At 71.6% G+C, this 57,671-nt stretch carries 46 protein-coding genes and 1 pseudogene (2 of these 47 cut by a window edge); 25 read left to right on the top strand and 22 right to left on the bottom strand.

The annotated features are described in order from the left end of the window. Nucleotides 1–160, top strand: the end of a protein-coding gene (locus AB0J87_RS27235) for a hypothetical protein (protein ID WP_363969527.1). Its footprint begins 398 nt before the window's first position; the window shows 160 of its 558 coding nt (coding positions 399–558); its start codon lies beyond the left edge, outside the window; the stop codon is at nucleotides 158–160. Between the two features lie 56 nt (nucleotides 161–216). Here the strand turns inward: AB0J87_RS27235 and AB0J87_RS27230 are convergent, their stop codons facing one another. Next, complete coding sequence (locus AB0J87_RS27230; protein ID WP_363969525.1) at nucleotides 217–1,872, bottom strand: acetolactate synthase large subunit; 1,656 nt, start codon at nucleotides 1,870–1,872, stop codon at nucleotides 217–219. Between the two features lie 139 nt (nucleotides 1,873–2,011). On the opposite strand from AB0J87_RS27230, the gene AB0J87_RS27225 reads away from it, so the two are divergent. Both AB0J87_RS27225 and AB0J87_RS27220 read left to right on the top strand, forming a co-directional pair. Then, nucleotides 2,012–2,728: a BTAD domain-containing putative transcriptional regulator gene (locus AB0J87_RS27225; protein ID WP_363969523.1), complete on the top strand. Its 717-nt coding sequence runs from the start codon at nucleotides 2,012–2,014 to the stop codon at nucleotides 2,726–2,728. Nucleotides 2,729–2,817: 89 nt separating this feature from the next. Then, entirely contained in the window at nucleotides 2,818–3,138 is a 321-nt protein-coding gene (locus AB0J87_RS27220) for a hypothetical protein (protein ID WP_363969521.1), read from the top strand. A 59-nt stretch (nucleotides 3,139–3,197) separates the two neighbouring features. Here the strand turns inward: AB0J87_RS27220 and AB0J87_RS27215 are convergent, their stop codons facing one another. After that, nucleotides 3,198–4,385: a cysteine desulfurase-like protein gene (locus AB0J87_RS27215; protein WP_363969519.1), complete on the bottom strand. Its 1,188-nt coding sequence runs from the start codon at nucleotides 4,383–4,385 to the stop codon at nucleotides 3,198–3,200. A 9-nt stretch (nucleotides 4,386–4,394) separates the two neighbouring features. On the opposite strand from AB0J87_RS27215, the gene AB0J87_RS27210 reads away from it, so the two are divergent. The 5 genes and pseudogenes from AB0J87_RS27210 to AB0J87_RS27190 all read left to right on the top strand — a co-directional run bounded on the left by AB0J87_RS27210 (nucleotide 4,395) and on the right by AB0J87_RS27190 (nucleotide 9,302). Beyond that, nucleotides 4,395–5,438, top strand: coding sequence for a winged helix DNA-binding domain-containing protein (locus tag AB0J87_RS27210; RefSeq protein WP_363969517.1), 1,044 nt, complete (start codon nucleotides 4,395–4,397; stop codon nucleotides 5,436–5,438). 44 nt (nucleotides 5,439–5,482) lie between these two features. Further along, entirely contained in the window at nucleotides 5,483–6,913 is a 1,431-nt protein-coding gene (locus AB0J87_RS27205) for a wax ester/triacylglycerol synthase family O-acyltransferase (protein WP_363969515.1), read from the top strand. Nucleotides 6,914–6,978: 65 nt separating this feature from the next. Further along, the gene (locus AB0J87_RS27200) at nucleotides 6,979–7,299 is read left to right on the top strand and encodes an MmcQ/YjbR family DNA-binding protein (RefSeq protein WP_363969513.1); all 321 of its coding nucleotides are present in this window, start codon (nucleotides 6,979–6,981) and stop codon (nucleotides 7,297–7,299) included. A gap of 176 nt (nucleotides 7,300–7,475) precedes the next feature. Then, nucleotides 7,476–8,456 (top strand): annotated as a pseudogene (locus tag AB0J87_RS27195) (RNA polymerase sigma factor); the annotation flags it as partial. Nucleotides 8,457–8,543: 87 nt separating this feature from the next. Next, nucleotides 8,544–9,302, top strand: a complete 759-nt coding sequence (locus AB0J87_RS27190) for a class I SAM-dependent methyltransferase (protein WP_363969511.1) — start codon at nucleotides 8,544–8,546, stop codon at nucleotides 9,300–9,302. On the opposite strand, the gene AB0J87_RS27185 is transcribed toward AB0J87_RS27190, so the two are convergent. Further along, nucleotides 9,299–10,039 carry an alpha/beta hydrolase gene (locus AB0J87_RS27185; protein ID WP_363969509.1) on the bottom strand — a complete coding sequence of 247 codons (741 nt, stop codon included), beginning with the start codon at nucleotides 10,037–10,039 and terminating at the stop codon, nucleotides 9,299–9,301. The genes AB0J87_RS27190 and AB0J87_RS27185 overlap by 4 nt on opposite strands. A gap of 65 nt (nucleotides 10,040–10,104) precedes the next feature. Here AB0J87_RS27185 and add point away from each other — a divergent pair, with 65 nt between their 5' ends. Then, nucleotides 10,105–11,052, top strand: a complete 948-nt coding sequence (add, locus tag AB0J87_RS27180; protein ID WP_363969507.1) for an adenosine deaminase — start codon at nucleotides 10,105–10,107, stop codon at nucleotides 11,050–11,052. Nucleotides 11,053–11,091: 39 nt separating this feature from the next. Beyond that, nucleotides 11,092–11,553 carry a hypothetical protein gene (locus AB0J87_RS27175; protein ID WP_363969505.1) on the top strand — a complete coding sequence of 154 codons (462 nt, stop codon included), beginning with the start codon at nucleotides 11,092–11,094 and terminating at the stop codon, nucleotides 11,551–11,553. Here the strand turns inward: AB0J87_RS27175 and AB0J87_RS27170 are convergent. Further along, nucleotides 11,550–12,002, bottom strand: coding sequence for an NUDIX hydrolase (locus tag AB0J87_RS27170; protein ID WP_363969503.1), 453 nt, complete (start codon nucleotides 12,000–12,002; stop codon nucleotides 11,550–11,552). The genes AB0J87_RS27175 and AB0J87_RS27170 overlap by 4 nt on opposite strands. Next, nucleotides 11,999–13,009, bottom strand: a complete 1,011-nt coding sequence (locus AB0J87_RS27165; RefSeq protein ID WP_363969501.1) for a substrate-binding domain-containing protein — start codon at nucleotides 13,007–13,009, stop codon at nucleotides 11,999–12,001. The genes AB0J87_RS27170 and AB0J87_RS27165 overlap by 4 nt, the downstream gene beginning before the upstream one ends. A 264-nt stretch (nucleotides 13,010–13,273) precedes the next feature. Here AB0J87_RS27165 and AB0J87_RS27160 point away from each other — a divergent pair, with 264 nt between their 5' ends. The 3 genes from AB0J87_RS27160 to AB0J87_RS27150 all read left to right on the top strand — a co-directional run bounded on the left by AB0J87_RS27160 (nucleotide 13,274) and on the right by AB0J87_RS27150 (nucleotide 17,173). Next, nucleotides 13,274–15,295, top strand: a complete 2,022-nt coding sequence (locus tag AB0J87_RS27160; protein ID WP_363969499.1) for a beta-galactosidase — start codon at nucleotides 13,274–13,276, stop codon at nucleotides 15,293–15,295. A gap of 295 nt (nucleotides 15,296–15,590) precedes the next feature. Continuing rightward, nucleotides 15,591–16,169 carry a hypothetical protein gene (locus AB0J87_RS27155; protein WP_363969497.1) on the top strand — a complete coding sequence of 193 codons (579 nt, stop codon included), beginning with the start codon at nucleotides 15,591–15,593 and terminating at the stop codon, nucleotides 16,167–16,169. Between the two features lie 95 nt (nucleotides 16,170–16,264). Beyond that, nucleotides 16,265–17,173, top strand: coding sequence for a hypothetical protein (locus AB0J87_RS27150; RefSeq protein WP_363969494.1), 909 nt, complete (start codon nucleotides 16,265–16,267; stop codon nucleotides 17,171–17,173). A gap of 7 nt (nucleotides 17,174–17,180) precedes the next feature. Here the strand turns inward: AB0J87_RS27150 and AB0J87_RS27145 are convergent, their stop codons facing one another. The 5 genes from AB0J87_RS27145 to AB0J87_RS27125 form a co-directional block, all read right to left on the bottom strand. Next, a complete protein-coding gene (locus tag AB0J87_RS27145; protein WP_363969492.1) occupies nucleotides 17,181–17,468 on the bottom strand; it encodes a hypothetical protein in 288 nt (95 codons plus the stop codon). Nucleotides 17,469–17,629: 161 nt separating this feature from the next. Then, the gene (gene rraA / locus AB0J87_RS27140; RefSeq protein ID WP_355202547.1) at nucleotides 17,630–18,100 is read right to left on the bottom strand and encodes a ribonuclease E activity regulator RraA; all 471 of its coding nucleotides are present in this window, start codon (nucleotides 18,098–18,100) and stop codon (nucleotides 17,630–17,632) included. A gap of 12 nt (nucleotides 18,101–18,112) precedes the next feature. Further along, nucleotides 18,113–19,270, bottom strand: a complete 1,158-nt coding sequence (locus AB0J87_RS27135; protein ID WP_363969490.1) for an MFS transporter — start codon at nucleotides 19,268–19,270, stop codon at nucleotides 18,113–18,115. Further along, complete coding sequence (locus tag AB0J87_RS27130; protein ID WP_363969488.1) at nucleotides 19,263–19,967, bottom strand: GntR family transcriptional regulator; 705 nt, start codon at nucleotides 19,965–19,967, stop codon at nucleotides 19,263–19,265. The genes AB0J87_RS27135 and AB0J87_RS27130 overlap by 8 nt, the downstream gene beginning before the upstream one ends. A 105-nt stretch (nucleotides 19,968–20,072) precedes the next feature. Further along, nucleotides 20,073–20,264, bottom strand: coding sequence for a hypothetical protein (locus AB0J87_RS27125; RefSeq protein ID WP_355202541.1), 192 nt, complete (start codon nucleotides 20,262–20,264; stop codon nucleotides 20,073–20,075). 153 nt (nucleotides 20,265–20,417) lie between these two features. On the opposite strand from AB0J87_RS27125, the gene AB0J87_RS27120 reads away from it, so the two are divergent. Further along, complete coding sequence (locus tag AB0J87_RS27120) at nucleotides 20,418–23,225, top strand: AAA family ATPase (protein WP_363969486.1); 2,808 nt, start codon at nucleotides 20,418–20,420, stop codon at nucleotides 23,223–23,225. 47 nt (nucleotides 23,226–23,272) lie between these two features. On the opposite strand, the gene AB0J87_RS27115 is transcribed toward AB0J87_RS27120, so the two are convergent. From AB0J87_RS27115 to AB0J87_RS27100, 4 genes are read right to left on the bottom strand one after another with little or no spacing between them, the layout of a single operon-like run. After that, the gene (locus AB0J87_RS27115) at nucleotides 23,273–23,527 is read right to left on the bottom strand and encodes a hypothetical protein (RefSeq protein ID WP_363969484.1); all 255 of its coding nucleotides are present in this window, start codon (nucleotides 23,525–23,527) and stop codon (nucleotides 23,273–23,275) included. 23 nt (nucleotides 23,528–23,550) lie between these two features. After that, nucleotides 23,551–23,769 carry a hypothetical protein gene (locus AB0J87_RS27110; protein ID WP_363969482.1) on the bottom strand — a complete coding sequence of 73 codons (219 nt, stop codon included), beginning with the start codon at nucleotides 23,767–23,769 and terminating at the stop codon, nucleotides 23,551–23,553. A gap of 30 nt (nucleotides 23,770–23,799) precedes the next feature. After that, nucleotides 23,800–25,962, bottom strand: a complete 2,163-nt coding sequence (locus tag AB0J87_RS27105) for a peptidase domain-containing ABC transporter (RefSeq protein WP_363969480.1) — start codon at nucleotides 25,960–25,962, stop codon at nucleotides 23,800–23,802. A 36-nt stretch (nucleotides 25,963–25,998) separates the two neighbouring features. Then, nucleotides 25,999–29,262: a type 2 lanthipeptide synthetase LanM family protein gene (locus AB0J87_RS27100; protein ID WP_363969478.1), complete on the bottom strand. Its 3,264-nt coding sequence runs from the start codon at nucleotides 29,260–29,262 to the stop codon at nucleotides 25,999–26,001. Between the two features lie 244 nt (nucleotides 29,263–29,506). Between AB0J87_RS27100 and AB0J87_RS27095 the strand changes: the two genes are divergently transcribed. From AB0J87_RS27095 to AB0J87_RS27070, 6 genes are all read left to right on the top strand, one after another. Continuing rightward, the gene (locus AB0J87_RS27095; protein ID WP_363969476.1) at nucleotides 29,507–29,686 is read left to right on the top strand and encodes a hypothetical protein; all 180 of its coding nucleotides are present in this window, start codon (nucleotides 29,507–29,509) and stop codon (nucleotides 29,684–29,686) included. Nucleotides 29,687–29,812: 126 nt separating this feature from the next. Then, the gene (locus tag AB0J87_RS27090) at nucleotides 29,813–31,795 is read left to right on the top strand and encodes a hypothetical protein (RefSeq protein WP_363969474.1); all 1,983 of its coding nucleotides are present in this window, start codon (nucleotides 29,813–29,815) and stop codon (nucleotides 31,793–31,795) included. A gap of 116 nt (nucleotides 31,796–31,911) precedes the next feature. After that, nucleotides 31,912–34,659: an AAA family ATPase gene (locus tag AB0J87_RS27085; protein WP_363969472.1), complete on the top strand. Its 2,748-nt coding sequence runs from the start codon at nucleotides 31,912–31,914 to the stop codon at nucleotides 34,657–34,659. A 196-nt stretch (nucleotides 34,660–34,855) separates the two neighbouring features. Continuing rightward, the gene (locus AB0J87_RS27080; protein ID WP_363969470.1) at nucleotides 34,856–38,980 is read left to right on the top strand and encodes a LamG-like jellyroll fold domain-containing protein; all 4,125 of its coding nucleotides are present in this window, start codon (nucleotides 34,856–34,858) and stop codon (nucleotides 38,978–38,980) included. 107 nt (nucleotides 38,981–39,087) lie between these two features. Further along, entirely contained in the window at nucleotides 39,088–45,366 is a 6,279-nt protein-coding gene (locus AB0J87_RS27075) for an RHS repeat-associated core domain-containing protein (RefSeq protein WP_363969468.1), read from the top strand. 229 nt (nucleotides 45,367–45,595) lie between these two features. Continuing rightward, nucleotides 45,596–46,726: an amidohydrolase family protein gene (locus AB0J87_RS27070; RefSeq protein ID WP_363969466.1), complete on the top strand. Its 1,131-nt coding sequence runs from the start codon at nucleotides 45,596–45,598 to the stop codon at nucleotides 46,724–46,726. Nucleotides 46,727–46,921: 195 nt separating this feature from the next. On the opposite strand, the gene AB0J87_RS27065 is transcribed toward AB0J87_RS27070, so the two are convergent. Next, nucleotides 46,922–47,329 (bottom strand): DMT family transporter, encoded by a 408-nt coding sequence (locus tag AB0J87_RS27065; RefSeq protein WP_363969464.1) that lies wholly within the window; start codon nucleotides 47,327–47,329, stop codon nucleotides 46,922–46,924. Between the two features lie 60 nt (nucleotides 47,330–47,389). Beyond that, nucleotides 47,390–47,869, bottom strand: coding sequence for a hypothetical protein (locus AB0J87_RS27060; RefSeq protein WP_363969462.1), 480 nt, complete (start codon nucleotides 47,867–47,869; stop codon nucleotides 47,390–47,392). A gap of 85 nt (nucleotides 47,870–47,954) precedes the next feature. On the opposite strand from AB0J87_RS27060, the gene AB0J87_RS27055 reads away from it, so the two are divergent. Further along, nucleotides 47,955–50,987, top strand: coding sequence for a CARDB domain-containing protein (locus AB0J87_RS27055; protein ID WP_363969460.1), 3,033 nt, complete (start codon nucleotides 47,955–47,957; stop codon nucleotides 50,985–50,987). A 5-nt stretch (nucleotides 50,988–50,992) separates the two neighbouring features. After that, complete coding sequence (locus AB0J87_RS27050) at nucleotides 50,993–51,595, top strand: nitroreductase family protein (RefSeq protein WP_363969458.1); 603 nt, start codon at nucleotides 50,993–50,995, stop codon at nucleotides 51,593–51,595. Nucleotides 51,596–51,618: 23 nt separating this feature from the next. Here the strand turns inward: AB0J87_RS27050 and AB0J87_RS27045 are convergent, their stop codons facing one another. Both AB0J87_RS27045 and AB0J87_RS27040 read right to left on the bottom strand, forming a co-directional pair. Beyond that, entirely contained in the window at nucleotides 51,619–52,335 is a 717-nt protein-coding gene (locus AB0J87_RS27045) for a hypothetical protein (protein WP_363969456.1), read from the bottom strand. A gap of 147 nt (nucleotides 52,336–52,482) precedes the next feature. Then, nucleotides 52,483–52,938 carry a MarR family winged helix-turn-helix transcriptional regulator gene (locus AB0J87_RS27040; protein ID WP_363969454.1) on the bottom strand — a complete coding sequence of 152 codons (456 nt, stop codon included), beginning with the start codon at nucleotides 52,936–52,938 and terminating at the stop codon, nucleotides 52,483–52,485. 111 nt (nucleotides 52,939–53,049) lie between these two features. Between AB0J87_RS27040 and AB0J87_RS27035 the strand changes: the two genes are divergently transcribed. Next, a complete protein-coding gene (locus tag AB0J87_RS27035; protein WP_363969452.1) occupies nucleotides 53,050–53,904 on the top strand; it encodes an NAD(P)H-binding protein in 855 nt (284 codons plus the stop codon). A 42-nt stretch (nucleotides 53,905–53,946) separates the two neighbouring features. On the opposite strand, the gene AB0J87_RS27030 is transcribed toward AB0J87_RS27035, so the two are convergent. From AB0J87_RS27030 to AB0J87_RS27015, 4 genes are all read right to left on the bottom strand, one after another. After that, complete coding sequence (locus AB0J87_RS27030) at nucleotides 53,947–54,333, bottom strand: VOC family protein (protein ID WP_363969450.1); 387 nt, start codon at nucleotides 54,331–54,333, stop codon at nucleotides 53,947–53,949. Further along, entirely contained in the window at nucleotides 54,330–54,617 is a 288-nt protein-coding gene (locus AB0J87_RS27025) for a metalloregulator ArsR/SmtB family transcription factor (RefSeq protein WP_363969448.1), read from the bottom strand. The genes AB0J87_RS27030 and AB0J87_RS27025 overlap by 4 nt, the downstream gene beginning before the upstream one ends. Before the next feature lie 285 nt (nucleotides 54,618–54,902). Then, complete coding sequence (locus AB0J87_RS27020; protein ID WP_363969446.1) at nucleotides 54,903–55,859, bottom strand: TIGR04222 domain-containing membrane protein; 957 nt, start codon at nucleotides 55,857–55,859, stop codon at nucleotides 54,903–54,905. 156 nt (nucleotides 55,860–56,015) lie between these two features. After that, nucleotides 56,016–56,396: a peptidase inhibitor family I36 protein gene (locus AB0J87_RS27015; RefSeq protein ID WP_355202498.1), complete on the bottom strand. Its 381-nt coding sequence runs from the start codon at nucleotides 56,394–56,396 to the stop codon at nucleotides 56,016–56,018. Between the two features lie 311 nt (nucleotides 56,397–56,707). On the opposite strand from AB0J87_RS27015, the gene AB0J87_RS27010 reads away from it, so the two are divergent. Then, nucleotides 56,708–57,628, top strand: a complete 921-nt coding sequence (locus tag AB0J87_RS27010; RefSeq protein WP_363969444.1) for a DUF6282 family protein — start codon at nucleotides 56,708–56,710, stop codon at nucleotides 57,626–57,628. After that, on the top strand, nucleotides 57,625–57,671 hold the beginning of the coding sequence (locus tag AB0J87_RS27005) for an ABC transporter ATP-binding protein (protein WP_363969442.1). 772 nt of this gene lie beyond the right edge of the window; only the first 47 of its 819 coding nucleotides appear in the window; it begins with the start codon at nucleotides 57,625–57,627; its stop codon lies off the right edge, out of view. Before AB0J87_RS27010 ends, AB0J87_RS27005 begins: the two co-directional genes overlap by 4 nt.

Raw genomic sequence — 57,671 nt, 5'->3', positions numbered from 1 at the left:
CCAGGCCGGCGGCTTCCTGGTCGCGGGGGCGCTGATCGCCCACGGTGTGCAGGACCTGCTCGTGTGGCGGGCCAAGCAGGTCGTGGCGCGGTCGATGGCGGAGTTCTGCATGGTTCTCGACCTCCTGCTCGGCGTGGGCATCGTCGTGCTGAGCCTGTGAAGCCGCTGTCGAGCCGAGCTGGTGAAGCCCGCTCGGAAGGGGCGGGTGAAGCCCGCTCAGAAGGGGCCGGTGAGCTCGCCGAGCTTGTCGGTCAGCTCCAGGTTCGCCGAGTAGTCGACCGGCACCGCGATCACCGACACCACGTCGTCCGCCAGCGCCTTGCGCAGCGTCGGCAGTAGTTCGTCCGCGTGAGTGATCCGGTAGCCGCGCGCCCCGAAGCTCTCCGCGTACTTGACGAAATCGGGGTTGCCGAACGTGACGTTGGAGTCGCGCCCCAGCTCCAGGTCCATCTTCCACTCGATCAGCCCGTACGCGCCGTCCTCCCACACCAGCACCACGAACGGGATCCGCTCCCGCACGGCGGTCTCCAGCTCCTGCGAGTTCATCAGGAACGCCCCGTCACCCGTCGCCGCGAGCACCCGGCGGCGGGGGAAGGCCAGCTTGGCCGCCAGCGCCCCCGGCACCGAGAAGCCCATGGACGACAGCCCGTTGGAGACCAGCATCGTGTTCGGCTCGTACGTCGGATACATGCGGGCCATCCACATCTTCACCGCCCCCGTGTCCGCCAGCACGATGTCCTCGCGTCCCATCGCCGCGCGGACGTCGGCCACGATCCGGCGCGGTGACAGCGGGAACCCGTCCTCCGAACGCCCCTGCTCCAGCTCCTCCCGCACCATGCGGCGGATCTTCTCGCCGGTGCCGTTGATCTCGAAGCGCCGGTGCACGGCGTCCGCGAGCGCGTGGAGCGACCGCGAGATGTCCCCCTGGACGCCGACCGCCACCGGATAGTGGTCGTCCACCTCGGCGGGGAACTGGTGAATGTGGATGATCTTCTTGTCGCGATGCGGGTTGATCTTGACGGGGTCGAACTCCTGCAGCTCGTACCCCACGCTGATCAGCACGTCCGCCTCGTCGAACCCGAAGTTCACGTAGTCGTGCCGCATGAACCCCACCGCCCCCAGCGCGTGCCGGTGGTCGTCGGGGAAGACGCCCTTGCCGTTGAACGTGGTCGCCACCGGCAGCCCGAGCCGCTCCGAGAAGCGGATCAGCGCCTGGGAGGCCCTGGCGCGCGTGGCCCCGTGCCCGGCCAGCACGATCGGCCGGCGCGCGGTGGCCAGCACGTCGGCCGCGCGGGCGATCTGCGCGGGGGAGGGGTCCTGGGTGCGTACCACGTTGACGGGGAGCGGGCGCAGGTCGTCGGGCACCGGCGCCGACTCGACGTCCTCGGGGATGGCGAGGTAGACGGCGCCGGGACGCTCGGTCTGGGCGGTCTTGAACGCCTTGCGGATCATCTCGGGCAGCGCCTGCGGCGACGGCGCGAGCTCCGACCACTTGGTGATCGGCCTGAACAGCGACACCAGGTCCACCACCTGGTGCGACTCCTTGTAGATGCGGTCGAGCCCGACTTGTGCGCTGATCGCCACCACCGGGGTGCTGTTGGTGGTGGCGTCGGCCACGCCGAGCTGCAGGTTGATCGCGCCGGGGCCGAGCGTGGCCGAGGCCACCCCCGCCTTGCCGGTCAGCCTGCCGTAGATCTCGGCCATGAACGCCGCGCCCTGCTCGTGCCGTACGAGGACGTAGCGGATGGAGGAGTCCTGGAGCGCGTCGACGAAGTGGATGTTCTCCTCGCCGGGGATGCCGAAGACGTACTCGACGCCTTCCGCCTCCAGCGCCTGCACGATGAGCCGGGCCGCGACGGCCTGCGTGGTCATGGGACAAGCCTTCTTTCTGAACGACTGCGTCCGTGCAAGCGCACGAAGGCCGCCGTTCATTCCGGTGTCCCGGCCCCGCCAGCGGGTATCTACGCAGCGGCTCCCCGGACTGATCTCGCACCAGGAGAGGACCGGGGGCATGGTGGAGCGACCTATCCGTCTCGCGCTTCTGGGCGGTTTCCGGCTGCTGGCCGGCGACGAGCAGCTCGCCGTCTCCAGCGGCTCCGAGCGGCTGCTCGCGTACATCGCCATCAGCCGCAGGACGGTGCACAGGAACGTGATGGCGACCACCCTCTGGCCCGACGCGCCGGAGCGGCGCGCGCACGCCAACCTGCGCTCCGCGCTGAAACGCCTCGACGAGGTCGGGCGGGCGCTGCTGCACGTCGGGACGACCGAGATCGGGCTGGCCCCGGACACCGGCGTGGACTTCGACGACGCCCGGGCGTTGGCGCAGCGCCTCATCGACCCCACCGTCCGGGCCGAGGAGGCCACCGTCTGCGCGGGGTCCGTCGATGCGCTGGCCAACGGCCTGCTGCCCGGCTGGTACGAGGAATGGGTGCTGGCCGCCGCGGACGAATGGCACCAGCTGCGGCTGCACGCCCTGGAGGCCCTGTCGGCGATCTTCGTCAGGCAGCGGCGGTTCGCCGAGGCCGTGACGGCCGCGAGCGTGGCCGCGCATGCGGACCCGCTGCGGGAGAGCGCCTGCGCCGCGCTCATCGAGGCCCATCTCGCGGAGGGCAACCAGGCCGAGGCGATCCGCCATTTCCGGCTCTACGCGGAGGGCCTGCGGGCCGAGCTCGGCATCGAGCCGACCGCCAGATTGCGGGAGCTGGTCGCCAGCTTGCGCGGCCGCTGAGCGATCCCGGTCACGCTCCGGTCACGCTGACATCACGGCGCGGTGACACGACCCCCTCCACGCTGGGTGGTGACAGAAGGGAGACCGGAATGCGCATCAAGAAAAGCCTGATTCTGGCTGGTCCAGCGCTTCTCACCGCTGTCACACTCGGACCCCTCGCCACCCCATCGGCCCAGGCCCTCGCGCAGACCTCCGCGACGAGCGCGCAGACGAGCACCCACGTCGCGAGCAAGCCACCCGAGAAGAGGAAGGCCAAGAAGCAGCAGTACAACATGGGCCGCTCGGCCGGTTACACCGACGGCCGCAGTGCCTGCATGAAGAAGGAGCCCTACAGCCTGAAGTACTCCGGTGGCGGCGCCTACCAGAGGGGCTTCGCCGACGGCTACAACTCGGGCTACCACAGCTGCTAGCGATCCCGGCCACTGAGCTGGACCCCACCCGCGCCCGCGGGGTGGGGTCCACCCCTTTTTCAGCCCAGGCGGGCCACCCCTTCGAGCAGGCGGTCCACGTCGGAACGGTCGTTGTAGTGGACCAGGCCCGCCCGCACGGCCCCGCCCGAGTCGCGGATGCCGAGCGCGCCGGTCAGCTCCCAGGCGTAGTTGTGGCCGTTCCAGACGTTCACGCCCAGTCCGGCCAGGTGCTCGGCCACCTGGCGCGGGGTGTGCCCGGCCACGTTGAAGTAGGCGGTGGCGGTGCGCCTGGCGGGTTTGCCGTACACCGTGACGTGCGGCATCGTCTCCAGCCCCTCGATCAGCACCGCGAACAGCGCCAGTTCGTGCTCCTCCGCCGCGCTCATCGAGGCCAGCAGGCGCTCGCGGCGGGTGCCCGTGCCCGGGACCAGGGCGGCCAGGTGGTCCACGGCCGCCGTCACGCCGGCCAGGTCGGCGAAGGCCGCCGTCCCCGTCTCGAACCGCTCCGGCACCGTGTCGGAGGAGGAGGCCAGCTTGTCCGGCCGCAGCGTCTCCAGCAGCGCCGGGTCGGCCACGACCGCGCCGATGTGCGGGCCCGACCACTTGTACGCGCTCGTGGCGTAGAAGTCGGCGCCCAGGGCGCGCATGTCCACGGGGCCGTGCGGGGTGGCGTGCACGCCGTCCACGTACATGAGCGCGCCCGCCCGGTGCGCCAGCTCGGCGATGGCGGCCACGTCGGGACGGGTGCCGAGAATGTTGCTGGCCGCCGTCACCGCGACCAGCCGGGTGCGTTCGCCGATCAGGTCCGCGTACTGCTCCACCGGCAGTTCCCCGGTGACCGGGTCCACCTCGGCCCAGCGTACGGTGGCGCCGATCTGGGTCCAGGGCCGGACGTTCGCGTCATGGTCGAGCCTGGAGAGCACGACCTCGTCGCCCGGCCCCGCGATGGCCCTGGCCAGGCGGTAGGTCAGCGTGGTCATGTTCGGGCCGAGCACCACGCCGTCCGGATGGCCGCCGACCAGGTCGGCCACGGCGGCGCGGCAGGCCGCCACGATGGCGCCGGAGCGGTCGCTGGCGGGGAAGGCGCCGCCGACGTTGCCGATCCCGGCCCGGTAGGCGGTGGAGATGGCGTCTATCACCGGCCGCGGGGTCTGGGTGCCGGCCGCGCCGTCGAGGTAGGCGAAGCCGTCGGCCAGCGCAGGGTAGGAGGAACGTACCGATTCGATGGGGAATGTCGGATCGAGCATGATAGGTAGATGCTCACCCTCAGAGACCTCAACCGGGCCACTCTGGCCCGTCAGCACCTTCTCGACCGGCACGAGGGTGACGTGGCCGACGTCGTGCACCGGCTGGTCGGCCTGCAGGCGCAGGAGCCGCGGCCGCCGTACCTGGGGGTGTGGTCCCGGCTGGCGGGGTTCGCGCGGGACGACCTGCACGCCGCGCTGCACGCCCGCACGCTGGTGCGGGCCACCATGTGGCGGGCCACGCTGCACCTGGTGACCGCGGCGGACTTCGCCGCGTTCCGTCCGGTGGTGCGGCCCGTGCTGGCCGCCGCCGCGCGCCGCTTCGACGACGTCGATTTCGACGCGGTCGTGGCCGCTGCCGACAGGCTGCTGGCCGCGGGGCCGATGACCTTCAACGAGCTGCGGCCCAGGCTGCAGGAGGAGTTCCCCGGCGGGTACGACCGGGCGCTCGGATACGCCGTGCGCATGCTCACCCCGTTGATCATGGTGCCGACGGAGGACCGGTGGAGCTTCTCGCGCGAGTCCGCGTTCGCGCTGCCCGGCATCGCCCTGGAGCCCGCCGGCGTGGAGGCGCTGATCGAGCGCTACCTGGCCGCGTTCGGCCCGGCGACCCCCGCCGACGTGCAGACCTGGTCCGGGCTGGGCGGCCTCAAGCGCGTCATGTCCGGCATGGAGCTGCAAAGGCTCACGGACTTCACGGGAAGGGAGCTGTATGACCTGCCCGGCGCCCCGCGGCCCGGGGGTGACGTGCCCGCCCCCGTACGGTTCCTGCCCGACTTCGACACGCTGGTCCTGGGCCACGCGGACCGCACCCGGGTGCTGGCCGACGAGTTCAAGGGCCGGGTCGCCACCAAGAACCTCCGGGTGAAGGCGGTCTACCTGGTGGACGGCTTCGCGGCCGGGACGTGGCAGATCAAGCGCACCGCGAAGAAGGCCACGCTGCTCATCAGCCCGTTCACCTCGACCTCTCTCGACGTGCTGGAGGAGGAGGGGCTGCGGCTGCTGGCATTCGCCGAGCCCGACGCGGTCCCGTCCCTTGAAGTGACCGACTCTTGAAGTGACCGGCGGAGTCTGATTGGTTCAGGGCGGAGGTGTCACCTATGGCCCAGTTGACCGCCCTGGACGCGCAGTTCCTCCATTTCGAGACCGCGACGAACATCGCCAACATCGCCGGCCTGGCCATCCTCGACGGCGACCTCAACCGCGCCGACCTCCAGGCCCTGCTCGAGCGGCGGCTGCCGTACGTGCCCGCGCTGCGGCGCAAGCTGGCCCCCGTGCCGTTCGGGCTGGACCACCCGTACTGGATGCAGGAGGACGATCTCGACCTCGACTACCACGTGCGCGAGATCGGCCTGCCACCACCGGGCGACGACCGGCAGCTCGCCGACCAGGTCTCGCGGCTGCACGCCCGCCGGCTGGACCGCGGCCGGCCGCTGTGGGAGATCTACCTGATCCACGGGCTGTACGGCGGGCGGATGGGCCTCTACACCAAGATCCACCACGCGGCCGTGGACGGGGTCGGCGGCGCCGACGTCCTGGCCGCGCTCCTGGACATCAGCCCGACGCCCGCGCCGCCGCCCGCCGAGGAGCCCTCACGGGACGCCCCGCCTCCCGGGGCCCCGGAGATGGTGGCGCGCGGGCTGGCGAGGCTGGCCGGCAACCCCGCGCTCGCCCTGCGTTTCGCCGCCCGGGCCATGCCGCACCTGGACGAGATCCCCGTCGTGTCCTGGATCCCGGGCAGCCAGGTCGTCTCCTCGCTCGCCCGGCGGCTGGCCGGGGCCGGGCAGGCGCCCGAGCTGCCGGCGCTGCCCGCGCCGAGGACGCCGTTCAGCGGCCCCGTGTCGGGACACCGGCGCTTCGCGTTCGTGTCGCTGCCGCTGGAGGAGATCAAACGGGTGCGCAAGGCGTTCGGGGTCACCGTCAACGACGTGGTCATGGCCGTGTGCGCGGGCGCGCTGCGCACGTGGCTGGCCGCGCACGGCGGCGTCCCGCACCAGCCGCTGGTGGCGGGGGTGCCGTTCTCGCTGCGCGCGGCCGGGGTGGAGGGCCCCGGCAACCAGGTGGCGATCATGACGGCGCCGCTTGCCGTGCACGTCGAGGACCCCGTCGCCCGGCTGCACCACGTGCGGCACGCCATGCAGCGGATCAAGGACCGCTTCTCACTGGCGCCCGCGCGCTGGCTGCGCGAGTTCAGCGAGTCGATGCCGGCCGCGCTCATGGGGCTGGCCGCCCGCTCGGCCTTCTCGCTCGTCGGCCAGACCGCGCCGCCGATCAACGTGGGCGTCTCGAACGTGCCCGGACCCCAGTTCCCCCTGTACGTGTGCGGGGCCCGGCTGCTGACCCACTACCCGGTGTCGGTGATCACGGACGTGAGCGGCGGCGTGAACATCACCGCCTTCTCCTACGACGGCTCCCTCGACATCGGGATCGTCACCGACAGAGAGATGGTGCCGGACGCCTGGGAACTGGCCGCCGACCTGCGTGCGGCCCTCGACGAGCTGCTCCACGCGGAAGCGACCCTGCCGCACTAGCCAAGTGCCGGCGGAACTGTCGGTGGCGTGTGGCACCTTGGGAACGGCGAGGAAGGGAGCATCGCATGTCAACCGCCCGGGAGCTCTACGACGACCTGGTCACCGAGCAGCTCGTCCGTCCAGAGGTGAGCCTGGGGCGCATGTTCCACTCCGAGGGCCTCAAGGTCAACGGAAAGGTGTTCGCGTTCTTCTCCAAGGAGCAGCGGGTCGTGCTCAAGCTCCCCGCCGCGCGGGCGGCCGAGCTGGTGGACGAGGGCGCGGCCGACGAGATGATCATGGCGGCCCGGCGGATGCGGGAGTGGGTGTCCCTGCGCACGCCGGACGAGGAGGTCTGGCGCCGCCTGCTGACGGAGGCCGCCACGTACGTGGAGTCCCTGACGCGCTGACACGCCCGCCGGACGGCGGCCGGCTGGGGCCACTCGCGGGCACAGTTGGGTAGCTTGGAAGGAGGCGGCCTGCCAGGTCTCCCGACTTCGCCGTTCCCTCAGACCCCGAGGTGCCGATGGTTTCAGCCCCTACGTCATAGGTCACCACGTTTCAGCGTCGTGCGTCCAAAGCGAGCGAGGAGTGTGTTTTGTCCGAAGCAGCAGAGGTTCTCGAACTCGACGACAACGTCGCCGACGGTGGCGCGGCCGTCGGCGCCGACTCGGTCAAGGCTTATCTGAAGGAGATCGGCCGCGTGCCGCTGCTCACCGCAGAGCAGGAGATCGACCTGGCCAAGCGCATCGAGGCCGGGCTGTTCGCGCAGGAGCGGCTCGAGACCGAGCCGTGCATGCCCGCCGACCTGCGCACCGATCTGGAGTGGATCGCCCGGGACGGCGAGATCGCCAGGCGCCGCATGCTGGAGGCCAACCTGCGGCTGGTCGTCTCCATCGCCAAGCGCTACACCGGCCGCGGCATGCTCTTCCTCGACCTGATCCAGGAGGGCAACCTGGGCCTGATCCGGACGATCGAGAAGTTCGACTACCGGCTGGGCTACAAGTTCTCCACGTACGCGACGTGGTGGATCAAGCAGGCCATCACCCGGGCCATGGCCGACCAGGCCCGGACGATCCGCATCCCCGTGCACATGGTCGAGCTGATCAACAAGGTCGCGCGGACGGAGCGCCGCCTGCAGACCGACCTCGGTCGCGAGCCCACCCCCGAGGAGCTGGCCAAGGAGTGCGAGCTCGAGGTCGACCGCGTCGTCGAGGTTCAGGGATACGGCCGCGAGCCGATCTCCCTGAGCACGCCGCTGGGCGAGGAGGGCGACAGCGAGTTCGGCGACCTCATCGAGGACACCGAGGCGGTCTCCCCGGCCGACGCGGTCTCGTTCACGCTGCTCCAGCAGCAGCTGCACGCGCTGCTCGACCAGCTCTCCGAGCGCGAGGCGGGCGTGATCAGCATGCGCTACGGCCTCAACGACGGCAAGCCGATGACCCTCGACGAGATCGGCCGCATCTACGGCGTCACCCGCGAGCGCATCCGGCAGATCGAGGCCAAGACGATGTCCAAGCTCCGCCACCCCTCCCGATCCCTGGCGCTGCGCGACTACCTGAGCTGACCCGCGACTGAAAGGCTGCGCAAACGAAGACCCAAGACTGTCGCCACGGACCTGTGGGGGCAGGCGGGCTGTCCTAGATTCCCAGGCGTGAAACGCGCCCGATCGAGCCTCGTCCACCAACTCGCCTACGCCGTCAAGAACCCGGACCGGATCGCCCCCCACCTGCGGCGGCTGGCCCGCGACACCTGGTTCCGGCTGCGCACGCGTGATCACGTCGCCTACTACCGGGCCGTCATGAAGTCCGACACCGCGCGGGACCCCGAGGGCGCGGTCGGCTCGCACACGCACAGACGGTGGCTGGCGCTGGGGCGCATGCAGTTCGACTACCTGGTGGAGCACGGGCTCAAGCCGGACTACCGGATGCTGGAGATCGGGTGCGGCAACCTGCGCGCCGGGCGGCTGTTCATCGACTACCTGCACGCCGGAAACTACTACGGCATCGACATCTCGCCCGACATCCTCATGGCGGCCCAGCACACGATCGTCGGGCACGGGCTCAACCACAAGCTGCCCTACCTCACGCCCGTCCGCGACCTGCGCTTCGCCTTCCTGCCCGGCGAGCACTTCGACGTCGTCCACGCGCACAGCGTGTTCTCGCACTCGCCGCTGCACGTCATCGAGGAGTGCTTCGCCCACGTGGGGCGGGTGATGAAGCCGGCCGCCTGGTTCGACTTCACCTTCGACCGCACCGAGGGCAAGGAGCACCAGGTGCTGCGGGAGGACTTCTACTACCGCACCGAGACGCTGGTGGCGCTGGCCGCCGAGTACGGGCTGCGGGCCACGTTCATGGACGACTGGGAGCGCGGCCCGCACAAGCAGTCGAAGATCCGCATCACCAAGGGTTAGCGGGCCGACTCCCAGAACTCCTCCAGCCTGGCCGCGCCGGTCGCCGGATCCTGGAGCAGCCACCAGTGGCCGAGCCCCGGCAGCACGGCCACGGTGGCTCCCGCCCGCGCCGCGCTCTCCTCCGCCACGCTCCGCGCCAGGAACGCGTCGCCCTCGGGAACGATCACCAGCCCGGGCGCGGGGATGTCCGCGAACGCGGGCGACCACTCCTCACCCACCCGCACGGCCGACCGGTAGAGGGCCAGGATGCTGCCGGCCATGACCTGGTCGACGCCGGCCGCGATCTCCAGGGCGTGCTCGAACGGCACGCCGAAGCCCTCGAACCCCTTGGCCCGCTCCTCCAGGGGCGTGGCCAGCAACTGCTCGAAGAACTCCTCGCCGGCCCCGGGCGTCTGCCAGAGCCTGGCCAGGTCGTGCCACTCGAAGGCGGGGTGGCCGAGCCCGGCGGCGTCCGTGGCCCACGTGCGGACGAGGTCGGGGCGGGTGCTGACCAGGCGCACCACCAGGCCGCCGCCCCAGTCGTGGCCGACCAGGTCGATCTCGTCGCCCGCCATCGCCTCCAGCTCGCCGGCCAGCCACGCCACGTACGCCTCCTTCGTGGCGGAGAACCCGTCCGGCCGGGGGCAGCCGAAGCCGGGCATCCGGAGCGCCCGCACGTCCTGGCGGCTCAGGGCCGCGCGGAGGGGGTCCCAGACGGCGGCGGTCTCAGGGACGCCGTGAACCAGCACAAGGGTCATTCCCCGAACGTACGCCGCGAATATCCGGCTGCATACGTTCTGAGCCCTCCTTTAGGGTGAGGGGAGTGAGAGACGTACGTGCGTTGCCCAAGGCCCACCTGCATGTTCACCTGGAGAGCACCGTCCGGCCCGCGACGGTGCGCGACCTGGGCGGGACGCCCGAGCGCAGCGAGCTGTTCGCGAGCTTCAGGGAGTTCGGCGACGAGCGGGCGCGGGTGCGCGACCTGCTGCGCACCCCCGAGCATTTCCGGCGGATCGCGGTGGAGTTCTGCGAGGACGAGGCCGCCCAGGGCACCCGCTACGTCGAGGTGACCTTCACCGCCGCCTCCCACGGGGAGCGGGTGGGTGACCCGGAGATGCCGCTGGAGGCGGTGCTCGAAGGGCTGGAGGAGGGCTCCTCCCGCTACGGGATCGCGTACAACGTGCTGCTCGACCACTCCAGGCGGCGGCCGGTGGAGCGGCTGTGGCGCACGTTCAAGCTGGCCGGCCGGCACGACCGGGTGATCGGCATGGGGCTGGCCGGCGACGAGAGCTACCCGCTGGCGCCGTTCGCGGAGGTGCTCGACGTGGCCAGGGACGCGGGGCTGCGCCTGGTGCACCACGCGGGCGAGGCCGCCGGGGCCGCCAGCATCCGCGAGGCGCTCTCCCTGGGGCACGCCGAGCGCCTCGGGCACGGCATCCGGGTGCTGGACGACGCCGAGCTGGTGGCCGAGGTGCGCGAGCGCGGGATCCCGCTGGAGGTCTGCCCCACTTCCAACGTCCTGCTCGGGTTCGTCCCCTCCCTGCCCGAGCACCCGCTGCCCCGGCTGAGGGAGGCCGGGCTGGCGGTCACGATCAACACCGACGGGGAGACGGCCCTGGCCGACGAGTACGCCCGGCTGCGGGACGTGTTCGGCTACGGTGACGCGGACCTGGCGGACCTGGCCCGGGCCTCGATCGACGCGTCGTTCGCGCCGGAGCCCGTCAAGGCGCGGCTGCGGGCGGAGGTGGAGGCCTGGCTCGCCGCTGAGTGACGCACGGGCGTCCGCACGGTCGCATGAGAGGCTGTCGGCATGGACTTATCGAAGCCGGGCATGCCGTCCGTGGCTCAGCGGCTGCCCGAGCGGGTGGTCTTCGCCGGGGTGGTCGGCGCGATCCTGCCGTTCCTCCATTTCGGATGGGCGCTGCTCGGTGCCGTGCTGGCGGACACCTCTCGATGCGGGCACTTCGGGTGCATCGCGCCGTTCGTCGAGGCGTGGGAAGTGGGGCGCTGGCTGGTGCCGGTGGTGGCCTGGCCGCTGCTCGGCCTCCTGCGCGTCCGGCCGGCGTGGCCCGTCGCGCTCGTGGCCCCGCTGTTCCTGGTGCCGCTCTGGGAGCTCAGCGTCAGCCCCGTGGGCCTGTTCGGCGTGCTGAGCACCGTGCTCGCGTACCCGTTCGCCGCCCTGGTGACCGCGCCGGGCGCCTCCTGGCGGCAGCGCGGCCTGGGCGTGGCGCTGTTCCTCTTGTTCTGCGGCGCCCTCGCCTTCGCCGGTTAGTCCACCCGGCCGTTGCCGGGCCGTACGCGGTGGAGCTCCAGGCCGATGTCCACCACCTCGGCCCGTTCGAGGCCGGCCACCTCGTCGAGAGGCACCCACGCGGCCCGGTCCGTGCTGCCGCCGACCTCGTGGCGCAGGGTGCCGCCGGTGATGCGGCCCTCGTAGACGATGCGCAGGCCGTGGAAGTCCGCCTCGCGGCCCTCGCCCCGGGGGTAGCGGCAGTGCAGGGTGCTCATGCCCAGCAGGGTCTCGATCGCCACCGTGTAGCCGGTCTCCTCCTCCACCTCGCGGATCGCGGCGTCCACCGGGTCCTCGGCGTGCTCGATACCGCCGCCCGGGAGCGTCCAGTGCCGCTCGCCGGAGGGGCCGACCCAGCGCGCGAGGAGGATCCGGCCGTCGTCGACGCAGATCGCGTACGCGGCCACGCGCAGCTCCCTGGTGATGATCACGAGGCGGGAGCGGCGGTGCTGCAGCGGACGACGAGGCTGGTGGCGAGCTCTATGCGCGTCCCGACCGGCCCCCTCGGATGAGTCAGCTCCTCCGAGATGAGGCGGACCGCCTCGTTGGCCATGTCGTCGAGCGGCTGGCGGACCGTGGTGAGCGGCGGCGACATCATCTCGCACCACGTGGAGTCGTCGAAGCCGACCACGGACAGCTGGCCCGGCACCCGGATCCCGCGCTCGGTGGCCGCCTGGTAGACGCCGGCCGCCTGCATGTCGGAGCCGGCGAAGATGGCGGTGGGCCGGTCGGGGCGGTCGAGGAGCTCGGCCCCGAACTCCCTGCCGCCGGAGATCAGGAAGTCGCCGTAACGGGTCAGCCCGGGGTCGGGGTCGATCCCGAACGTACGGTGCGCCGCCAGGTAACCCTCGTACCGGTCGAGCGTGCACTGCGTGTCGAGCGGCCCGCCGATGAAGCCGATCCTGGTGTGCCCCAGCTCCAGCAGGTGGGTCGTGGCCATGACGCCGCCCGACCAGTTGGTCGCGCCGACGGCGGAGACGCGCGGATCGCGCTTGCCCACCGGGTCGAGCAGCACCAGGGGCACGTGCAGGAGCTCCTCGATGGCCGAGATCTCCTCCTGGTTGGCCCGCGACAGCACCAGCACGATGCCGTCGGTGCTGCGCTTGCGCACGATCCCGATCCAGCGCCGCAGGTCGAAGTCGGCCCGCGCGGACGAGGTCACCACGAGCGAGAACCCCCACCGCGCGGCCGCCTGCTCCGCGCCCCTGATGAGCACCTGGGCCCACGGGGAGCCGAGCCCGTCTATGAGCAGGTCGACGAGACCGGCCCGGGGAGTGCTCGGCGGGCGCGGGGCCTCGTATCCGAAGGCCCTGACCGCTTCGAGCACCTTGTCTCTGGTGGCGGTGGAGACGTGCTTCTTCCCGCTCAGGACCTTGGAGACCGTCGGCACGGACACTCCGGCAGCGGCGGCGACGTCCGCCAGCGTTGCTCGAGCCACAGGACCTCCGAGTTGCAACTTTCGGAAAAACCTCAAACCCACAGGTTGCCCGCTGACCTGGAGCAGACTGCTACCCGATCGGCGCGGTTGACATCGCTGCGGGCCCGAGCCTACCGTAACCCTTCGGCAATGTCACGGTAATCTTTCGGAAAGTGTGCCAGAAACTTTCTGATGGCGAGGGGCGTATGAACCGGGCCGTCGGGCGCGGGCGCGCGGCCGCCGGGATCGCGTCGAGGATCCCCCCATCCCTACAGGAGCAGTGAAATGTCTCGCTTGGATGCTTTCAGGAACCGCATCGGGGGCTTCGCCTACGGCGGCGACTACAACCCGGAGCAATGGGACCCAGCCGTGTGGCGGGAGGACGTCCGGCTCATGCGTGAGGCCGGCGTCAACATCGTCTCCCTCGGCGTCTTCGCGTGGGCGTCCCTGGAGCCGGAGCCGGGCAAGTACGAGTTCGGCTGGCTGGACGAGATCATGGACCTCCTCCACGAGAACGGCATCAGCGTCAACCTGGCCACCCCGACGGCGGCCCCGCCCGTCTGGCTGACCCACCTGCACCCCGAGGTGTTCCCGGTGATGGCCGACGGCGAGCGGTTCGGGTTCGGCAACCGGCTGCACTACGACCCGTCTTCACCCATCTACCGTGAGTACGCGGCCAACATCACCACCAAGCTCGCCGAGCGCTACTCCTTCCACCCGGCGCTGGCGATGTGGCACATCTCCAACGAGTACGGGCCCACGGCGTACAACGAGGCCGCCTCGGTCAACTTCCGCCGCTGGCTGCAGCGCCGCTACGGCGACCTGGAGACCCTGAACGAGGCGTGGTACACCCGCTTCTGGAGCCAGCACTACACCGACTGGGACCAGGTCGAGGTGCCGCACATCCCGCGCACCTGGATGAACCCCGCCCGACGGCTCGACTTCAAGCGCTTCACCTCCGACGCCCTCCTCGAGTGCTACATCGCCGAACGGGACATCGTCCGCTCCTTCCGCGACGACATCCCGGTCCTGACGAACTTCATGCGCTTCTTCAAGCACGCCGACTACTGGAAGTGGGCGCCCGAGGAGGACGCGGTCGCGCTCGACATCTATCCCAACCCCGCCGACGCCGACTCGCACGTGTCGGCGGCCTTCCAGTACGACCTGTTCCGCTCGCTCAAGGGCGGTCAGCCGTGGCTGCTCATGGAGCAGGCGGCCAGCGCGGTCAGCCAGTGGCAGCTCAACATCGTCAAGGAGCCCGGCCGGATGCGGCTCGGCTCGCTGCAGGCGGTGTCGCGGGCGGCGGACTCGGTGATGTTCTTCCAGTGGCGGGCCAGTCGCGGCGGGCAGGAGCGCTTCCACTCGGCGATGCTGCCGCACTCCGGGCCGGACTCGCGCACGTTCAGGGAGATCGTGGACCTGGGACGGGAGATGAAGCTGCTCGCTCCCGTGGCGGGGGCGACCTCGCGGGCCGAGATCGCGATCCTGTTCGACTGGGACGGCTGGTGGGGGCTGGAAGAGACCGCGGGACTGCCGCGCCAGGACCTCAGCTACCCGGACACGGTCATGCGGCACTACACGCCGCTGTGGTCGAACAACCACCCGGTGGACGTCGTGTCCGCGTCGTCGTCGCTGGACGGGTACAAGGTGCTGGTGGTGCCGAACGCGTACCTGATCGGTGACGAGGGCGTGCGGCGGATCACCGAGTTCGCCGAGAACGGCGGGACGGTCGTCATGTCGTTCTTCTCCGGCGTGGTCGACGAGTGCAACCGGGTGCGGCCCGACGGCTACCCGGGCGCGTTCCGGCGGCTCATAGGGGCCAAGGTGGACGAGTACTGGCCGGCGCGGCCGCACGAGGTCTTCTCCGTGGAGTTCGCCGACGGGCGGCGGGCGACCTCGACGTGGTGGCGCGACGACCTGCACCTGGAGACCGGCACGGCCCTGGCCGCCTACGGTGACGGGCTGCTGGCCGGCCGGGCCGCCGTGGTGGAGAACCGCTTCGGCGCGGGGCGCGTGGTGTACTTCGCGACCCTCCTGGAGCAGGCCGCCTTCGACGCCGAACTGCTCGCGGCCGTGGCGGCGGCGGGTGTCCGGTCGCCGTTCCCGCAGGCGCCCGCCCACGTGGAGTGCGCCGTGCGGGGGGACGAGGAGCACGAGTACGTGTTCCTGCTCAACCACAGCGGCGAGCTGAGCGCGTCCGTCCCGTTCGAGGGGGAGGGGATCGACCTGCTCACCGGGCAGGCGGTGTCGGGTCCGGTCGAGCTGGCCCCGCTGGGGGCGGCGGTGATCCGGCGCGCCCGCTCGTAATCCCGGCGTATGCCCCGGCGGTCCCCTGCCCGCCGGGGCTTTTGACTTAAGCCTTTACCCCGAACGTAGATCTATATCCGTTTCATGGGGTTATGTTTGCCTTTGTCCGTTTCGGACGGTAGCTTGGTAGTCGTTACCGGCGAGTGACCTGGGCCTTACCAACGTGGAAGGCACCACTCGACCGGACTCCCTCTGGTTGGATTCACGCTCCACGTGCCGCTCTTACGGCGTCATGCCCGGCTACGTGAGTGAAGAGCGTATTGCCCTGTCGCCTCACAAAGGACTGCGCCTACCCATGTCTGCTCGCCTGCACTCTATCGCCATGCTCACCGCCTCCGTGCTGACCGCCATGGCCGTCGGCTCGCCCGCGGCGCACGCTGACGCCGAGGCCGGCAGCACGATCACCCAGACGGCCGTGCTCCAGGGCTCGACCACCGCGTCCTACTTCTGGGACGACTCCTCCGGCCGCGCGGGCGACACCGGTCTGCCCGCCGCCGGCAAGCCCATGCAGAAGGGTCTGGCCGCCAGCCCGAGCTGGCCGCTCATGACCGAGGGTTACGTCATCTACAAGGGCAAGAAGCTCCCGTTCTTCGTCGGTGACCGCGGTCCCGGCAACCCCTCCAACAGCGGTGTGATGCTCGACCTCGACGCCAAGACGTTCGCCGAGCTGACCGGCGGCACGTTCAACCCCGACACCCTGGCCGTGGACGGCGTCGCCGGCGCGGGCCACATCAAGATCGACTACGTCGTGACCAAGTGGGGCGGCGGCGTCGGCAAGAAGAACTTCCCGGTCGCCTACTCCACCGGCGCCTGGGCCGAGAAGGACGCCAGCCCGGTCGTCCGGCCGGTCTCGGTGAAGCTCCCCGCGAACTGAGCCGGCCTTCCCCCAAAGGGCGCCCCTGACCAGGGGTGCCCTTTTCGCGTGCCGGTATCGTTTGCGGACGATCTACCGCACGTCGAAGGGACCAGATGAGCTCCCGGCCGCTTTACCGCGACCCCATGCACGACGGCGCCACCGACCCTACCCTGATCTGGAACCGGGCCGAGCGCGCCTGGTGGCTCGTCTACACCAGCCGCCGCGCGAGCGCCCCTGACCGGGGGGACGTGAGCTGGGTGCACGGCACCGACCTCGGCGTCGCGTCCTCGGCGGACGGCGGCGCGACCTGGCTCTACCGGGGGACGATCGAGGGTCTCGACACCGAATGGGGGCGGCACACGTACTGGGCGCCGGAGATCGTCGACGACGGCGAGACGTACCACATGTACGTCAGCGTCATCCGCGGCGTCCCCGAGGCGTGGCCGGGGCACGAGCGCCACATCCGCCACTACACCAGCCCCGACCTCGTACGGTGGACGTTCCGGTCCACCCTCGGCCTGTCCTCCCCGTACGTGATCGACGCCTGCGTGGCCGCGCTGCCCGGCGGCGGCCACCGGCTCTGGTACAAGGACGAGGCCGACGGCTCGCACACCTGGGCCGCCGACAGCTCCGACCTGCACCACTGGCAGGTCCGCGGACCCGCCGTGACGATCTCCGTGCACGAGGGGGCCAACGTGTTCACGCTCGGGGGCCGCCACTGGATGATCGTCGACGAGTGGCACGGCCAGCGCGTGCTGGTCTCGGACGACCTCGACGTCTGGGAGCCGCGGGGCCTCATCCTCGACCAGCCGGGCACGCGCCCGGACGACGACGGGTTCGGCCACCACGCGGACGTCGTGGTGACGGGGGAGGAGGAGGCCGTGATCTTCTACTTCACCCACCCGGGCGGTGGCCGCCGCTCGTCGGTCCAGGCCGCCCGGCTGCGGGTGCGCGACGGCGAGCTGACCTGCGACCGCGACGAGCCCCTCACCGGCCCCCTCCTGCCCGTCGAGGGCCCCTGACCTGGCCTCACCCGCGGCGTTCCCACCGGTACGACCAGAAGAGCCCCAGTACGGCGGCCGCGCACAACGCGACGGTGAGAAGCTTCGAGAGCGCTATGGCCGCCAGGCACAGCGCTCCCATCGAGGTGCCGGCCGCTATGCCGGATCTGCGGTTCGGGGCCTCAGGGTCACGCTCGGGGCGTGGCGGCGGGGGGAGCGGCTCCCACAGCTGGCCGCAGCCGGAGCACCGCCACGGCCGGACGTCCCCACCGTGGACGCCCGGAGGAACGCACCGGTGCGTGGCCACCTTGCTCACGAACGTCTCCCGCGGCGGTGCTCGCGGGCGAACCACTCGTCGATGGCGGCCGCCGTGTCCGCGTCCAGGGTCATGAGGGAAAGGCTCGGCCATGGCCGCCGGCCGGCGCAAGATCTCTCCGCCCGTTCGATCGCCGTTTCACGCGGCCGCCGGCCGAGCGATCAGCGGAGCGTGACGAGGATCCCGTCGTCGTCGCTGAACAGCTCGGCGCCGGGACGGAAGGTGGCGCCGCCGAAGGTGACGGGGACGTCGCGCTCGCCGCCGCCCACCTTGGCGCTCTTGCGGGGGTTGGAGCCGAGGGCCTTGACGCCCAGGTCCAGCTCGCGCAGGGCGGCGACGTCGCGTACCGCGCCGTTGATGACGACGCCGGCCCAGCCGTTGGCGACAGCCATGCCGGCGATGACGTCGCCCATGACGGCGGTGTGCAGGGAGCCCCCGCCGTCCACCACCAGGACCCGGCCCTCGCCGGGCTCGGACAGGACGGACTTGAGCAGGACGTTGTCCTCGTGGCACCGGACGGTGACGACGGGGCCGCTGAAGGCGCGCCGGCCGCCGTACTGGCGCAGCTGCAGGTCGCAGGAGTCGAGCTGGTCGCCGCGCTCGTCGTACAGGTCTGCGGTGACAACGGTCATGGTGGAACCTTCCTATGGATCGACGGGAAGCCGCCGGGCGGCCACGCCGGCCCAGCCGAGGCTGAGCGCGGTGACGAGGAGCACGCCGCCGGCCCCGAGCCCGGCGGCCACGACCCCGGCCGCGCCGGGGATGATCAGCTGGCCGGTACGGTTGCCGACCAGGCGCAGGGACATGGCCCGGCCGCGCATCCCGGCGGGGGCGGACTCGGCCAGCCACGACATGGTCAGCGGCTGTCCCACCCCCAGCCCGAACCCCGCGACCAGCAGCAGCGCGGCCAGCGCCCACAGCGGCATGGACACGGGCGTGAGCAGCATGGCGACCGCCGCCGCGAGGGTGCTGCCGACCAGCAGCCTGCGCCGGCCGACCAGGCGGGCGAGGTGGCCGAGGAAGAAGCGCGAGGCCATGGACGCGACGCCGCGTACGGTCAGCAGCAGGCCCACGGCGCTCGCGGTCAGGCCGTGCTCGGTGCCGAGCGCGGGCAGGTACGCCAGCGTGATGTCGATCGCGGACAGCACCACGCAGCTGGTCACCAGGGCGTGCGCGAGGCCGGGCAGGCGCAGCAGCGAGCGCAGGTCCCCGCTCTCGGCCCGGGTCCGCGCGGCCGCGCCGCTCCGCGGGAGCAGCGCGGAGAGCGCGAGGAGGAGCACGCCGAGGCCGCAGGACCAGGCGAAGATGCGGCCGGTGTCGGGGATGGAGCCGTCGCCGCCGAGCAGGCTGATCATGAGCGGGCCGGCGGCCTGGCCGAGGGACGCGGCGAAGGTGTAGTGGCCGAAGGCGGTGTCGTGGCGGCCGTGCTCGGTGGTGTTGGCGACCAGGGCCTGCTGGGCGATGACGCTGCCCAGGTGGCCGGTGCCGAGCAGGACCCCGGCCGCGACCAGGCCGGGGACGGTGTGGCCGAACGCGGTGAACGCGACGGCGGAGGCGGTGAGCAGGAGCGCGCCCGCCACGGCCATGCGGCGCTCGCCGTACCGGTCGGCGGCGTGGCCGGCGGGCAGGGCCAGCAGCAGCGGCGCGATGGCGAAGCTGGCGCCGAGCAGGCCGAGCCAGGCCGTGGGCACGTCGAGCTCGATCGCGCGGTACGACATGGTGGGCCGCAGCACGAAGGTGATCACCTGGGTGCCGGTGGAGTGGGCGAGCAGGACCGCGTGCCGATGCCAGGCGTCAGGCATCTACCTCGTCCTGGCCCACGGGGTTCTGGTGCTTGCGCAGCCGCCAGGCGGCCTGGGCGCCGAGGCTGGTGTCGATGTGCTCGCGCATCACGCCGGCGGCCGACTCCGCGTCGCCCGCGATGACGTACTCCAGCAGGGCCTCGTGCTCGGCGGCCTTGCGGTCGCGGGCGGCCTGGCCGCGCTCGACCTCCAGGGCGAGGCGGCGGTAGCGGTCGGCCTTGTCCCACAGGCTGTCGAGGGTCTGGATGAGCAGGTCGTTGTGGGAGGCGGAGTAGAGGGCGGCGTGGAATCTGCGGTGCGCGACGAGCTGCTCGTAGGCGGGGTTGCCGGGCAGGGGTTCGAGGCCCTCGTGGGCGGCGCGCATGGCGGCGATGTCGGCCCTGGTACGGCGTTCGGCGGCCAGCGCGACCGCGAGGGGGTCGAGAGAGCGGCGCAGCTCCAGCAGGTCGCGGGCCTCCTCGGCGGCCAGGGGGGCCACGCGGGCGTCGCGGTGGGCGTCCAGCTCGACCAGCCCCTCGCTCTTGAGCCGGCGCAGCGCCTCGCGCAGGGGAGTGGTGCTGATGCCGATGTCGCGGGCCAGCTGCGCCTGCGCGATGACGGAACCGGGGGCCAGCTGGCCGGACAGGATCAGCTCCTTGACCCGCAGGTAGGCGTAGTCCGCCTTCGTCGTGTAGAGCTCGGCCGCTGATTCGCCCATTGCTGTCCTGTCTCGTGGCTGACGGTTATAACCTACACCGTCAGCCACTCTTGTCGATGAATGCCCCCTTGGATGCTCCGGCGGTGAGCGTTATAGGTTATGCGATCAGTAGGTGCAGCCGAAGAACAGGGTGGGGTTGCAGCCGGGCAGGGTGCAGATGATGAACGTGGTCCCCAGCGTCGGCATCTCCTGGGTGCCGCCGTGCTCGGGGATCATGATCTCGCCCGCCGGATGGGGCACGCCGGCGTCGCGGTGGTAGGGGTCTTTCCAGGATCGGGTGAGGTCGTCGTCGCTCATGAGAGCACGATGCGCCGGGCGGCGACGCTCGCGGCATCCGTCATGTTCCGGAAACGGAAACATCGGGGAAACCACGTAATCCTTGGACGGAACGGCTGAGTGGGATAGAGATGGGGGTGGGATCGACGATCTTCCTGGCGGGGAGGTTATGACGTGCTGGTGACCCGGCGCCCGTTGACGGGTCGTTCCGCCGAGCTCGATCACCTGGTGCGGCTGCTGGATAAGCCGCACGGGACGACGTTCGTGCTGATGACAGGGGACCCGGGGATCGGCAAGAGCCGGCTGCTGACGGCGGTCGCCGAGCTGGCGCGGGAGCGGGGCTTGCCGGCGATGGCGGGGCGGGCCACCGAGTTCGAGCGCAGCGCGCCGTTCGGGATCCTGTTCGACGCGTTGGCCGACGGCGATCGCCACCTCCAGCTGGCCGCCGATCTGGAGCAGATCCGCGCGCTGCTGTCCGCCGAGGCCGGCGCGGACGCCGGGGGAGTGGCCCGCGGGCTGGCGGCGCTGAACCGGCACCGGTTGTTCCGGGCGTCGCACCGCCTCGTGGAGCGCATCTCGGAGCGGGACGGCCTGGTCGTGCTGCTGGACGACGTGCAGTGGGCCGACGACGCCTCCATCGAGGCCCTCGACTACTTCATCCGGCATCCGCCGGACCGGCGCGTGATCGTCCTGCTCGCGGCGCGCACCGGCGGGCTGCCGGCCGGGCTGACGCGCTCGCTGGCCGCGGCCTCCGTGGTGGCGCTGCCCCTCGGCCCGCTGTCGGCGGGCGACGCGGACGCGCTGCTGGGTGAGGAGATGTCCGCGCCCCGCCGGCGCCGCCTGTACGAGCGCAGCGGCGGCAACCCGCTGTTCCTGGAGATCCTGGCCGCGCTGCCGGACGGCGACGATCCCGCCGAGGCCGCGAGCCCCGTCGCGGCGAACGCCCTGGACCGGCTGATCGCCGCCGAGCTGTCGGGCCTCGACCAGGTGCAGGGGCTGGTGGCGCGGGCCGCGGCGGTGGTGGGCGACGAGCTGGACGCGACGCTGGTGGCGGCGGTGTCGGAGCTGGACCTGGCCACGGTGGTGCCCGCCCTGGACGACCTCGTACACCGGAACGTCCTGTCCTCCGGCCCGCGGACCCTGGGCTTCCGGCATCCGCTGGTGCGGGCGGCGGCGTACCGGATGGCGGGGCCCGCGTGGCGGATGGCGGCGCACCGGCGCGCGGCCGAGTACCTGCGCGCGCACGGCGCGCCGGCCGTGCGGTGCGCGGTGCACATGGAGCACGCGATCGTGATCGGTGACGCGGCCGGGGCCGCGCTGCTGGCCGAGGGGGCGGACGCGGTGGCCGCGACCGCCCCGGCGACGGCGGCGCGCTGGTTCCGCGCCGCCCTGCGGGCCCTGCCGGACGACGCGCCCGGCGGGCGGCGCGCCGGCCTGCTGCTGTCACTGGCGGCGGCGCTGGGCGTGTCCGGGCAGCTGGCGGAGAGCCGTACGCTGCTGCGCGAGGTCATGCAGGCGGGCGGCGACCACCGCGACCAGGCGGTGGAGCTGATGTCCATGATGGAGCGCTCGCTGGGCCGCTTCGAGGAGGCCCGGGCGATCCTGACCGCCGAGCTGGGCCACCTGGACCAGGCTCCGGGTGGCGACTCCGGCGGGCGGTGCGCGCTGCTGGTGGAGCTGGCGGCCAACGACCTGCTGGACGGGCGCTGGGACGAGGGCCGGGAGAACGCCTCGCTCGCGCTCGGGCTGGCAGGACCGCGTACCCGGCGAGGGTTGCCGGCCACGGCCGTGACGCTGCTGGCGGTCGCGGCGCTCTACCGGTGCGACTTCGGGGCGGCGTACCGGTATCTCGACCGGGCGGACGCGCTGGTGAACGGGCTGACCGACCGCGAGCTGTGCGACGATCTCGGGCTCGTGGCCGCGCTGGCGTGGGGTGAGTTCCTGGCCGACCGCAACGCCGACGCGCTGCGGCACCTGGCCCGCGGGCTGCGGGTGGCCCGTGACCACGGGCGCAGCCACGTGGTGCCCCTGCTGTACGCCGCCCGCGCCACCGTCCACGCCCGGCTGGGGGACGTCGACCGGGCGCTGGGCGACGCCGAGGAGGCCGAGGAGATCGCGCGCCATCTGGGCAGCGCGGAGATGCTGGCGTTCGTCCACGTCACGAAGTCGCGCCCGCTGCTGTGGCTGAACGGCCCGGACGCGGCGATGCCGCTGATCGAGCCGGCGCGGCGGGGGCAGGTGCTGCGCTCGGCCTGGTGGCGGACCATCTCGGACCAGGCGGTGTCGGAGGTGCTGTTCTCGGTCGGCGAGACGGAGGCGTGCGGGCGGCTGCTGGCGTCGCGGGTGCCCGCCGACCCGGCCGGTCTCGGCCCGGGCGTGGTCGGCAGTTACGCGCTGCGCTCGGAGGTGGAGGTCACCCGGGGCGATCTGACGGCGGGCAGGGAGTGGTACGAGCGAGCCGCCCGCGTCGTGGAGCTCGGCGCCCCTCCCGTGCAGGCGGGTTTCCTGGCGCGGGCCCGTGCCGTCCTCGCGCTCGCGCAGGGCCGGCAGGCCGAGGCGGAGGAGGCGGCGCGCGAGGCCGTGGACCGGTTCGCGGCTGCCGGGCTGCCCATCGGGGAGGCGCTCGGCCGGATGCTGCTGGCGGGCGTGCTGCGCCGCGACGACGACTCGCGGGCCGCCAAGCAGCAGCTCGGGCAGGCGAAGGAGCTGTTCCTGTCGTGCGGCGCGCCGTGGCTGGCGGCCCAGGTGGGCGTCGAGCAGCGCCGGATGGCCGCCGGCCTGGCCCACCGGCCCGGCGCGGGGAGCTCGTTGTCGGAGCGGGAGCGGGAGATCGCCGAGCTGGTCGCGTACGGCATGACGAACCGGGAGATCGGCGAGCGCCTGTTTCTCAGCCCCAGGACGGTGGAGACGCACCTGGCCAGCGTGTTCAGGAAGCTCGGGGTGAAGACCCGGGCCGCCCTGGCGCGCCGGCTCGCCGAGTGACCGGCCGCGGGCACGGATCCGGTGCCGCGCGGCCGGTCACCGGCCTGTCAGAGCAGGGTCAAAGCCAGGCACATGGGGATGGGGTACAGCGCGCTGATCGCGCAGCGCACCTCGGAGGTGTAGCCGCCGCAGCAGCCGATGGTGGACAGGTGCTGGGTGCCGTTCGCCGGCTCCTGCTCCACGCCGCCCGCCAGCCGCGCCGTCTCCAGATCGAGGTCGCCGGCGGGGTGCGGCAGGCCGGCCCCGTAGGCCGCCCGGTTGATGGGGTCCTTCCAGGAACGGATCAGGTCGTCGTTCGTCATGGTGTGTGCTCCTTTGCTCGTGGTCAGCAGCAGCCGAGGCTGGAGAAGCGGCAGGTCCCGACCCACATGGAGCGGTCGCAGCTCTGCCAGCAGCTGAAGAAGTTGGTGTAGTCGTCGAAGCCGGGGAGCTCTTTCTCGCCGCCGCTCAGGGCGCCCAGGTTGATCTCGCCCGCGGGGTGGGCTTCGTCGTGCCCGCGGAGCTCGGGGGTCTTCCAGGATCTGATCTGGTCGTCGGCCGACATTTCTGTCTCCTTTCATGAAGATGGGTAATTTCAGGCGCTCAGCGGATCGGGCACCGGCGGAGCGCCGAACAGGTCGCGGTAGGGTCCTGGGCTGTTCACCAGCCTTTCGTGGGTTCCGCGGCCGACGATGCGGCCCTGATCGATGACGAGGACTTCGTGGGCGTCGCGGATCGCGCTCAGCCGGTGCGAGACGACGATCCGGGTGACCCGCAGCTCCGACAGGGCGGCGTCGACCCGGCGTTCGGTCTGGGGGTCGAGGTGGCTGGTGGCCTCGTCGAGGATGAGCAGGCGCGGCCGGTGCACGATGGCCCTGGCGAGCGCGACCCGCTGCCGCTGCCCGGCCGAGAGCGCGGCGCCGCCCTCGCCGACGTTGGTGTCGTAGCCCATGGGCAGCCGTTCGACGTCGTGGTGCAGCCCCGCGACGAGCGCGGCGGTCACCACGTCGTCGTCCGTGGCGTCCGGGCTGCCGAGCGTGATGTTGTCGCGGATCGAGCCGTTGAACAGCGACAGCTCCTGCAGCACCGCGCCGCATTCACGCCGCAGCGCCGCCACGTCCAGCTCCTGGACGGGTACGCCGTCGTGCCGGATCTCGCCCGTCTCCGGCCGCAGCAGCCCGAGCACCAGCAGGGCGAGCGTGCTCTTGCCTGACCCGGTACGCCCGACGACGCCGAGCTTCGCCCCCGCGGGCACCTCGAACGACAGCTCCCGCAGCACGGGCGGCGAGTCGGGCGCGTACCGGAAGGCGACGCCCTCGGCCCGGATCGCCACCGGCCGTCCGGCGGGCAGCACGCGGGCGCCGTTCGGCTCGGGGGCGGCGTCGAGCACGTCGTAGATGCGCTCGAACTGGCCGCGCAGCATGGAGAACAGCTGCACCGCCCCCACGAACGCCTGCAACGGCGCCAGCACCGACATCGCCAGGGCGTTCACCGCCAGCATGGTGCCCAGCGACATGCGCCCGCCGAGCACCAGCCACGCGCCGCACCACAGCAGCGCGAGCGGCGCGAACACGGCCACCGCTCCCTGCACCGCCTCGAACCAGGAGCTGGAGCGCCCCCGCCGCAGCATGGCCGTCTGGTACGTCCCGAACAGCTCCCGCCAGCGCGCCTGTGCCCGCGACTCCACGCCGTTGGCCTTGAGCGGCAGCATCGCCTGCAACGTCTCGACGAGATACCCCTGCTCGCCCGCGCGGGCGCCCAGCTCGGCCTGGGACAGGGGCCGCAGCCGCCGGTACGAGGCCACCATCAGCCCCGCCTGCCCGGCCGCCAGCGCGCCGACCATGAGCGCGTACCAGGGGACGAGGAGGACGAGCGCGATCCCGTACGCGGACAGCAGGACCATGTCGAGCGCGAGCGTGACGCTCTGCTGCGTGACCGCCTCCCTGGTGGTGGCGATGCTGCCGACGCGCAGGAGCAGGTCGCCCCGGCTGCGCTGGAGGAAGAACCCGATCGGCAGCCGCAGCAGGTGGCCGACGAAACGGCCGGTCAGCCGCTCGTCGGCGCGGGCCCGGAGGGCGAGCAGGAGGCGTGCGCGCAGGAAGGTGAGCGTGCCGTGGAGCGCCGCCGTGCCGAACACCGCCCAGCCGAGCACCGGCAGCAGGTCGCCGCGCCCGGCGGGGACCAGCTCGTCCACCACGGACTTGGTGGCGAGTGGCAGCGCCAGCGCCAGCAGCTGGATGGCCGCCGCCAACGCCAGCACCCCGGCCAGGCGACGCCGGCCGCCCGGCACCGCCGCGAAGTCGCGCAGGTAGCGGGCCGGCGTCGACCGCCACGGCGACGCGCGCCTCCTGACGAACCCGGGACCGGGCGCGCACTCGATCACCACGCCGCCGTAACGCCGCGCGAACTCCTCCCGCGGCATGGTGCGGCGGCCGTTGCCCGGGTCGACGATCCGCACGCCGCCCCTGCCCAGCCCTTCGACGACGACGAAGTGGTGGGCGGAGAAGTAGGCGATGAACGGCGCCCGCCGCGGCTCGCCGAGCGGATCCGCCACCCGTTCCGCCGTGGCCGTCAGCCCGTACTCGCGGGCCGCCGCGACCAGCCGGGCGACGGACACGCCGTCCCTGCCCGGGCCCAGCAGGTCACGGCACTCGGCGACCGAGGCGTGCCTGCCGTGGTGGCTCAGCAGCATGGCCAGGACGGCGGCCCCGCACTCGCTCGTGGTCAGTTGCAGGCGGACGGGGACGCGGCGCCGCATCACGGCAGCCCCTTTCTTTAACGGGTACGTGGCGCTTCAGGCGGCCGGCGGGGCCAGGACCAGGACGGACGGCACCTCGGCGGGGGCGGCCAGCCGCAGGAGACCGTGCCCGATCCCCGCCAAACCGGACATCAGACCCGGCGTCGTCACGCCGCCCGGGGTGCCGCAGAGCGGGCCGTCGGCGAGCTGGGCGAGCAGGACGCCGGCCCGCAGGCGCAGGGTGTCCGCCAGGTCGTGCCTGCCCGCGGCGACGGCGTGGGTGAGGAGCTCCAGGTTCCCGGCCTCGCCGTGGCACAGGCTGTGGCCGACGATGCCGGGCGGGCTGCTCAGGTACGAGCGCAGTGCCACGTCCAGGTCGGCGGCGAGGACATCGGCCGCTTCGGCGTTCAGGCCGGGACGGCGGAGGAGGTCGGCGCGGGCCAGGCCGATGCCGGGCGCGCCGTGGCACCACCCCTGCATGGACGGAGGCAGGCCGGAGGGGTTCGCCGAGGCGCCGGGCAGGTCCCGGAAGTCGGGCCAGTTGCCGATGCGGGCGTCGAAGCGGGAACGCTCATAGGCGAAGGCGGCCAGGCCGGTCTCCGCGTACCGTTCCTCGCCGGTCCGGGCGGCGAAGCGGAGCAGCGCCCAGCCGATCCCCGCGGCCCCGTGGGAGAACCCGGTCAAGGGCGCCGAGGCGGGGATGTGACCATGCCACGCCACCCCGCCGTCCTGCGGTCGCGCCGTCTCGACGAGCCGGTCGGCGCAGGCGCGGGCCACGTCCAGCGCGTTCGGCAGCCCGGTCGCCTCGTGGACGGCGAGCATCGCGGCCAGGCAGCCGGCCGCGCCGCCCACGACGTCGAGTCCCTCGTCCGTGGCGGCGGCGCCGGTCGTCGCGGCGATCAGGGGTTCGACGTGGTCGAGCAGGTCGGGCGCGTCGAGGTCGCGGGCCAGGTGCGTCAGCGCGTACGCCAGCCCGACGGCGCTGTTGAAGGGCCCGCACGGGAACGCCGTGGCATTCCCGGCGATGCCGTCCACGAAGCCGGGGACCCAGGCCAGGGCCCGCATGGCGAGGTCGGCGTGGCGGGTCTCGCCGGTGATCCTGGCGAGCTGGCCGAGGAAGAGGGCGACGCCGGGGGTGCCGCCGTACAGGTCGCTCTTGAGCGTGCCGACCGTCCAGCGGGTCTCGCCCACGAGCTCCATGCCGAGCCAGTTGGCGGCGGAGGCGTCGCGATGGGCGCGTTCGGCGAGCTCGTCCCCGAGCGCCGTGGCCATGGCCACGAGCCGGTCCGCGAGCCCGTCCGCCGGCGGGGTGGGGGCGGCGGGAGCCGCAGGGGCGGTGGAGGTCCAGACGCGGTCGCGGTCGCGGCGGCTGGCCAGGGTGGCGCGGATGATCCACTGCTGCTCGGCCAGATCCCGGGGGCCCATGGCGCGGATCTTGGCGGCGGCGTCCGAGGAGGGCACGCCCGTGAGCGCGCCGGCCAGCGGCTCGTCCCGGCTGGTCCACAGGTCGGGCGTGCCGGGGCGGCCGGCGAAGAGGGGGATGTCGCCGTTCCAGACGTCGGCGATCTCGGCGGGGACCAGCCGGCGGCGGACCGGGTCGTCGGCGCAGGCGGCCCACAGCGCGTCGAGCACGTGGTCGCGGTCCAGGGCGTCACGCATGACATCCGGGTGGGTCGACTCCAGCAGCAGGGTGCCGTACAGCTGCGTGGGCCGCATCACCACGCGGATCTCGTCCCCCTGAAAGGCCGCCAGGACGCCGCCGGGCGAGAGCAGGTCGTCGCGGTGGGCGGCGATGACCTCGTACGCGCCGGTGAAACCCGACAGGAAGTCCTCGACGTGGTCGGCCGGATCGGCGACGGCGTCACCGACGCCCGGTCGGTTGCTGCTGCCGGGGAAGGCCGCCCGCTCCCGGATCAGCCGCATCTCGTCGGTCCCCGCGGCGGACCAGCCGGCCGACTCGAACGGCAGCGTGCTGCCCGCGTCCCCGCCCATGCCTCCCATGTCGAGGGCGCCGCCGTCCTTGCTCCACACGACGGCCGGCAGCAGCCCCACCCGGGCGACCGAGGTGTCCAGCGCCCGTTCGGCCGGGTCGTCGTCGGTACGCCCGCGGGCGCCGCCCCTGGGGATCGCCGGGTGGAACAGCGCCTCCAGGTCGACCAGCACCGGCTGGTCACCGGCGGCGATGAGGTTCTCGAAGTGGAAGTCCACGCCGTCGAGCGCGTACAGCAGGGCCAGCAGGGCGCCCTGCCGCCGGTAGAAGGCACGTACGCCGGCCTCGTCCGCGCAGGGCCCGTGCTCGGCGTACTCCACCCAGCCGTGGCCCGGCCGTTCCAGCACGGTCAGCACGCGCAGGCCGAGGCCGGGCATCCGGTCGTCGAGCCAGCCGAGCGCCCGGTTGAAGTGCGCGTGCACGGCCAGCGACCGCGGCTTGTAGACCACCCGCGCCCCGCTCTCGAACCGCAGCAGCCCGACCGACCGCCCGCCTCGGTGACCGTCGCCCACGCCCATGACCACCTCGGCCAGCCGTCCCGGCTCGGTCCCGCCGAACAGCTCCGCCACGATCGCGGACCGGTCGGCGGCCAGCCGCCGCAGCAGCTCCAGGTAGTTCTCCACGGCGTGGCCGGCGCATTGGGCCATCAGCCGTGCCAGCACGACGTACTCGGACAGCAGCCCCGCCAGCCCCTCCCGGCCGGCCAGCCGTGCCGTGAAGGACCGGAAACGCTCCTCGGCGCTGTCCCCGTGCAGCTCGCCGCGTACCCGGGCCACGTTCAGCTCCAGGACGAGCACGCGCGAGGCGAGCGAGACGAGCTGCCTGCCGAGCTGGTCCGCGAACCCGCGCCGCAGAGCCGCCGGCTTCCCGAGCCCGTCCGGCGCACCGGCCGCGATCCGGTCGACGGCGTCCCGGACGAACGGGGCGACGATCCGCGCGAACCCCGCGTCCCACGTGAACGCCGCCTCGTCGAGCTCCGGCGGCGCGACCTGGATCGAGGCCGCCGCGAGCGCGGCTTCGACGGTGCCGGCCCAGGCGGGCCGGGGTGCGCGCGCCGCCAGCTCCTCGGGCGGCTCGGCCAGGAGCGCGAGCAGCACGTCGGCGTCGATGCCGAGGTCGGCGAGCCTGGCCTCGAACCGGCCGTCCTCGTCCATGCGGTGGGCGGCCCGCCAGCGCGCGAGCCGCCGCTCGGCCAGGTCGCTCTCGCGGGGAGCGGGCCGGGTGGTGAGCGCCAGCCGCTCGGCGAGCGTGAGCGCCCCGGCCCACCAGTGCGGTGCCGGTTCCGCGTCCGTGTCTGTACGTTGTGCCGGCGTCGCGGCGATGTGTGACAAAGGTGGCATCCTCGCTGCTCGCGGTGACCACGCGCTTCGGCGGGCCCCTGGCCGTTGGCTGTCAGCAGGATGAGACGGCACCCGGCCGCCGCGGCATCCGGTGAACGCCGTGAGCCGCCTGCCCCCGTCGCCCGCGGGATACGTGAAACCACTGAGGCGCCGGATTTACGGGTCCGCGGCCATTCACCCAGGGGCCGATCTTGCCCACAATGGGCGCCGGAACCGACACGACCGAGGAGGACCGATGAACGACAACGGCAAGACCGGCATCCGGCGACTGCGGCGCATCGTCGTGGGCGCGGTGGCGCTGGCCGCCTGCGCCATGCTCGCGATCGCGGGACCCGCCGCGGCCGACAGCGATGGCGGCTTCGGCGGTTTCGGCGGCGGCAGCGGCGGCGGAGGCGGCGCCACCGGCAGCTGGTGACCCGCTCCCGGCACCGGATCAGCCGGGCAGAGTGACCGGCTCGGCAGAGGTCTTCGCTGTTGCGAAGTCGGTGATGACCTTGGAGCATCTCCTTACCGACGCGTACGACGTTCCGGGAGTGCCCCTGTGATCACCGATGATCTCTCCGAGCCGGAACTCGTCCTCTGGGAGGCGTTTCCCGTAGCGCGTCCGGTAGAGCTTCCCGGCGTCCCCGTCCGGGCCGCGGTCATCGCGAAGCTGCTGCTCGGCGCCCAGGAACGCCTGCCGGGACAGACGCCCGGCCTGCGGCTGTCCGGAGCCCGGATCACCGGCCGGCTGGACCTGTCCGACGCCGAGGTGCAGCACCCTCTGATCCTGACCGGCTGCGAGTTCGAGGAGGCGCCCGTCCTCACCGGAGCCCGCACGGGCCTGGTCGACCTCGCGGCTTCCCGGTTACCCGGACTGCGGGCCGCGGATGCCGTGATCGCTGGAGGCCTGCGCCTGGAGGGGTGCCTGATGGACGGCCCGATCCGGCTCGGTGGAGCGCACGTGTCCGGGACGATGGATCTCAGCGACACGGCGATCCACGCGGATCCGGCCGTCCACGCCGACGGCCTGACCGTCAACCGGGATCTTCTGTGCGCGAACGCCGTCATCGACGGTGAGATGCGCCTCGCGGGCGCCAGGATCGGCGGGACGATGACGCTCGACGGCGCTCGGGTCGGGCGGCCGGGCGGCCGCGGCCTCACCGCCGAGGGGATCGTCGTCGACGGCGGGTTGTCGGGTCGGCACGGCTTCCTCTCGTACGGCGAGCTGAGCGTGCAGGATGCCCGGGTGGGGCGCCGATGCGAGTTCGGCGGAGCCCGGCTGTCCAACCCCGGCGGCGTCGCCCTGAACGCGGAGAGGCTCACCGTCGAGGGCAGGCTGCACTTCGATGAGGGCTTCGCCGCCGAAGGCGAAGTCCTCCTGCGCGGAGCCCAGGTGGCCGGGCAGCTCTTCTTCCGCCACGCGACGCTGGCCAATCCGGGCGGACGCGCGCTGAACGCACCGCTGATGGAGCTCGGCGGCGGACTGCGGGCCACACCCGGCTTCGTGGCGACCGGAGCGGTCTTCCTGGACTCGACGCAGGTCCGCGGATCGCTCAACGTCGACGGCGGGAGGCTCTCCAACCCGGGCGCGACGGCGCTCTCACTGCGGCGGCTGGGGGTCACCGGCAGGCTCAGCTGCAGCGAGGGCTTCAGCGCCGAAGGCGAGATCGTGCTCATCAACGCCAAGGTCGAGGGCACCGTGGAGTTTCACGGCGCCGCCCTCAGCAATCCCGGCGGGCGCGCTCTGTCCCTGTGGGAAGTGACCGCGGGCGGTGGCGTCGACTGCTGCGAGGGCTTCACGGCCACCGGAGCCCTCTCGATCAGGAACTCCCGGATCGCCTCCACGCTGTGCTTCGCCGAGACCACTCTCGACGGCGACCTTCACCTGCGTGGCGTCGAAGCGGCCTCGCTGAAGATCGGCCCGGAGACCCTGCTGCTGCGCACCGTCGACCTTCGCCACACCCGGGTCGGCCTGCTCGACGACGTTCCAGACCGGTGGCCCGCTCAACTCCTGATGAACGGCTTCACCTACGACAGCCTGGAGGCGCCCCTGCCCGTCCAGGAGCGCCTTGACTGGCTGGCCAAGGAGGCCTACCAGCCGCAACCGTACGAGCAGCTGGCCGCCGTCTACCGCCGGCATGGTCACGACGAGGCCGCTCGGGACGTGCTGCTGGCCAAACAGCGCCGCCGCCGGACGGGGCAGCGGCTCGGGGCGCGGCTCTGGGGTTACCTGCAGGACTGGACCGTCGGGTACGGCTACCGCCCGTTCCGCGCCGCGCTCTGGCTCGCCGCCCTTCTCCTCATAGGCACGGTCGCTTTCGACATCCACCAGCCACCGGCCTTCAAACCCGGTGAGGCACCTCCCTTCAGCCCCTTCCTCTACACCCTGGACCTGCTCCTCCCGATCATCACCTTCGGACAGGAGAGCGCGTTCGGCCCGCGTGACCTGCAACAGTGGCTCGCCGCCGCGCTGATCGCCGCGGGGTGGATCCTCACGACGACCATCCTGGCGGGCCTCACCCGCGTACTCTCCCGCCAATAGCCATCGTCGGCTCCTGGAGCTCCGGACGATCCGGCATGACATCCGGCCTGACAGGGAGATGATCGTCCATGGCAGACTGGTGCTCCAGGAAGGTGATCGGCCGAGGTAGGGGTGCCTTGTTACATGGACGAGCCGCCGAGAAGGCGGAGATCGACCGGCTGCTCCAAGCCCTCCGGGAAGGCGGCAGCGGCGCGCTGGTCATCGCAGGCGACGTGGGCATCGGCAAGTCGGCCCTCGCGGAGTACGCGGCCGAGCAGGCGCGCGGCATGGAGCTGCTGCGCACCACCGGGGTCGAGTCCGAGGCGGAGTTGCCTTTCGCCGGCCTGCATCTCCTGCTCAAGCCGGTGCTCGACCGTGTCGACGCACTGCCGCCCCGCCAGGCGGCCGCCCTGCGCGGTGCCTTCGGACTGGGCGACCCGCCAGGGGAGAACCGGTTCCTGGTCGGCCTCGCCACCTTGACCCTGCTGTCCGATCTCGCCGCCGAGCGGCCCCTGCTGTGCCTGATCGACGACGCGCACTGGCTCGACCGGCCCTCGGCTGAGGCGCTGACGTTCACCGCGCGCAGGCTCGGCTCGGAGGGCCTTGCCCTGATCTTCGCCGTCAGAGACGGCGAGGGGGACCTGCAGACGCTGGGGATGCCCGGGTTGCGTCTCGGCGCCCTGGCACGGCCGGAGTCCGCCGCGCTGCTCGCCGAGCACGCGCCCGACCTGGCGCCGCACGTGCGGGACCGGCTCCTGGACGACGCCGAGGGAAACCCGCTCGCCCTCGTCGAGCTGCCGAGACGGCTGACGCCGGAGCAGCGCGCGGGAAGCCTGTTCCCACTCGACATCGGGCACGGCGTGCTCCCGCCGGCCGGTCGTGTCCGCCTGGCGTTCGAGAGCAGGATCGACCGCCTGCCCGAACCGTCCAAGGCCATCCTGCTCATCGCCTCCGCCGACACCAGTGGCGAGCTGGAGCCGATCCTTCGTGCCGCCGCCATGTTCGGGGCTTCTGTCGCCGACCTGGATCCGGTCCAGGCGGCCGGTCTGGTCACCCTGGACGGCCGGAAGGTGATGTTCCGGCACCCGCTCATCCGGACCGTCACCCTGCAGGCCGCTCCGTTCGGCCGCCGGATCGCGGCGCACCGGGCACTGGCCGCCGCGCTGATCGGCGACCGGGACGGCGACCGGCGCGCGTGGCACCTGGCGGCGGCCGCCACCGGACCGGACGATCAGGCCGCGGCCGAGCTCGAAGACGCGGCGGAACGGGCGCGCGCCGCCAACGGCTACGCGGCGGCCGGCGCCGCCTACGAACGCGCGGCCGAGCTGACAGGCGAGATCCCGGCGCGGGCGCGCCGTCTGGGCGCGGCGGCGGCACTGGCCGTCGCGTCCGGCCGGCTCGATCGCGCCGTCACCCTCGCCGAAGCCGCCGCGGATCTCATGGGAACGCCGTCGGCGCTGGCCGAGCTCGACCGTGTCCGGGCCGTGGCCGAGGCCCAGCGCGGCTCCCCGGAAGAGGCGGGCCACCTGCTCATCACCGGTGCCGAACGCATCACCGGGACGGATCCGGGCAAGGCCGCCGCGATGCTGGTGGAGGCGATCCGGGGCGCGCTGCTCGCCGGCAGCCCAGCCGTGGCCGGGCGGTCGGTCGGTCTGCTCCGCCGCTTGTCCGCTCCCCCCGAATCCTTCGCCTTCCGCTTCGGCACGGCCATGTCGGAGGTGGTGGACTTCTTCATCGGCCGGCAGCCGGAGGACTTCGCGGCCGCCCGCACGGCCATCGCGGAGGCACGCCGCACCCCCGGCGGCGAATGGAGCGACATGCTGAGCGCCGCCTGCCTCGCGCTCGCCATGGGGGACAGCCCGGCCTCCGCCGAACTGGCCGGCCGGCTCGTGGATGAGTACCGCACGCACGGCATGGTAGAGCTGCTGCCCGGGGCGCTGGAGCTACGCGCTCAGGCCCGGCTGTTCCTGGGGGAGTGTCGTGACGCGCTCATCGACGTCTCGGAAGGCTTTCAGGTGGCCGCCGACATCGGGCGCGACCAGGGGTCCGGCCGGCTGACCGCGATCGCCGCGATGCTCGCCGCGCTCAGCGGTGAGGAGGAGCGCTGCCAGGAGCTGGCGGAGCAGGCGGTGCGGTTCGGCGAGTCCCGGGGGCTGCGCATGAGCGCCGCCATGGGGACGTGGGCGCTCGGGCTGCTCGACCTCGGCCTCGGCCGCCACGAGACCGCGCTGGAGCACCTTCGCGGGCTGTCCCGCGGACCGCACCACCACGCCCTGGTGGAAGTCCTTGCCGCGGAGGACGTCATCGAGGCGACGGTGAGGACCGGCAGCGGCGCCGCCGCCGCGGAGAGCCTTGGCCGGCTTCGGGAGTGGGCGTCCCACGTACGGCAACCCTGGGCAGATGCCGTCGTGCTGCGCTGCCGTGCCCTGACCGGCACCACGCGGGAGGCCGAGGAGCTCTTCCAGGCGGCCCTGCGCCTCCACGACAAGGCCGAGCACCCTTTCGCGCAGGCCCGCACGGAGCTGTCGTACGGGGAGTGGTTGCGGCGCGCCCGCAGGCGCGGCGAGGCACAGCACCTGCTCAGGGACGCGATGGACCGGTTCCAGCGGCTCGGAGCCGCCCCCTGGGCGGCCCGGGCGCTCGGCGAGCTGCGTGCCAGTGGTGACGTCACCGTTCCGCGCAGCCGTGCCGCCGACCGGCTCGGCGGTCTCACCCCGCAGGAGCTCCAGGTCGTACGGCTGGCCGCGCAGGGCCGGACGAACCGGGAGATCGCCGAACAGCTGTTCCTGAGCGTGCGGACGGTCGGCTCCCACCTCTACCGCGCGTTCCCCAAGCTCGGGGTGTCCTCGCGCGACGAGCTGGCCGGCATCGTCCGCACCGACTGAGGACCGCCGGGACGGCATACCCAATCGCGGCCGTGAGATGACTCAACCGGCCCGGAATCCACCCCCGCCGATGACTGATTCGCGAACGCGCGGCCGAGCGTACCGTGGGCTCGTTTGCTGATCTTGTGCCCACATCAGTGCTGGTGGCCCGGCGCGTCGCGCCGGTGCCGCAGCGTGCGCGCGAAAGAAGGTGCCGGTGTTCCGAAGGCTGGTCGCCGCCACGGCGGCGGGGATTGTCTGCGCGTCGATGCTCACGGGTTTCGACGTCCAACGAGCGGGGCCGGTGGCACACGCCGCCGAGCCCGAGCCCAAGGCGGGAACCGACGGGCAGGCCCGCGCACTCGCCCGCCGCACCGGCCGCGAGGCGGAGATCCTCGCCAGGCGAGGAGAGTCACGGGAGGTCTTCGCGAACCCGGACGGTTCGTACACGGCCGTCGAGCACCTGCGTCCGGTCCGCGTGCGCCAGGGTGATCACTGGGTGGATCCCGACACCACCATGGTCCGCAGGGCCGACGGATCGATCGGGCCACGCGCGTCCACCGTCGAGCTGGCGGTGTCCGGCGGCGGCGACGCGCCGCTCGTGCGGATGTCCCGCGCCGGCCGGTCCATGGAGCTGACGTGGCCGGGCGGACTTCCCGAGCCTGAGCTGCGGGGAGACTCGGCGGTCTACCACGACGTGTCGAAGGACGTCGACCTGGTCGTGCGTGCCGACACCGACGGCTTCGCCCACACCCTGGTGGTCAAGACCCGCGAGGCGCTGTCCGGTGGCGCGCTCGCCACGCTGCGCCTGGGCATCGCGGGTGCGGGGCTCACCGTCCGGAAGGAGGCGGACGGACGGCTGCGCGCCGTCGAGCAGGCCGCGGGCGGCCCGGTCTTCGAGGCGCCCGGGGCGATCATGTGGGACTCCACCGAGCCCGCGGGGGCGGCGCCGGATCGGGCGTCCCGCGCCGGGGACGACCTGGCGGACGGTCCGTCGCCCACGTCGAAGGTGGCCGACCTCGGGACGGCGGTGGACGGGCAGGGCCTCACGCTCACCCCGGACGCGCGGCTGCTGAACGCCCCCGACACGACGTTCCCCGTCTACATCGACCCCGTGTGGAAGACCGTCAAGGCATCCGCCTGGGCGTACGTGTCACGCAGTTACCCGAGCACCTCGTTCTACAAGTTCGGCGGCAAGCCGGACGCCGGACTCGGCCACTGCGCGGGCGACGCCAAGTGCGCGCCGTCCGACGTCAAGCGCCTCTTCTACCGCATGTCGACCAGCGCGTACGCGGGCAAGCACATCATCTCGGCCGACTTCGTGGCCAAGGAGACCTGGTCCTACTCCTGTGACGGCCGCACGGTGCAACTGTGGCGCACCAAGGCGTTCGTCGACGGGTCGACCTGGAACTCCACCGACGACAACTGGATCGACCATCTGGACACCCGCGACGTGGCCAAGGGGTGGTCCTCCGACTGCCCGGGCGGCGACGTGGAGTTCGACGCCACCAAGGCCGTGAAGGACGCCGCCGCCTTCAGGTGGTCCACGACGACGTTCGGGCTGCGGGCCGGCTACGAGAGCGACCCGTACGGCTGGAAGAGGTTCGCCGACGACGCCTACCTGCGCGTCAACTACAACACCCCGCCGCCCCAGCCGAAGATGAGCGACCTGGCGATGAAACCGGGCGGCAAGTGCGTCCGCAGCCCCGCTCCGGCCGTGCGCGTGCCCCCGACCCTGCTGGCGGTGCTGCGCGACCCGGACTCCGGGGACGCCAAGAAGGTGTACGCGGAGTTCGCCGCCGGCTGGGACGGCGCGCGCCGGTGGACCTCCGCCAAGATCGGGCCGAAGACCAGCGGATCGACCTTCCAGGTCACGTTGCCCGCGTCCATCCCCGAGAAGAAGACGATCGACTGGGCCGTACGGACCTGGGACGGCTACCAGTACAGTCCGTGGAGCTACGCGGGCGACGCGACCTCCTGCTATTTCACCTACGACAAGGGCTGGCCGGCGTCCCCGACGGTGACCTCCACCGTTTATCCGGAGTCCGACCCGGATAACGACGACGACCCCTGGTACGACGGCGTCGGCCGCTACGCGACCTTCACCGCGGACGCCCCGGACGCCGACGTGACGAAGTACTGGTTCGGGATCAACGAGAACGCCACCCAGGCCATCGAGCGCAAGCCGGCCACGCCCGGCGGGCCGGTGACGATCCAGGTCGCCCCCGACCACGCCGGCATCAACTTCGTCACCGTTCAGGCGTTCGACGCGGCGGGCAACGCCAGCGAGCGGGCTTACTACGCGTACCGGGCCAAGGCGGGAGCTCCGGCCCGGGCGGAGTGGGCACTGGACGACCCCGTCGACTCCACGCAGGTCGCCGATGCCACGGGCAGGTTCCCGGCCGCGGTCGAGGGAGGCGTGACGCTGGGGGTGCAGGGCGTCTCCAAGACGGCGATGCAGCTCAACGGCACCACCGGCAACGCGGTGACCGCCGGGCCGGTGGCCGACACCGCCACCAGCTTCGCGGTGTCGGCGTGGGCACGGCTTCCGGAGGACAAACCCGATCACGCGGGCATGATCGCCAGTCAGAACGACTCCGTACGGACGTCGTTCGAGCTCTACTACTCGTCCTCCTACGACCGGTGGATCTTCAACCGGAACACCGGGAACGACGCGAACGCCACGACCGTCCGGGCGCAGTCCGCCACCGCTCCGCAGGGAGGGGAGTGGGCGCACCTCGTCGGCGTGTACGACTCGGTCGCCAAGCAGATCAAGCTGTACGTCAACGGCAAGCTCGCGTCCTCGACGGCGTTCACCACGCCGTGGAAGGCCGCCGGACCGGTGCGGATCGGCGCCGGGTCCTCCAACGGGGCGCTGGCATCCTTCTTCCCCGGCGAGATCGACGACGTGCGGATCTTCGACCGCATCCTCACCCCTGAGGAGATCGGTGACCTGTTCACCCAGCACCCCATCGTGAACGCCCGCTGGAAGCTGAACGACTCGGCCTCGGCGGTCCGCCCGAGCACCGCGTACTGGAAGCTGGACGAGGCGGCGGGCGCCGGCCGCGCCGAGGAGGTCACCGGAACCCATCCGGCGGGCAAGGTCGGCGGCGTCACCTTCGGCACCGCGGGCAAGTACGGCAACGCGGCGCGCGCCGACGGCACGACCGGCTATCTCAAGACCGCCGGGCCCGTGCTGGACACGGGCAAGAGCTTCTCGGTCACGGCCTGGGCGAAGCTGGCGGCCACCAAACCGGCGCACGCCGGGATCATCGCCACGCAGACCGACTCGGTGAAACCGTCGTTCGAGCTCTACTACTCGTCCTCCTACGACCGGTGGATCTTCAACCGGAACACCGGGAACGACGCGAGCGCCACGACCATCCGAGCGCAGTCCACGACGGTCCCGCAGGGTGGCGTGTGGACGCACCTGGCGGGGGTCTACGACGCCGCCGCCAAGCAGATCAAGCTGTACGTCAACGGCAAGCTCGCGTCCACGACGGCGTACACCACGCCGTGGAAGGCCGCCGGACCGGTGCAGATGGGCGCCGGCTCCTACAGCGGCTCGCCCTCGTCGTTCTTCCCAGGGGACATCGACGAGGTTCGGATGTTCGACCAGGTCATCAGCGACTCGGAGATCGCCGCCATGGCCTCCGGCTCACCGCTGACGATCGCGGCGGACGACGCCGGCGCGGGACGGCACGTCACCCTGTACGGCAATGCCCGGATCGACCAGGCCGCGGGCTGGGTGGGCACCCCGCCCGGCGCCCTCGTCCTGGACGGCAACGGCGATTACGCGGCCTCCGCCGGCCCCGTCGTGCGCACCGATGACAGCTTCACCGTCGCCGGCTGGGTGACCACGGCCGGTCGGCCGAGCCGGGCTTCGGCGATCTTCAGCCAGGAGGGCTCCGTGAACAGTGCCTTCACCCTGCGCTACCGGCCCGACTCGACGGACCCGGCCAATGCGGGCGGCTACGAGATCGAGATGCCCGACAAGGACGTGACCGGTCCGAATCGCCCCACCGCCCAGCACTCCGCCTTCCAGTCAGGCCTGGAATGGGACCACGTGGCGATCGTCTACGACGCCTTCCAGGACCAGATGAGGCTCTACGTCAACGGCGAGCCGGAGCAGACCGAGGACCACGTGTCGTGGCGGTACAACGTGCTCGGGTTCAACGCGGGCAAGGGGCTGCAGCTCGGCCGGACCAAGACGGACGGCGCGTACGGCGAGTACTGGCCGGGTGTGATCGACGACGTGTGGGCCTTCCAGGGGATCGCGACCGACGAACAGATCCAGATGCTGGCAGGCGGCACGGAACTCCCCACCGACACCGGCCCCTGAGCGGGCCGGACCACGGCACGCGCCCCCCGGGCGCGACCACTTCACGAACTCTTCTCCGCCGCTGCGGCGAGCACGCCGCGCGGTGATCAGCAGTCCGGAGGATGCAGATGGGCAGGTCCAAGAGCCCCGGCAGGCTCACACGTCACCTCGCCGCGTTGTCGGCGGTGGTGCTCGCCGCCGGCACGCTCGTAGCGGTACCCGAACAGGCGTCGGCGGCTCCCAGGAAGGAGCCGCCCGGCGTCGGGAAAACGGAGCGGGTGGTCGCCGGGCGGCCACTGAAAGCCGTCGCCCGCAAGCCCGATCCCGCGGCTGGCGGAGCGACCACGCCGGCGGCGCAATGGCCTCGGCCCGGCGCCGCCGAGTCCGAGGTGCCGGCCGCGGCGCAGGAGAAGCGCGCGGGTGACCTCCCGGTGTGGGTGCGCGCGCCGCGCGGCACGGAAAGGAGCGTCGCGCCCGCCGCGAGCAAGGTCAAGGTCCAGGTCATGGATCGCGCCGCCGGCGAGCGCGCCGGCGTGGACGGAGTCGTGTTCGGCGTGACGGCGGACGGCTCGGTCGGGGTGGAGCTCGACTACTCGGGCTTCGCGGGCGCGTACGGCGGCTCCTACGGCAGCCGGCTCCGGCTGGTGCGCCTGCCCTCGTGTGCACTGACCACGCCGTCGAACCCCGAGTGCCGGACCACGACCCCGGTGGCCTCGCACAACGACACGGAGCGCAAGAGACTCTCCACCGACGTCGCCTCGCCGCCGGCCTCGCCATCGGCAGCGGCGAGCACGGGCGGTCAGACGGTGCTCGCCGCGGTCGCGGGCGACTCCGGCGACAAGGGCGACTACTCGGCCACCAAGCTCTCCTCCTCGGCGACGTGGTCGGTGTCGGAGCAGTCCGGCGACTTCTCCTGGTCCTACCCGATACGGGTGCCACCCGTGCCCGGCGAGCTGACCCCGAAGGTCGGGATCTCCTACTCCTCCGGCGCCATGGACGGCCGCACCTCCAACACCAACAACCAGCCGTCGTGGGTGGGCGAGGGCTTCGACTACTGGCCCGGCTACATCCAGCGCGGGTACAAGCCCTGCGCCGACGACGGCGCGCCCAAGGACGAATGGGGCACCCCGCCGGGCGACCAGTGCTGGGCGTACGACAACGCCGCCATCAGCTGGAACGGCAACGGCGGAGAGCTCGTCCAGGCCGGTGACGGCACCTGGCGGTTGAAGAACGACGACGGCACCCGCGTCGAGCGGCTGAAGGACACCGGCACCGCCAACGGCGACGGCGACGGCGAGTACTGGAAGCTGACCACCCCGGACGGCGTGCAGTACTTCTTCGGCCTCAACCGGCTGCCCGGCTGGAGCTCCGGCAAGCCCGAGACCGGTTCGGCCTGGACCCAGCCCGTCTTCGGCGACGACGCCGGCGAGCCCTGCCACGGCGACACGTTCGCCAAGTCCTGGTGCCAGCAGGCCTACCGGTGGAACCTCGACTACGTCGTGGACCCGCGCGGCAACGCCATCACCTACTTCTACAAGCAGGAGGACAACCGCTACGGCCGCAACCTCGAGCCGGCCGACGACACCCCGTACGTCAGGGGAGGCTGGCTCGACCGCATCGAGTACGGCCGCCGCGCGGACTCCCTCCTCACCGGCAACGCCCCGGCACTGGTCGTCTTCCGCGTGTCCGAGCGCTGCCTCGGCGACGCCCCCGCGTGCGCCCCGGACAAGATCGACAACACTCCGCTGAACTGGCCCGACGTCCCCTGGGACCTCGACTGCGCGGCCGGTACGGAATGCAAGGGCACCCACGGCGCGCTCACCCCCACGTTCTGGTCGCGCAAGCGGCTCATCGAGGTCAAGACCCAGGTGCAGAAGGCCGACGGCACCTACCGCGACGTCGAGTCGTGGACGCTCGACCACGACTGGGGCGACGCGGACGTCGACCGCGCGCTGCTGCTGAAGTCGATCAAGCACACCGGCCTCGCCTCCGGCACGGCCATCACGCTGCCGCTGGTGACGTTCAACCACGTCCAGCTGCCCAACCGCGTCGACAAGCAGGGCGACGACATCGCGCCGTTCGTCAAGTACCGGCTCGGCGCGATCTACGACGAGTCCGGCGGCCAGATAGACGTCAACTACTCCGACAAGGACTGCACACTCGGCTCGCTGCCGAAACCGGAGACCAACACCCGCCGCTGCTTCCCCGTGAAGTGGACGCCCCCCGGTTACGAGGACCCGATCCAGGACTGGTTCCACAAGTACGTCGTCACCCGGATCGTCCGGTCGGACCGGACCGGCGGCGGGCCCGACATGCTGACGTCGTACGACTATCCCGAGGGAGCGGCCTGGCACTTCGACGACGACGACGGCATCACCAAGGAGAAGTACAAGACCTGGTCGCAGTGGCGAGGTTACGGGCGCGTCCAGGTCACGACAGGCGGGTGGAACGACCCCCGCTCCCTCACCGAGCACCTGTATCTCCGCGGCATGGACGGCGACCGCCTGAACGCCGACGGCGGTGCCAAGAGCGTCAAGATCTCCGACGGCGAAGGCGGCGAGCACGTCGACCATGACGCCCTGGCGGGCTTCGAGCTGAAGAGGACGGAGTTCGCCGGACCAGGCGGCGCGGTGGAGGTCAAGACCGTCAACACCCCGTGGCGGCGGCAGACGGCGAGCCGTACCCGCAGCTGGGGGACGGTCACCTCCAACCTCGTCAACGTCGCCAAGACCCACACGTGGACGGCGCTCGACGGCGGCAAGTGGCGCGAGACGGAGAGCTCGGTCACCTATGAGCCGACTGCCGGACTCGTCACGCAGACCGACGACGAAGGCGACGTGTCCACGAACGCCGACGACCGGTGCGTCCGCGTCAGCTACGCCCAGGACGACAAGCGGTGGATGCTGAACTTCCCCTCCGGGTCGGAGACCGTCTCGGTGAGCTGCTCGGTCACTCCCGACCGTTCGAAGCAACTGCTGGAGGCCGAGCGCTCCTCCTACGACGGCGGAGCCGTCGGCGCGGCCCCGGTCAAGGGCCTGCTCACCAAGAGCGAGGAGATCGCCGCCCACGACGGCACGAAGGCGACGTACGTGGCGGCGGAGACCTCCACGTACGACTCCTACGGGCGCGACCTCACCTCCAAGGACGCGGCGGGCAACGTCACCACCACCGTCTTCACCGACACCGCCGGGCTGACCACCGAAGTGCGGGTGACCGGGCCGTCGGCGAAACCCGGTGACGAGACCACGGCGCACGTCATCCGCGAGGAGCGCGACCCGGCCTTCGGCCTGCCGACCGCCAAGGTGGACGCCGACGACAAGCGCACCGACCTCCAGTACGACGCCCTGGGCCGCCTCGGTGCGGTGTGGCTGCCCGACCGGTCCAAGCAGGCCAAGCAGACGCCCAACCTGGAGTTCAGCTACCGGATCGCCGACGGCCAGATCATCGCGATCGGCACCCGTCGGCTGACCGCCGAGGGCGACCAGACCGCGCCGACGTACGAGCTGTACGACGGGTGGCTGCGACTGCGCCAGGTTCAGGACCCGGGTCCCGGGGGCGGGCGGCTGATCGCCGACACCCTCTACGACTCCCGCGGCAACCTCGCCCGCGAGTACGGCCAGTACTACTCGACCGGCGCTCCTTCGACGACCCTGTTCGGCCCCTACGAGGGCAACGTCGAGTCGCAGACGGCTCACGACTACGACGGCCGCAACCGGGAGACGGTCCGGCGCTTCCTGGTGGGGAACGGGGAGACCCGGGAGAAGTGGCGCACCACGACGGCCTATGCGGGCGACCGGACCTCGGTGACCCCGCCGGCGGGTGCGACGGCGTCGACCTCCGTCTTCGACGCCCGCGGCCGGCTCGTCGAGCTGCGCCAGTACCGCGGCGGCACCCCGGCGGGCGCCTATGACGCGACCTTCTACACCTACACCCCGATGGGCGACCGGGCGACCGTGAAGGACGGCGTCGGCAACACCTGGACCCACCACTACGACCTGCGGCGGCGGGAGATCCAGACCGACGACCCGGACAAGGGAACCACCAAGTACACCTACGACGACCTCGACCGGGTCACCTCGATCGAGGACGCCCGGCACCGGAAGGTCTTCACCACCTACGACGCGCTGAGCCGGAAGACCGAGGTCCGGGAGGGCGCGGCGGACGGGCCCGTCATCACGGCCTGGGTCTACGACACGGTCCGCAAGGGCCAGCTGTCCAGCGCCACCCGCTACACCGACGGGCAGGCGTACACGACCGCGGTCAACGCCTACGACAGCCTCGACCGGGTGATCCGCACCACCGTGACGATCCCCGCGTCCGAGGACAAGCTGGCCGGGAGCTACCAGTTCGACAACCGCTACAAACTGGACGGCACGACGCAGTCGACGAGCTTCCCCGACTCCGGCGGCCTCGCGGCCGAAACCGTCGTCTACGGCTACGACGAGCTGCGCAGGCCGACGACCACCTCGGGCCTCACCCCGTACGTGACCAGGTCCACGCACAGCCTGACCGGCAAACCGGAGCAGTACGAGCTGTCCACCGGCGGCAAGAAGGCGTGGCTCACCTACTCCTACGAGTTCGGCACCCAGCGACTGCACTCCTCCAGGACCGACCGTGAGGAGGTCGCGGGGGTGGACCGCGCGGCCACGTACGGATACGACCCGGCCGGGAACATCACCATGATCTCGGACGTCTCGCGCGACGGCACCGACACCCAGTGCTTCGCCCACGACTACCTGCGCCGGATGACCGAGGCCTGGACCCAGGGCACGCCGTCGTGCGCCGGGACGCCGGCCGCCGGCGTGGTCGGGGGCGTGGCGCCGTACTGGCAGTCGTTCACCTACGACCCGACCGGCAACCGTACGAAGGAGGTCCAGCACGGTGTCGGCGGTGCCGCCGACACCGTCCGCTCCTACACCTACCCCGCGCCGGGGGCGCCCCGGCCGCACGCGCTCTCCTCGCTCACCCAGACCGGCGGCGCCGGGGCGCGGTCCGATACCTACACCTACGACGACATCGGCAACACGCTGAGCCGCCACGACCAGAGCCTGGAGTGGGACGTCGAAGGACGGCTCAGCAAGACCACCGAGGGCGGGAAGGCCACCTCCTACGTCTACGACGCCGACGGCAACCGGCTCATCCGCCGCGACCCAGCCGGGGCCACCCTGTACCTGCCGGGGATGGAGCTGCGCCTGGACAACGTCACGGCCAAGGTCGAGGCCACCCGCTACTACGTCCACGACACGGTCGCCGTCGCGGTCCGCACCCCGAAGGGTGTCACCTTCCTGGCAGCCGACCAGAACGGCACCGGCGAACTCGCGATCGACGCCGCCACGCAGCAGCTGTCGCAACGCCGCTTCACCCCCTTCGGCCAGCGGCGCGGGACCTCGATCGGCACCTGGCCGGGAGAGCGCGGCTTCGTCGGCGGCACCGACGACCCGACCGGCCTCACCCATCTCGGCGCCCGCGAGTACGACCCGGCGACCGGCAGGTTCATCAGCGTCGACCCGATCATCGACTCGCAGGACCCGCAGCAGATGAACGGCTACGCCTACGCCGGCAACAGCCCCGTCACCTTCACCGACCCGGACGGCAAGTTCTACTTCCCGCCGGTCATTCCCGGCGGGGGGATCATCGGCGAGATCGTCGGCTCCATCCTCGACAAGAAAAGCGGCAATAGCGGCCATCATGGTGGTAACGGTCATCGCTCCAATCCGGCCCGCGGCGTGTACTTCGTGGCCAAGGCGTCCGTGGGCGCTGCCTGCGGGCTCAGCATGCCCCTCCAGAACTTCTGCCAGAACGCCGTGGAGGGCGTCGACCCCCGCAAGTTCGACGGGCTGAGCTGGCTCCTGCTCGGCCTGGGCGCCGCGGCGGACGGCTTCGACTCCCGGGCAGGACGGTCGGCGATCATCGGGCTCCGCAATTACGACAGGATCAGGAAGACGGGTTCGGCGTTGATACTGGGCAACCGGAACCGCTGGCTCAACCGCGGTGCGCGCCTCTGGTACAACGGCGATGCCAACCGCGCCCTGGCCCGCGGGATCAAGTGGGGAAGGCGTCTCAGCAAGGCCGGCAAATTTCTGGGCGTAGTCGGCTACGGGCTCGAATTCGGCGTCACGGCTTACGAACAGTACGAGGAAGACGGGGGTTCCGACCTCACCAAGGGGGAGCGGCTGGGCCGCGCCACCCTCCGCGGCGGAACTGTGGCGACCAGCGCGGCCCTCGGAGCGAGCGCGGGGGTCGGATTGTGCCTGCCCGGCGCGGCGATCGCGGTGGCCTGCGGCGCGGCGGGTGGCTATGTCGGCGGCCTGATCGGCGGGCTCGCCGCCGACACCGTGATCAAGACGTACGACAAAGTGAAGTCAGGCTGGTCGAAGGTCAAGAACACATGGAACAAGATTTTCTGAGCGGGCCGGACACCTAGCTCACGTGGAGGCCCGGAGCGCGACCGTCGCACGGTTCCGCTTCGGCCCTCCATGACACCATGCGGCGTTCGGCGCGGTGCCGAGGGCGGCCGTGGGGATCGCGGTGGTGGCGCTCGCGATCCGGGGTGGTCGACATCGGGGCTGGGGGCGCGGGCGAAGTTGAGTAGGGCATACTCAGGCGATCGCGGCGCGAGGGCGCGACGGTGGAGCCATGCTCGCCCTACGCGCCCGCCGTCTCTTCGACGGCCAGGAAATGCGCCACGACCAGGTGGTGATCGTCGAGGACGGCCGCATCACCGGCATCACCACCGAGGTGCCCGCCACGGTCGACCTGGGTGAGGCCACGCTGCTGCCCGGACTCATCGACTGCCACGTCCACCTGGCCTTCGACGCGAGCCGCGACGTCGTGGCGATGCTGGAACCGCCGGGGCTCGCCGACCGGATGCGGCAGGCCGCGCGGCAGCACCTCGCGGCCGGGGTGACGACCGTACGCGACCTGGGGGACCGGGACTACCTGGCGCTCGGGCTGGACCTCGGGCTCGACGGGCCGGAGATCCTCTCCGCCGGGCCGCCGATCACCACTCCCAGGGGGCACTGCTGGTTCCTGGGCGGTGAGGCGGCGGGGGAGCACGGGGTGCGCGAGGCCGTACGGGAACGGGCGGCGCGCGGCGTCCACGTGATCAAGATGATGGTGACGGGCGGCGAGATGACGCCAGGCACGCACTCTCACCTGCTCCAGTACGGCCTCGCCGAGCTGAGGGCGGCGGCCGACGAGGCCCACGCGCACGGCCTGCCGATCACCGGGCACGTTCACTGCGCGGAGGGGATCGCGCATGTCCTGGACGCCGGGTTCGACTCGATCGAGCACTGCTCGTTCTTCACCGAGGACTCCTACGCGGTGGACCACGCGATGATCGCCCGGCTGGCCGCCGCCGACGTCGTGGTGTCCCTCACGGCGGGGGTGGTGCCCGGCCCGGCGCCGCTGCCGCCGCGCATCCAGCAGCGGATGGCGGGCATGGTGGAGGCGCTGCGGGCCGTTCAGGCCGCCGGGGTGGACTTCGTCATCGGGACGGACGCGGGCATCGGGCCGCCCAAGCCCCACGGAGTGCTGCCGTACGGGGCGGAGATGCTGGTCGAGCACGGGTACGCGCCTCTGGACGTGCTGCGGGCGATCACATCGGGCGCGGCCCGCGTCTGCCGGGTGGGGGAGCGCAAGGGCAGGATCGCGCCCGGGTTCGACGCCGATCTGCTGGCCGTGGCGGGTGACCCGCTCTCCGACATCACCGCGCTGCGGCGCCCGCTGGCCGTCTACCGGATGGGGCGCCGCGCCCCGGGCCGATGAGACGTCCGAGGGCGGCATATACGAGGAATATCCAATGAGCTGGAGCTCACCGACACCCAGGCTTATGCGTAGTGGCAGCTCAGCGACGACGAGGAGCCGATGGCCGCGCGCCGCCTCGCTGACCAGCTTGTCGCCGCGCCTTCGCGCTCCTCCGATGTCCGCGCCAAGGCCTTCTCGTAGATGTCGATTGACAGGTCATGTCCGCCGGCCCGCGTCCCTGCTCGAGTCCGCGTCGTCCGTCTGGTTCGTCGCCGGTGCACGGATGCCGACCACGCACGCACCCGCCAGGATCAGCACACAACCAGCCAATTGCGGCATGGTCGGCCTCTCACCCAGCACCGCCGCGCCCAGCGCCACAGCGCCCACCGGGGTGAGCAGCAGCAGGATCGCCCCCAGGTAGCTGGGCAGCCGCGGCGAGCAGATCGCCACCAGCAACCAGCCCAGCACCTGCCCGAACAGGGCCACCCCCGCCAGCCATCCCACCGAGGCCCACCCGGGAGACCATTCGATCCCCTGCCACGCCACCCCAGCCGCCAACGACCCGGCCACGCCTTCACGGTAGGCCGCCGACGCCGCCCCCGCCCGGGTCGTCCACGACCGCACCGCAGCCCTGCCGGGTGTCCGATCTCAGCGCTGTGTGCGGTGACCCTGCGGAAGAGCCGCTCAGTTGAAGCAGTCCTGCTTCTTCAGGGCCATGCCGAACTCCGTGACCTTGCCGTGCAGGACGGTGAAGGAGTAGTAGGCCTTCGTGTTGCCCGGCACCGTGGTCACCCAGAAGCCGTGCGTGTCCTGCTTGAGGTGCGGGTAGACCTTCTTCAGCTGCGACTTGGCCGTCCCGACCGCCACGCCTTCGGGAGTCTTGGCGGCCTTGGGCGCGAAGAAGGCGGCCACACCCAGCTTCGGCGAGATGTACAGGCCGACGTTGTCCTTGCCGGTCGGATACTTCTTCAGGTCCCAGCCCGAGCAGCCGTCGGTGCCGCCGTCGATCTTCTTGGTGATCCCGGCCGCTTTGGCCTGCTTGAGCGACATGCCGAGCTTCAGCCCGCCGAAACCGTTCGGACCGACAACCGGCTTGGTCTGGGCGAGGGCGGGGGTGGCGGCGAGCGTCAGGGTGGCGGCCACGGTGATCAAGAGCTTCATCATGGTTGGTATGACGACCGCGAAGCGCCCAAGGTTCTGAGTAGACCTTACTCATGTGCGTCCCGCGAGGTCACTTCATCCTGGCAGCATGCGCTTACTCACAGTGTTATCCCTGATCGCGCTCAGCCTGGTGGTGGTCGGCACACCCGCCGCCCAGGCCAGTACGGGCGTCACGCTCCGGCTCACGATCAACAAGATCCACCAGATCGAGAGTCCCGACAACGGCACGGGCAACTACTTCCCCGAGATCCGCATCGGGAACGGCGACCTGCAGCGCAGGAGCGCGGTGGAGGACGACGACTTCGATCCCAGCGCGTTCGACCCGCCGTGGATCTTCACCCAGGACGTACAGGTCCCGGACGACACCACCAAGGTGCCGATCCTCATCCGCCTCTGGGACGAGGACGGCGGCCTCAACGGCGGCGACGACAAACTGGACATCAGCCCGCAGAACCAGGACGACGACCTCGAGCTCCAGTACGACATCGGCACCGACACCTGGACCGACCCCGGTGACCTGCTCACGCCGGGCCAGACCTACGTGGAGGGCGACGGCGACCCCAACTTCCCCAACGCGCACGACGGCAAGCGGGCGGGGATCGGCTTCAGGATCGAGCGGACCAGCGGCCCGCTGCCCGACATCGACGGCGACGGCATCCCCGACGTCATCGAGCGCTTCGGCATCCGCAACCCCGACGACTCGATGAGGTTCGACCTGAAGCAGCTGGGCGCCAACCCCTGCCGCAAGACGGTCATCGTGTGGATCGACTGGATGACCGGCGACTCCCAGCACACCCACCGGCCCAAGGACGCCGCGCTCCAGGAGCTCAGGCGCGCCTTCGAGGACGGCCCGGCCACGGCCACCCAGCCCTGCCCCTACGGCGGCGTCCCGCTGGACGACGGGGTGGACTTCATCCCCATCGTCGGCACGGGCATTCCGGAACAGGCCGTGATGACGGAGAAGGACACCGCCTTCGCCAACGCCAGGACGGCCGACCTGCCAGGGCAGCTGGCGCCGTACGCGCACTACACGATCTTCGCCCACGACCTCACCGCCGGCAGCATGGTCTCCGGCCGGTGCTGCGACCCCAGGCGCGGCAACCGCGACTTCATCGTCACGCTCGGCGAGTGGCGCACGTGGTGCGTCGACGGGGGCCCGAACGGCAAGCTGGACTCCACCGTGGTGGGAGACGACTTCCTCAAGGGCAGCCAGATCGGCGTCGGCCCCGACCACGTCTGCAACAGCAAGGTCAAGAAGGGTTCCGACGACATCCAGCTGATGAAGCCAGGCAGCGGTCCGGACGTCGTCTTCTCCGGTACGGCCCGCGACCAGGCCGGCACGCTGATGCACGAGCTGGGACACGCGCTCGGGCTCGCCCACGGCGGCGACACCCGGACCAACTACAAGCCCAACTACCTCAGCATCATGAACTACGCCTACGAGCCGGCCGGAATCCCGACGGGCCTGGACCCGGCGCCCCGCCGCCTGGACTACAGCCAGGGCAGGATGCCCCGGCTCGACCGTGATCACCTCGACGAGAGCAAGGCCATCGGCCCCGGCGACGACTACGCGCGCTGGAAGATCCCCAGCAAGCCGGAGCAGTACGGCCCGGTCGACCCGGCCGTCGACTGGCTGGACTGGAACGTGAACGGGACGGAGGACCCGCCCACGATCGCGGCCGACATCAACTCCGAGGACGACGTGTGCGTCCTGGCGGGCACCAACAACACGATCGACTCCGCCAGGATGGGCGACGACGTCCAGTTCAGCGACGCGATCATCCAGGGGGCCGACAACACGTGCCAGTCGACGCCGCTGGCGGGCAGCGACGACAAGGGCCGCGACCTGATCCTCACCGACTACGACGACTGGGGACACCTGAAGCTCGACGTCTCCAAGCCCGGCGCCGGCGTGGAGTCCGGCCGTGAGATCGACTTCGTGACCGCGGCCAAGATCGAGGCCGGCTTCCAGGACTTCTACACGCCCGACCTGGCCACCACCAAGACCGTCGACAAGGAGTCGGCCGAGCCCGGCGACACCCTCACCTACACGGTCAAGGTGGACAACGTCGGCAAGGGCGGGGCGGAGTCCGTCAAACTCACCGACACGCTGCCCGACGGCACCGCCGTCGCCCGCGACCTGCCCGACCTGGCCGCCGGGGCGAGCCGCAGCGAGACCTTCACCTATGCGATCCCGTGCGCGACCGACGACGCCGCCACGGTCACCAACTCCGCCACCGTCGTGGGCAAGAACGTGGCAGGAGGCGCGGAGGAGGACACTTCCGACAACACCGGCAAGGCCTCGACCACGGTCAAGGCGCCGAAGCTCACCCTGACGGCGAGCGCGACGCCCACCGCCGGCGCGGCCGAGGCCGTGACGACCACGCTGACGGTGAAGAACACCGGAGGCGCGAGCGCCACCGGAGCCAAGCTCACCTACAAGCTGCCGCCCGAGGTGTACTACAGCACGGCCCTCGACAAGGGCGCGGGCCCCAAGCCTGACGCGGTCGACGGCGGCACGCTGACCTGGAATCTGGGCACGCTGGCGGCCGGTTCGACCACGACCGTGGCCTTCAGCAGCCGTTCCAGCCTGCTCGTGGTGGGCGGGACCGTCCTGACCGGGCAGTCGCAGGTCTCCTACGGCAACGCCAAGGGCTGCTCCTACACCCCGGCCACGGCGACCTCCACCAGCACCGTGACCGAGACCGCGCCGAGCAGGGACCCGCGCCCGCAGGGCATCTGGCTGGCCTTCCCCTCGATGCGGACATCGGAGCTGCTGGCCAGGGTCCAGGCCACCGACACCCGCTTCGACGGGATCGACGGCTCGACGCCCGACGGCCAGCTGTCCCAGCACGAGGTGGCGGCCGCGTTCACGCTGCCGCTGCTGCCGCCGCGCAACCTCCGCGCCGAGCTGCTGACCACGTACTTCAACGTGGGCAGCAGGCGGATCAACGCGGCGACGGCCGTCCGCACGATCACGATCGAGCGGCTGCACCTGCACACGGTCGGCGAGGCCGCCAAGCACGCGCAGCAGACCCTCGCCGACCCCGACCTCATCGGCGTCACGGACGCGATGGTGGCCCTCGTCGAGATCAACACGGGGATCGCCGAGCGATACTGACTCCTATGGAGTTTCAAGAGGTGGTACGGCGGCGCCGCATGGTCCGGAACTACGACCCGGACCGTGCGGTGCCCGCCGCCGTGGTCGACCGGATCCTCGGCAACGCGCTGCACGCGCCCTCCGCCGGGTTCAGCCAGGGCTGGGCGTTCCTGGTGCTGGAGGATCCGGCCGACCGCGAGCGGTTCTGGGAGGCGTCCACCGACGACTCCGAGTGGGGGATGGGGCTGCGGCGGGCGCCGCTGCTGATCGTCGCACTGTCGCACAAGCAGGCCTACCTCGACCGGTACGCCGAGGGCGACAAGGGCTGGGAGGACAGGGACGAGGCCCGCTGGCCGGTGCCGTACTGGGACATCGACACCGGGTTCGCCTCGCTGCTGATGCTGCTGACCGCCGTCGACGAGGGGCTGGGCGCCTGCTTCTTCGGGATCCCGCCGGGCGAGCGGACGAAGGCGTTCAAGGAGGCCTTCGGGGTGCCGGAGGCGTACACGCCGATCGGGGTGATCAGCATGGGATACCGGGCGCAGGACAAGCGCTCGCCCTCGCTGAAGCGCGGCAGGAGGCCGCTGGAGGAGGTCGTGCACCGCGGCTCGTGGAGCGATCGACGCTAGATTCGGGTGGGCACGTCGACGGTTCATGAGTCTGCCCGCCGGGCGGCGAGCTCGTCCTTGGCCGCCGCCTCGATGCTGGTCATGCGAGCCTGAACGTCCTCGAACTGTTCGTTCAGGTACTCGCGCAGCTGCACCAGCGTGGTGCTGACGTCGGGGGCCGGGTGGACCTGCACCGTCGGGCGGCGGCGGCCGACGCCGCGGAAGGCGAACACCGACAGCACGCCCCAGTACAGGACGGCGATGCCCGCGGCGAGCAACTGCCCATCGGCCGGGCTGGCGCTGTAGACCATCCCGACCGTGCCGGCGCCGTACAGGACCCAGGCCAGGCGGGCTCCCCAGGACCGCAGCAGCCAGCAGAGCAGCCACAGGCCCGGCCCGGTCAGCGCCCACGCCGACCAGATCGCTTCGGCTCCGGAGGGCAGGCCGGCGGCGTGGGCGGTGATGTAGTCATGGACCGGCTTGGTGATGACCTCGGTGAGGTGCCAGTCGGCCACCCGTTCCAGCGTCCACGTCAGGCCGGTGGCAAGGCCATGGGCCACGCCGTTGACCAGGCCGGCCAGCACCATGACGACCAGCCACAACAGCGTGACCGAGATGAGGGCCACGACCGAGACGCACACCACGATGACCGCGTACTTTGCGATCTCCGCCTCGCGGGGGTTGTCGGCGAACCGCTCGCTCGCCCACCTCTGGAGGCTTTGATACCGGTCAGCGATCCCATCGGCCACTTTCGCCAGCATGCGAGGCTCCTTCGCCGGGACGGGGGGTTCCAGGTACCCCTCGATGTTCTCCCGAATGTGCAGGCGCCGCCACTCAGGGTGACCACTTTGGCATTTACGGCCGAGGCGTAAGCGGTTCGGCCGGTGCGTCGCCTCGCCGGCCCAGGGTCAGGTGGTGGTCGGGTCGCGGTGGTCGATGGGGGCCTCCAGCAGGGCGCTCGCCGATCGGTGGATCTTCCTGAGTGCGCTGAGGAGATGTTCGCGTTCGGTCTCGGTGAGGTCGGCGGTGACCTTTTCCTCGAGTAACCGCCGTTCCTTCTCGATGGGTGCCTGAAGGGCGCGTCCGGCGTCGGTGAGCCACAGCCGGACCAGGCGGTTGTCCCGGTCGTCGCGGCGTCGGGTGAGCAGGCCCGCCGCGGTCATCCGGGTGGCCGCCTTGACCACGTTGGGGGTGGTGACGTTCAGCGCGGCGGCGACCTCGCCCGGGGTGCGGCCGTCCTGTTGCCACAGCACCGCGAGGAGGTGATCTTGCCCCAGGTGCAGCCCGTGGCGTCGCACGGCCGTCTCGGCCGCCGCCCGCAGCGCCTTCGACGTCTTGCTATGCACGTCCAGGAATTCAGGCACGTCGAGGACCTCCGGTGATGTCGCGAGTGCGGCATGGGGCGATTGACAGCAGATCGTGTACCGGTTAACGTTCCCCTCGATCATTAACCGGTACACGATTTAGGAGTTCTCATGATACTGGTCACCGGTGCCACCGGAAACGTCGGCCGCGAGCTCGTCCGCGAGCTGGACGGGACCGGCGTGCCGTTCCGCGTCCTGGTCCGCGACCCGGCCCGCGCCGCCACCTTGCCCGAACGGGTCGAACGGGTCGTGGCGGACCTGAACGACCCGGCGACGCTGCCGCCCGCCTTCGCCGGAGCGGACCGGCTGTTCCTGCTCACCCCGGGCATCGGCCTCGACCACACCCGGCACGCCGTCGCCGCCGCCCGGTCCGCCGGGGTGCGCCACATCGTGCACCTGTCCTCGTTCAACGTGCTCGGCGACCCCATGCCCGCCATGGGCCGCTGGCACCACGAACGCGAGCAGGCCATCCGGGCGTCCGGCATCCCGGCCACCTTTCTGCGGCCCGGCGGCTTCATGACCAACGCCTTCGACTGGCTGCCCACCATCCGTGAGGCGGGATATGTCCTCGATCCGGTCGGCCCCGGCCGGTACGCGCCGATCGACCCCGCCGACATCGCCGCCGTCGCGGCCCTGGCCCTGACCGGTGACGGCCACCAAGGCCAGGAGTACGTCCTCACCGGTGAGGAGCTGTTCACCATCACCGAGCAGGTCAAGATCCTCGCGGCGGCGGCCGGCCGGGAGATCGCGATCCGGGCGGTGACCACGGCGGAGGAGGCCGTCGCCTCCCGATTCCCCAACGGGGCCCCTCCGGCGCTGGCCGAGGCCATCATCGAGGGATTCCACCTCATGCGCGCCGACACCGCCGGCTTCCGCACCGACACCGTGGAACGCCTGCTTCGGCGCAAGCCCCGCACCTTCGCCGCCTGGTGCGCGCGCAACGCCGGCGCGTTCAGAACCCCCTGACCCGCGTCTCGCCCCCTGCCGGCTCGGCATGGCAAAGCAGCACTAGGCCGGAGTCACGATCTGGATCAGGTTCCCGCAGGTGTCGTCGAAGACCGCCATGGTCACCGGCCCCGCCGCCAGCGGCTCCTGCGTGAACGTCACCCCCAGCCCGCGCAGCCGCTCGTACTCCGCCTGCACGTCCGGGACCTGGAACGAGGCGGCCGGAATGCCGTCGGCGACCAGCGCCTTCTTGTACGGCCCGACTGCGGGGTGCCCGTCCGGTTCCAGCAGCAGCTCCGTGCCCTCGGGGTTCTCCGGCGAGACGACCGTCAGCCACCGGGCCCCGCCCAGCGGGATGTCGTGCTTCTTGATGAAGCCGAGCACGTCGGTGTAGAAGGCGAGGGCCTTCTGCTGGTCGTCCACGAACACGCTGGTGATGTAGATCTTCACGGTGTCTGTCCTTTCCTGGTGATCGGCCACCGTTCGAAGATGGCGGCCAGGGGAGTGGTGTCGAGGTGGTGGAATTTGTACCGCCCCTGCTTGCGCGTGGTGATCAGCCCGGCCTCCTCCAGCACCGCCAGATGCTGGGACACGGCCTGCCTGGTCAGGCTCAGCTGATGTCGGCTCGTCAGGCGGACACAGATCTCGAACAGGGTCTGGCCGTCGTGTTCGGTCAGTTCGTCGAGGATGGTCCGCCGGGTGGGGTCGGCCAGGGCCTTGAAGATGTCGCCCATGCGGCGATGATAGGCAAGTCGTCACTTGCCTGTCAACGCGGAGGTGTCGCGCTGCGCACGGTCCGGCATCGCGTCGCCTGACTGGCCGTTGCGCAGGTCAACCTCGTGATCGGGCCCGGATGCGTGGTGATGCGGCCAGTCCCGATCGCTCGCTTCGGGCCTGCCGTCGTAGGTTCGGGCCAGGTGAGGGATGGGCCAGAGCCCACACCGTGCCCGGATGGTCGTCCTGGGGGAGTGGCGTCGCGTTGGGGCGGGCAGGTGAACGCCTTGAGTAGGTCGGGCGGGTCAGCTGCCGCCGCCCCCGCAACCGCCGCCCCCGCAACCGGACCCGCCACCGCAGCCTGAGGAGCCGCTGCCGCAGCCCGAGGACGAGGACCCGCTGCCGCAGCTCGACCCGCTGTAGGTCGATCCGCCGCAACCACCGGAATGGGTGCCGCCGCTGCTGCCGGACGTCGACCGCGGCCTGCGTCGAGATGCGGCCCGGGGGATGTAGGTGTCCAGCGCCCTGCTCAGGTCCGTGTCGCGCAGTGCCCAGTGACCGTACAGCGCGATGTACACCGGTCCGTTTCCCGAGCCCGCGGGGTGCGCCTGGCGTACCCGGCCCAGCTCCGCCGCGCCGTCGGCCGTGAGCCTGCCCCGCCTGAACTTCCTGTCGCCGGCGAGCACGCCCACCGCGCCGATCCCGGTGGCCAGCAGGACGAGTACGGTGACCAGCGGTAACGGCGTCGGGCCTGCGGCGAGCACGACCGCCCCTGCGACGACCCCGGCGACCGCCAGGACGGAGATCACCCGCAGCCCGCGGGCCAGCCGCGTGAGCCGTGCGAGACGGGCATCGGTCACGATCAGGCCCAGCTCGGCGACACGGTGCTCCAGCTCCCTCATGGCCGGGCCACCGCCCACGGCCCGGCTCACCAGGAACCTTGACGGACCGTCGTTCGCCGCGACGGCGGCCAGAGTCTCCCGCTCGACAGGCTCGTCCATGGCGGATCTCTTGGACACGGTGTAGAAGCGCGGCCCCCGTGACACGCGCAGCTCCCCGTTTTCGGCCAGGAGCGTGATGGCCGTGTCGACCACTTTCCCGGATCCGCCCGCCAGATAGGCGAGTTCGTAATGATCGAGGTCGCGCGCGCGGGATCCGGCCGCGGCCGCCCGGGTGGCGGCGTGCTCGCGTTTGATCGCGAAGGCGATGGTGACGGTGATCGCCGCCAGGGCCACCGAGAGAATCAGCAGGACAAGGTCCATTACGGCCTCCCTCTGTGCAGCCGATGAGGCTGGTTATCTGAGAGACGCGTAAGGACCTGGAAGAGGTTTCGTTTTGCTCATTTAGATTCCCGGCGCGCGCGGGCCCCTTCGCGCCGCGTGCGCCCGGGGCCCGCGTGTCCGGCTCGGCTCAGGGGCTCAGCAGCGGGGCGCCACGGCGTCGATCTTGCCGCCGAAGTCGTCCTTGTAAACCCTGCGGTAGTCGCCGTCCCGGACGACGCGTGTCTCCTTGCGGTCGGGGACGTGGATCCAGTTGATGAAACATCCGTCGGCGTGCGCCATGAAGGAGCCCACGTTGTCGTGCAGGGCCGGAGGGACGTCCACGTAGCCGTTCCCCGGGTTCCAGCACCACGACGAGCCGGTGTAGTCCCGCCCGCTGTACAGGCAGATGTCTCCGGCCCGGGCCGAGCCGGAGACGGGTGGGGCCGCCGCCGTGGCGGGGGCGGCGCAAGCCAGGATGGCGAGGGCGACGGTGCCGGTAATCGATGCGATGCGCATGCCGCGTGTGCTCGACTTCATTACGGTTTCTCCTCGTGTCGGTGCAGCCTGGAGGGCTTCCAGGGCAGCTCCATCACAGGGTGTAACAGATCCGATACGCAGCGCGTCTACCTGGCGGATACAAGATCCGGGCCTGCGGTCGGCAAGAAGTGGCGGCCGCGTCATAGCGGGACGTCGAGCGCGGTGCAGTCGCGCGATTCTCGCCACAAAATTGTTGACAATCCAAGCAGATTTATGTGATCAAGGTGTTGTGTGGCAACCCCTTGACGGTTGTCGCCGATATTGTAAACAATCTGTTTCCCAAGATGACCAACGACATTGGGGGACCACGTATGGCGGACCATCCCAAGCCTTCCGCCCGAGCCCGTGAGCTCGTCGCGGGCGCCTACGACATCCACATTCACGTGGCACCCGATGTGATGCGCAGGCGGATAGACGACCTCACCCTGGCGGGGCGCTTCGCGGAGGTGGGGCTGGCCGGGTTCGTGCTCAAGTCGCACTACGTCCCCACGACGGAGCGGGCCGCGGTGGTGCGGGCGGCGGTGCCCGGGTTCGGCGCGGTCGGCGCGATCACCCTGAACGCGTCCGTGGGCGGCATGAACCCCGTCGCCGTCGAGATCGCCGCCCGCGGCGGCGCGCAGGTCGTGTGGCTGCCCACCGTCGACAGCGCCAACCAGCGGGCCTGTACGGCCGGCGACCCCGAGGGGGCCACGCCGCCCATGTGGGCCCGGTTGCAGGCCGAGCTGCGGGAGGCGGGGATGGCGGCCGATCCGGTCGACGTCGTGGAGCCCGGCGGAGCCGTGCTGGAGCGGACCCGGCAGGTGCTGCGGGTGATCGCCGGGCACGACATGACGCTCGCCACCGGTCACCTCAGCGCGGACGAGATCGACGCGGTGGTGGACGCGGCCGCGGAGGAGGGCGTCCGCCGCATCGTGATCACCCATCCGGAGTTCACCTCCCAGCGGGTCGCGATCGACCGGCAGCGGGCGCTCGCGGCCAAGGGCGCGCTGCTCGAACGCTGCTTCACCACGCCGCACTCCGGCAAGGTCACCTGGAAGACGTGGTACGAGCACATCGACGCCGTGGGCCCGGAGCACTCGGTGCTCTCCAGCGACCTCGGCCAGCCGTTCAACCCGCCCGTGGAGGACGGTCTCGCCCTGCTGGCCGACCGGCTGCTCGCCGAGGGCTTCACCGAGGAGGACATCCGGACCATGGCCGTCGGCAACTCCCGTCGGCTGGCGGGTGCGGAATGAGCGGCGCGGGCGCTGAGCGTGCGACGAGCGCGGGCGGCGGGCG

The organism is Nonomuraea sp. NPDC049625 (genome assembly GCF_040675285.1).
GTDB lineage: Bacteria > Actinomycetota > Actinomycetes > Streptosporangiales > Streptosporangiaceae > Nonomuraea > Nonomuraea angiospora_A.
This window is presented reverse-complemented; position numbering and strand designations above follow the sequence as displayed.

What these genes read in the sequence shown, in the direction of transcription:
- AB0J87_RS27230 (WP_363969525.1), bottom strand. Translation starts at nt 1,872, where the DNA reads ATGACCACGCAGGCCGTCGCGGCCCGGCTCATCGTGCAGGCGCTGGAG.
- AB0J87_RS27225 (WP_363969523.1), top strand. Translation starts at nt 2,012, where the DNA reads ATGGTGGAGCGACCTATCCGTCTCGCGCTTCTGGGCGGTTTCCGGCTG.
- AB0J87_RS27220 (WP_363969521.1), top strand. Translation starts at nt 2,818, where the DNA reads ATGCGCATCAAGAAAAGCCTGATTCTGGCTGGTCCAGCGCTTCTCACC.
- AB0J87_RS27215 (WP_363969519.1), bottom strand. Translation starts at nt 4,385, where the DNA reads ATGCTCGATCCGACATTCCCCATCGAATCGGTACGTTCCTCCTACCCT.
- AB0J87_RS27210 (WP_363969517.1), top strand. Translation starts at nt 4,395, where the DNA reads ATGCTCACCCTCAGAGACCTCAACCGGGCCACTCTGGCCCGTCAGCAC.
- AB0J87_RS27205 (WP_363969515.1), top strand. Translation starts at nt 5,483, where the DNA reads ATGGCCCAGTTGACCGCCCTGGACGCGCAGTTCCTCCATTTCGAGACC.
- AB0J87_RS27200 (WP_363969513.1), top strand. Translation starts at nt 6,979, where the DNA reads ATGTCAACCGCCCGGGAGCTCTACGACGACCTGGTCACCGAGCAGCTC.
- AB0J87_RS27185 (WP_363969509.1), bottom strand. Translation starts at nt 10,039, where the DNA reads ATGACCCTTGTGCTGGTTCACGGCGTCCCTGAGACCGCCGCCGTCTGG.
- AB0J87_RS27175 (WP_363969505.1), top strand. Translation starts at nt 11,092, where the DNA reads ATGGACTTATCGAAGCCGGGCATGCCGTCCGTGGCTCAGCGGCTGCCC.
- AB0J87_RS27160 (WP_363969499.1), top strand. Translation starts at nt 13,274, where the DNA reads ATGTCTCGCTTGGATGCTTTCAGGAACCGCATCGGGGGCTTCGCCTAC.
- AB0J87_RS27155 (WP_363969497.1), top strand. Translation starts at nt 15,591, where the DNA reads ATGTCTGCTCGCCTGCACTCTATCGCCATGCTCACCGCCTCCGTGCTG.
- AB0J87_RS27150 (WP_363969494.1), top strand. Translation starts at nt 16,265, where the DNA reads ATGAGCTCCCGGCCGCTTTACCGCGACCCCATGCACGACGGCGCCACC.
- rraA (WP_355202547.1), bottom strand. Translation starts at nt 18,100, where the DNA reads ATGACCGTTGTCACCGCAGACCTGTACGACGAGCGCGGCGACCAGCTC.
- AB0J87_RS27135 (WP_363969490.1), bottom strand. Translation starts at nt 19,270, where the DNA reads ATGCCTGACGCCTGGCATCGGCACGCGGTCCTGCTCGCCCACTCCACC.
- AB0J87_RS27130 (WP_363969488.1), bottom strand. Translation starts at nt 19,967, where the DNA reads ATGGGCGAATCAGCGGCCGAGCTCTACACGACGAAGGCGGACTACGCC.
- AB0J87_RS27125 (WP_355202541.1), bottom strand. Translation starts at nt 20,264, where the DNA reads ATGAGCGACGACGACCTCACCCGATCCTGGAAAGACCCCTACCACCGC.
- AB0J87_RS27115 (WP_363969484.1), bottom strand. Translation starts at nt 23,527, where the DNA reads ATGACGAACGACGACCTGATCCGTTCCTGGAAGGACCCCATCAACCGG.
- AB0J87_RS27110 (WP_363969482.1), bottom strand. Translation starts at nt 23,769, where the DNA reads ATGTCGGCCGACGACCAGATCAGATCCTGGAAGACCCCCGAGCTCCGC.
- AB0J87_RS27105 (WP_363969480.1), bottom strand. Translation starts at nt 25,962, where the DNA reads ATGCGGCGCCGCGTCCCCGTCCGCCTGCAACTGACCACGAGCGAGTGC.
- AB0J87_RS27095 (WP_363969476.1), top strand. Translation starts at nt 29,507, where the DNA reads ATGAACGACAACGGCAAGACCGGCATCCGGCGACTGCGGCGCATCGTC.
- AB0J87_RS27075 (WP_363969468.1), top strand. Translation starts at nt 39,088, where the DNA reads ATGGGCAGGTCCAAGAGCCCCGGCAGGCTCACACGTCACCTCGCCGCG.
- AB0J87_RS27070 (WP_363969466.1), top strand. Translation starts at nt 45,596, where the DNA reads ATGCTCGCCCTACGCGCCCGCCGTCTCTTCGACGGCCAGGAAATGCGC.
- AB0J87_RS27060 (WP_363969462.1), bottom strand. Translation starts at nt 47,869, where the DNA reads ATGATGAAGCTCTTGATCACCGTGGCCGCCACCCTGACGCTCGCCGCC.
- AB0J87_RS27055 (WP_363969460.1), top strand. Translation starts at nt 47,955, where the DNA reads ATGCGCTTACTCACAGTGTTATCCCTGATCGCGCTCAGCCTGGTGGTG.
- AB0J87_RS27050 (WP_363969458.1), top strand. Translation starts at nt 50,993, where the DNA reads ATGGAGTTTCAAGAGGTGGTACGGCGGCGCCGCATGGTCCGGAACTAC.
- AB0J87_RS27045 (WP_363969456.1), bottom strand. Translation starts at nt 52,335, where the DNA reads ATGCTGGCGAAAGTGGCCGATGGGATCGCTGACCGGTATCAAAGCCTC.
- AB0J87_RS27035 (WP_363969452.1), top strand. Translation starts at nt 53,050, where the DNA reads ATGATACTGGTCACCGGTGCCACCGGAAACGTCGGCCGCGAGCTCGTC.
- AB0J87_RS27025 (WP_363969448.1), bottom strand. Translation starts at nt 54,617, where the DNA reads ATGGGCGACATCTTCAAGGCCCTGGCCGACCCCACCCGGCGGACCATC.
- AB0J87_RS27020 (WP_363969446.1), bottom strand. Translation starts at nt 55,859, where the DNA reads ATGGACCTTGTCCTGCTGATTCTCTCGGTGGCCCTGGCGGCGATCACC.
- AB0J87_RS27015 (WP_355202498.1), bottom strand. Translation starts at nt 56,396, where the DNA reads ATGAAGTCGAGCACACGCGGCATGCGCATCGCATCGATTACCGGCACC.
- AB0J87_RS27010 (WP_363969444.1), top strand. Translation starts at nt 56,708, where the DNA reads ATGGCGGACCATCCCAAGCCTTCCGCCCGAGCCCGTGAGCTCGTCGCG.